Annotated in this window: 56 protein-coding genes (1 of these 56 only partly in view); 35 read left to right on the top strand and 21 right to left on the bottom strand. The window is 60.7% G+C overall.

Translation table 11 applies throughout. The features are described from left to right. Positions 1-492: 492 nt before the first annotated feature. Positions 493-870 carry a DUF6124 family protein gene (locus tag PMI21_RS11325; RefSeq protein ID WP_007939376.1) on the top strand — a complete coding sequence of 126 codons (378 nt, stop codon included), beginning with the start codon at positions 493-495 and terminating at the stop codon, positions 868-870. A gap of 118 nt (positions 871-988) precedes the next feature. On the opposite strand, the gene PMI21_RS11330 is transcribed toward PMI21_RS11325, so the two are convergent. Genes PMI21_RS11330 through pilG form a run of 6 tightly spaced genes read right to left on the bottom strand, consistent with a single transcriptional unit; the run spans position 989 to position 10871 of the window. Next, positions 989-1447 (bottom strand): chemotaxis protein CheW, encoded by a 459-nt coding sequence (locus PMI21_RS11330; protein WP_007939375.1) that lies wholly within the window; start codon positions 1445-1447, stop codon positions 989-991. Then, positions 1440-7343: an Hpt domain-containing protein gene (locus PMI21_RS11335; protein ID WP_007939372.1), complete on the bottom strand. Its 5904-nt coding sequence runs from the start codon at positions 7341-7343 to the stop codon at positions 1440-1442. The genes PMI21_RS11330 and PMI21_RS11335 overlap by 8 nt, the downstream gene beginning before the upstream one ends. Before the next feature lie 36 nt (positions 7344-7379). Then, on the bottom strand, positions 7380-9437 hold the full coding sequence (locus tag PMI21_RS11340; protein ID WP_007939371.1) for a methyl-accepting chemotaxis protein: 2058 nt from the start codon (positions 9435-9437) through the stop codon (positions 7380-7382). A 41-nt stretch (positions 9438-9478) separates the two neighbouring features. Next, on the bottom strand, positions 9479-10033 hold the full coding sequence (locus PMI21_RS11345) for a chemotaxis protein CheW (protein WP_007939370.1): 555 nt from the start codon (positions 10031-10033) through the stop codon (positions 9479-9481). A gap of 10 nt (positions 10034-10043) precedes the next feature. After that, the gene (pilH, locus tag PMI21_RS11350) at positions 10044-10409 is read right to left on the bottom strand and encodes a twitching motility response regulator PilH (protein ID WP_007939369.1); all 366 of its coding nucleotides are present in this window, start codon (positions 10407-10409) and stop codon (positions 10044-10046) included. A 57-nt stretch (positions 10410-10466) separates the two neighbouring features. Further along, a complete protein-coding gene (gene pilG, locus PMI21_RS11355; protein WP_007939368.1) occupies positions 10467-10871 on the bottom strand; it encodes a twitching motility response regulator PilG in 405 nt (134 codons plus the stop codon). Between the two features lie 233 nt (positions 10872-11104). Here pilG and gshB point away from each other — a divergent pair, with 233 nt between their 5' ends. From gshB to PMI21_RS11390, 7 genes are all read left to right on the top strand, one after another. Continuing rightward, on the top strand, positions 11105-12058 hold the full coding sequence (gene gshB / locus PMI21_RS11360; protein WP_007939367.1) for a glutathione synthase: 954 nt from the start codon (positions 11105-11107) through the stop codon (positions 12056-12058). Positions 12059-12135: 77 nt separating this feature from the next. After that, on the top strand, positions 12136-13035 hold the full coding sequence (locus tag PMI21_RS11365) for an energy transducer TonB (RefSeq protein ID WP_007939366.1): 900 nt from the start codon (positions 12136-12138) through the stop codon (positions 13033-13035). Between the two features lie 127 nt (positions 13036-13162). After that, the gene (locus tag PMI21_RS11370) at positions 13163-13735 is read left to right on the top strand and encodes a YqgE/AlgH family protein (protein WP_007939365.1); all 573 of its coding nucleotides are present in this window, start codon (positions 13163-13165) and stop codon (positions 13733-13735) included. Then, positions 13735-14181 carry a Holliday junction resolvase RuvX gene (gene ruvX, locus PMI21_RS11375; protein WP_007939364.1) on the top strand — a complete coding sequence of 149 codons (447 nt, stop codon included), beginning with the start codon at positions 13735-13737 and terminating at the stop codon, positions 14179-14181. The genes PMI21_RS11370 and ruvX overlap by 1 nt, the downstream gene beginning before the upstream one ends. Before the next feature lie 99 nt (positions 14182-14280). Further along, complete coding sequence (gene pyrR / locus PMI21_RS11380; RefSeq protein WP_007939363.1) at positions 14281-14784, top strand: bifunctional pyr operon transcriptional regulator/uracil phosphoribosyltransferase PyrR; 504 nt, start codon at positions 14281-14283, stop codon at positions 14782-14784. A 27-nt stretch (positions 14785-14811) separates the two neighbouring features. Continuing rightward, the gene (locus PMI21_RS11385) at positions 14812-15816 is read left to right on the top strand and encodes an aspartate carbamoyltransferase catalytic subunit (RefSeq protein ID WP_007939362.1); all 1005 of its coding nucleotides are present in this window, start codon (positions 14812-14814) and stop codon (positions 15814-15816) included. Continuing rightward, positions 15813-17084 (top strand): dihydroorotase, encoded by a 1272-nt coding sequence (locus PMI21_RS11390; RefSeq protein ID WP_007939361.1) that lies wholly within the window; start codon positions 15813-15815, stop codon positions 17082-17084. The genes PMI21_RS11385 and PMI21_RS11390 overlap by 4 nt, the downstream gene beginning before the upstream one ends. A 36-nt stretch (positions 17085-17120) precedes the next feature. Here the strand turns inward: PMI21_RS11390 and PMI21_RS11395 are convergent, their stop codons facing one another. Then, positions 17121-17552: an NINE protein gene (locus PMI21_RS11395; protein WP_007939360.1), complete on the bottom strand. Its 432-nt coding sequence runs from the start codon at positions 17550-17552 to the stop codon at positions 17121-17123. A 250-nt stretch (positions 17553-17802) separates the two neighbouring features. On the opposite strand from PMI21_RS11395, the gene PMI21_RS11400 reads away from it, so the two are divergent. Continuing rightward, on the top strand, positions 17803-18423 hold the full coding sequence (locus tag PMI21_RS11400; RefSeq protein WP_007939359.1) for a C40 family peptidase: 621 nt from the start codon (positions 17803-17805) through the stop codon (positions 18421-18423). A 131-nt stretch (positions 18424-18554) separates the two neighbouring features. Here PMI21_RS11400 and PMI21_RS11405 read toward each other — a convergent pair whose 3' ends face one another. Beyond that, positions 18555-19589: a type IV pilus twitching motility protein PilT gene (locus PMI21_RS11405; RefSeq protein ID WP_007939357.1), complete on the bottom strand. Its 1035-nt coding sequence runs from the start codon at positions 19587-19589 to the stop codon at positions 18555-18557. Between the two features lie 57 nt (positions 19590-19646). Here PMI21_RS11405 and PMI21_RS11410 point away from each other — a divergent pair, with 57 nt between their 5' ends. The 10 genes from PMI21_RS11410 to PMI21_RS11455 all read left to right on the top strand — a co-directional run bounded on the left by PMI21_RS11410 (position 19647) and on the right by PMI21_RS11455 (position 26627). Beyond that, the gene (locus PMI21_RS11410) at positions 19647-20345 is read left to right on the top strand and encodes a YggS family pyridoxal phosphate-dependent enzyme (protein ID WP_007939356.1); all 699 of its coding nucleotides are present in this window, start codon (positions 19647-19649) and stop codon (positions 20343-20345) included. A gap of 34 nt (positions 20346-20379) precedes the next feature. Next, positions 20380-21198, top strand: coding sequence for a pyrroline-5-carboxylate reductase (gene proC / locus PMI21_RS11415; RefSeq protein WP_007939355.1), 819 nt, complete (start codon positions 20380-20382; stop codon positions 21196-21198). Between the two features lie 10 nt (positions 21199-21208). Continuing rightward, positions 21209-21799 carry a YggT family protein gene (locus PMI21_RS11420; protein WP_007939354.1) on the top strand — a complete coding sequence of 197 codons (591 nt, stop codon included), beginning with the start codon at positions 21209-21211 and terminating at the stop codon, positions 21797-21799. A 4-nt stretch (positions 21800-21803) separates the two neighbouring features. After that, entirely contained in the window at positions 21804-22091 is a 288-nt protein-coding gene (locus PMI21_RS11425; RefSeq protein WP_007939353.1) for a DUF167 domain-containing protein, read from the top strand. 182 nt (positions 22092-22273) lie between these two features. Further along, a complete protein-coding gene (gene metX, locus PMI21_RS11430; protein ID WP_007939352.1) occupies positions 22274-23413 on the top strand; it encodes a homoserine O-succinyltransferase MetX in 1140 nt (379 codons plus the stop codon). 7 nt (positions 23414-23420) lie between these two features. Beyond that, a complete protein-coding gene (metW, locus tag PMI21_RS11435; RefSeq protein ID WP_007939351.1) occupies positions 23421-24041 on the top strand; it encodes a methionine biosynthesis protein MetW in 621 nt (206 codons plus the stop codon). Between the two features lie 26 nt (positions 24042-24067). Further along, positions 24068-24502 carry a DUF4426 domain-containing protein gene (locus PMI21_RS11440; protein ID WP_007939350.1) on the top strand — a complete coding sequence of 145 codons (435 nt, stop codon included), beginning with the start codon at positions 24068-24070 and terminating at the stop codon, positions 24500-24502. Continuing rightward, positions 24499-25095 (top strand): RdgB/HAM1 family non-canonical purine NTP pyrophosphatase, encoded by a 597-nt coding sequence (gene rdgB / locus PMI21_RS11445; protein ID WP_007939349.1) that lies wholly within the window; start codon positions 24499-24501, stop codon positions 25093-25095. Before PMI21_RS11440 ends, rdgB begins: the two co-directional genes overlap by 4 nt. Further along, complete coding sequence (hemW, locus tag PMI21_RS11450) at positions 25092-26294, top strand: radical SAM family heme chaperone HemW (RefSeq protein ID WP_007939348.1); 1203 nt, start codon at positions 25092-25094, stop codon at positions 26292-26294. The genes rdgB and hemW overlap by 4 nt, the downstream gene beginning before the upstream one ends. A gap of 9 nt (positions 26295-26303) precedes the next feature. After that, entirely contained in the window at positions 26304-26627 is a 324-nt protein-coding gene (locus PMI21_RS11455) for a DUF3392 domain-containing protein (RefSeq protein ID WP_007939346.1), read from the top strand. Between the two features lie 139 nt (positions 26628-26766). Here PMI21_RS11455 and trmB read toward each other — a convergent pair whose 3' ends face one another. From trmB to PMI21_RS11475, 4 genes are all read right to left on the bottom strand, one after another. Further along, positions 26767-27492 (bottom strand): tRNA (guanosine(46)-N7)-methyltransferase TrmB, encoded by a 726-nt coding sequence (gene trmB, locus PMI21_RS11460; protein ID WP_007939344.1) that lies wholly within the window; start codon positions 27490-27492, stop codon positions 26767-26769. Positions 27493-27501: 9 nt separating this feature from the next. Then, the gene (locus PMI21_RS11465; protein ID WP_007939343.1) at positions 27502-28296 is read right to left on the bottom strand and encodes a thiazole synthase; all 795 of its coding nucleotides are present in this window, start codon (positions 28294-28296) and stop codon (positions 27502-27504) included. Between the two features lie 63 nt (positions 28297-28359). Continuing rightward, positions 28360-28560 (bottom strand): sulfur carrier protein ThiS, encoded by a 201-nt coding sequence (gene thiS, locus PMI21_RS11470; protein ID WP_007939341.1) that lies wholly within the window; start codon positions 28558-28560, stop codon positions 28360-28362. Between the two features lie 90 nt (positions 28561-28650). Further along, on the bottom strand, positions 28651-29022 hold the full coding sequence (locus PMI21_RS11475) for a DUF423 domain-containing protein (RefSeq protein WP_007939340.1): 372 nt from the start codon (positions 29020-29022) through the stop codon (positions 28651-28653). A 74-nt stretch (positions 29023-29096) separates the two neighbouring features. Between PMI21_RS11475 and mtgA the strand changes: the two genes are divergently transcribed. Then, on the top strand, positions 29097-29819 hold the full coding sequence (mtgA, locus tag PMI21_RS11480) for a monofunctional biosynthetic peptidoglycan transglycosylase (protein ID WP_007939339.1): 723 nt from the start codon (positions 29097-29099) through the stop codon (positions 29817-29819). 110 nt (positions 29820-29929) lie between these two features. On the opposite strand, the gene rpoH is transcribed toward mtgA, so the two are convergent. The 4 genes from rpoH to ftsY form a co-directional block, all read right to left on the bottom strand. Then, entirely contained in the window at positions 29930-30784 is an 855-nt protein-coding gene (gene rpoH / locus PMI21_RS11485) for an RNA polymerase sigma factor RpoH (RefSeq protein ID WP_007939338.1), read from the bottom strand. 113 nt (positions 30785-30897) lie between these two features. Next, positions 30898-31923, bottom strand: coding sequence for a permease-like cell division protein FtsX (gene ftsX / locus PMI21_RS11490; protein ID WP_007939337.1), 1026 nt, complete (start codon positions 31921-31923; stop codon positions 30898-30900). Beyond that, positions 31920-32591 (bottom strand): cell division ATP-binding protein FtsE, encoded by a 672-nt coding sequence (gene ftsE / locus PMI21_RS11495; protein WP_007897888.1) that lies wholly within the window; start codon positions 32589-32591, stop codon positions 31920-31922. The genes ftsX and ftsE overlap by 4 nt, the downstream gene beginning before the upstream one ends. Continuing rightward, the gene (gene ftsY / locus PMI21_RS11500) at positions 32588-34093 is read right to left on the bottom strand and encodes a signal recognition particle-docking protein FtsY (protein ID WP_007939335.1); all 1506 of its coding nucleotides are present in this window, start codon (positions 34091-34093) and stop codon (positions 32588-32590) included. Before ftsY ends, ftsE begins: the two co-directional genes overlap by 4 nt. A 345-nt stretch (positions 34094-34438) precedes the next feature. Between ftsY and PMI21_RS11505 the strand changes: the two genes are divergently transcribed. The 5 genes from PMI21_RS11505 (at position 34439) to PMI21_RS11525 (ending at position 39812) form a co-directional block, all read left to right on the top strand. After that, entirely contained in the window at positions 34439-35794 is a 1356-nt protein-coding gene (locus PMI21_RS11505) for a M16 family metallopeptidase (RefSeq protein WP_007939332.1), read from the top strand. Then, positions 35787-37277, top strand: coding sequence for a M16 family metallopeptidase (locus PMI21_RS11510; RefSeq protein WP_007939331.1), 1491 nt, complete (start codon positions 35787-35789; stop codon positions 37275-37277). Before PMI21_RS11505 ends, PMI21_RS11510 begins: the two co-directional genes overlap by 8 nt. Beyond that, positions 37277-37894, top strand: coding sequence for a 16S rRNA (guanine(966)-N(2))-methyltransferase RsmD (rsmD, locus tag PMI21_RS11515; RefSeq protein WP_007939330.1), 618 nt, complete (start codon positions 37277-37279; stop codon positions 37892-37894). Before PMI21_RS11510 ends, rsmD begins: the two co-directional genes overlap by 1 nt. A gap of 73 nt (positions 37895-37967) precedes the next feature. Next, positions 37968-38978, top strand: a complete 1011-nt coding sequence (locus PMI21_RS11520; protein ID WP_007939329.1) for a hydrolase — start codon at positions 37968-37970, stop codon at positions 38976-38978. Between the two features lie 3 nt (positions 38979-38981). Beyond that, positions 38982-39812: an AraC family transcriptional regulator gene (locus PMI21_RS11525; protein ID WP_007939328.1), complete on the top strand. Its 831-nt coding sequence runs from the start codon at positions 38982-38984 to the stop codon at positions 39810-39812. 14 nt (positions 39813-39826) lie between these two features. Here the strand turns inward: PMI21_RS11525 and PMI21_RS11530 are convergent, their stop codons facing one another. Together PMI21_RS11530 and PMI21_RS11535 are read right to left on the bottom strand one after the other, a co-directional pair. Further along, the gene (locus tag PMI21_RS11530; RefSeq protein WP_007939327.1) at positions 39827-40681 is read right to left on the bottom strand and encodes a sulfurtransferase; all 855 of its coding nucleotides are present in this window, start codon (positions 40679-40681) and stop codon (positions 39827-39829) included. Between the two features lie 33 nt (positions 40682-40714). Continuing rightward, a complete protein-coding gene (locus PMI21_RS11535) occupies positions 40715-41386 on the bottom strand; it encodes a TetR/AcrR family transcriptional regulator (RefSeq protein WP_007939326.1) in 672 nt (223 codons plus the stop codon). 146 nt (positions 41387-41532) lie between these two features. Here PMI21_RS11535 and PMI21_RS11540 point away from each other — a divergent pair, with 146 nt between their 5' ends. The 5 genes from PMI21_RS11540 (at position 41533) to PMI21_RS11560 (ending at position 46175) form a co-directional block, all read left to right on the top strand. After that, positions 41533-42963 (top strand): coniferyl aldehyde dehydrogenase, encoded by a 1431-nt coding sequence (locus tag PMI21_RS11540; RefSeq protein WP_007939325.1) that lies wholly within the window; start codon positions 41533-41535, stop codon positions 42961-42963. A gap of 28 nt (positions 42964-42991) precedes the next feature. Then, positions 42992-43537, top strand: coding sequence for a hypothetical protein (locus PMI21_RS11545; RefSeq protein WP_007939324.1), 546 nt, complete (start codon positions 42992-42994; stop codon positions 43535-43537). A gap of 72 nt (positions 43538-43609) precedes the next feature. Beyond that, positions 43610-45205 (top strand): GMC family oxidoreductase, encoded by a 1596-nt coding sequence (locus tag PMI21_RS11550; RefSeq protein ID WP_007939323.1) that lies wholly within the window; start codon positions 43610-43612, stop codon positions 45203-45205. Positions 45206-45320: 115 nt separating this feature from the next. After that, entirely contained in the window at positions 45321-45800 is a 480-nt protein-coding gene (gene coaD, locus PMI21_RS11555) for a pantetheine-phosphate adenylyltransferase (protein WP_007939322.1), read from the top strand. A 123-nt stretch (positions 45801-45923) separates the two neighbouring features. Then, complete coding sequence (locus PMI21_RS11560) at positions 45924-46175, top strand: YfhL family 4Fe-4S dicluster ferredoxin (protein WP_003195146.1); 252 nt, start codon at positions 45924-45926, stop codon at positions 46173-46175. A 49-nt stretch (positions 46176-46224) separates the two neighbouring features. Here PMI21_RS11560 and PMI21_RS11565 read toward each other — a convergent pair whose 3' ends face one another. From PMI21_RS11565 to PMI21_RS11575, 3 genes are read right to left on the bottom strand one after another with little or no spacing between them, the layout of a single operon-like run. Further along, on the bottom strand, positions 46225-46548 hold the full coding sequence (locus tag PMI21_RS11565) for a multidrug transporter (protein WP_007939321.1): 324 nt from the start codon (positions 46546-46548) through the stop codon (positions 46225-46227). Positions 46549-46602: 54 nt separating this feature from the next. Next, positions 46603-47415, bottom strand: a complete 813-nt coding sequence (gene mutM, locus PMI21_RS11570; protein WP_007939320.1) for a bifunctional DNA-formamidopyrimidine glycosylase/DNA-(apurinic or apyrimidinic site) lyase — start codon at positions 47413-47415, stop codon at positions 46603-46605. Between the two features lie 29 nt (positions 47416-47444). Further along, entirely contained in the window at positions 47445-48257 is an 813-nt protein-coding gene (locus PMI21_RS11575) for an HDOD domain-containing protein (protein ID WP_162130339.1), read from the bottom strand. Between the two features lie 232 nt (positions 48258-48489). On the opposite strand from PMI21_RS11575, the gene PMI21_RS11580 reads away from it, so the two are divergent. From PMI21_RS11580 to ilvD, 5 genes are all read left to right on the top strand, one after another. After that, complete coding sequence (locus PMI21_RS11580; protein ID WP_007939318.1) at positions 48490-49686, top strand: class I SAM-dependent rRNA methyltransferase; 1197 nt, start codon at positions 48490-48492, stop codon at positions 49684-49686. A 439-nt stretch (positions 49687-50125) separates the two neighbouring features. Beyond that, positions 50126-51196, top strand: coding sequence for a SagB family peptide dehydrogenase (locus PMI21_RS11585; protein WP_007939315.1), 1071 nt, complete (start codon positions 50126-50128; stop codon positions 51194-51196). Beyond that, entirely contained in the window at positions 51193-52170 is a 978-nt protein-coding gene (locus PMI21_RS11590; RefSeq protein WP_007939314.1) for a diiron oxygenase, read from the top strand. Before PMI21_RS11585 ends, PMI21_RS11590 begins: the two co-directional genes overlap by 4 nt. Then, complete coding sequence (locus PMI21_RS11595; protein ID WP_007939311.1) at positions 52163-53371, top strand: multidrug effflux MFS transporter; 1209 nt, start codon at positions 52163-52165, stop codon at positions 53369-53371. Before PMI21_RS11590 ends, PMI21_RS11595 begins: the two co-directional genes overlap by 8 nt. A gap of 258 nt (positions 53372-53629) precedes the next feature. Beyond that, a protein-coding gene (gene ilvD / locus PMI21_RS11600; RefSeq protein ID WP_007939309.1) for a dihydroxy-acid dehydratase crosses the window boundary here: on the top strand, positions 53630-55342 show its 5' portion. 129 nt of this gene lie beyond the right edge of the window; the window shows 1713 of its 1842 coding nt (coding positions 1-1713); its start codon is at positions 53630-53632; its stop codon lies beyond the right edge, outside the window.

Below are 55342 nucleotides of genomic sequence, written 5' to 3'. Positions count from 1 at the left end.
CTGCGCGTGGGAACGATCAGTGATAAGTCCCAAAATAGGACCGAACGGTCCCTTTCTGGGAATCTTCAACCTAACGCAGAAACCTTTGTGGCGAGGGAGCGTGCTCCCTCGCCACAGGAAGGTCCGACCACTTGGGTTTTGTGTTTAAAAGTTTGTCCGCAAGAACGGTGCGAGGCTACACAACCTTGCGTCTCTGCCTACAGCAATGCCGGAACCCGCCGACTGGTGGGGTTTGTGTTGGTCTTTATCGTTTGAGTGTCGCTGCCAATTCAGCGACCGGGCTTGGAACCCCGAGGTGTAGAAGGCGCAAAAGCGCCCCCTCATGACGTATGCTTGCGCACCTTTAATGTGTGTACTCCGTTATGGCGGCTGTGCGCGGGAGACCTTCGGGTCTGCCGGGTTTTCTCCACCTCGGGTTCCAACCTGCGTACAGCTGCCACCCCTTCGCTTGGAACCGATGGAGCAGTTGAAACACATTACTGGAGACTCACTATGTTCAAAGCTACTCCCAATCCCCCGGAAACCGGCACCGATTCCCAAGCCTCCCTCGAAGCCGAGAAACTCAAGGAAGCCGCCGACCGCGCCTTCTCTCATTACTTCCCGTCACCCCACGAAAAACCGGCCAAACGCCGTAAATCCCAGCTCTTCACCGTCTCCCCCGACATCGACACCGAAGCCCTTCTGGCCAACGCATCCGAAGACCTGCTGTCCATCAGCGCCATTGCTGCCGATCTGGCGGACGATGTGGAAGGCTCACGCCGCTCTGTAGTCTTGGCGCTCAGCCGTTTGGCAGATGGCGTGCAGTTGTTGGTGGAGCGGGTGCTGGATCATCATGAGTCGTTGCAGATGAAGGCTCGGGCCGGGGTTTAGCGCACAAACGATCGTTCCCACGCTCTGCGTGGGAATGCAGCCCGGGACGCTCTGCGTCCCTTCAACAGCCGAACGCGGAGCGTCCGTTGAGGCATTCCTTTGCTGCGCGTGGGAACGATCAGTGGGCTAACCCTGCTGTAACAAGCAGCTCCTCCAACGCCAACAAATCCGGCACCTTGGCCACTTGCTCACCCACCTGTACCGCCGCCTGTTCCAGCGAACACAACGGCACATCCACATAGCTCAACTGACTGTCGAGTTTGTAAGAGCGCGGAATTCCCTGCACCAGCAGCGCAATGAACTTCAGCTCAGGGCGCCCGCCGAGGGCGTTGAGGATGACGATCCGTGCTCGCTCGCCAATCACCACTTTGTTGCCACACGCCGACTCGAAACTGAGTAACGGAATTTGCCGCTCTCGCCAAGTCACCCGCCCCAGGTACCACGGAGGGGTGTCGAGGTCGAAGGCGCCGGGTTGGTAATCGATGAGTTCGGCGACGGCGACGTTGGGCAGGATCAGGTTGCGGTCGGCCAAGGGCAGCAGCAAACCCGTGAGGTTGCTGGAACGGTGTTCATGCATGGGTTTTGCTCCACCGGGCGATGCTGTCGAGCAGCACCGATTCCTGATATGGCTTGCCGAGGTAGTCGTTGACGCCGATGGCCATGGCCCGGTCGCGGTGTTTCTGGCCGGTGCGGGAGGTGATCATGATGATCGGCAGATGCTGCAAGCGTTCGTCGGCGCGCACTTGGGTCGCCACTTCGAAGCCGTCCATGCGCGGCATTTCGATGTCCAGCAGCATCAGGTCGGGCATGTGTTCTTCCAGCAGCAGCATGGCGTCGACACCGTCCTTGGCGGTCAGCACGTTCATGCCGTGACGTTCCAGCAGACGGCTGGTGACCTTGCGCACGGTGACCGAATCGTCGACCACCAGCACCAGCAACGGTCGTTGCGCCTCGGGCTCTACGTCCTGCGTCACAGGCCGTTGCGGCACCTGCGCTTGCATGGCGCGGATCGGCGCCAGCAAGTCGAGAATCAGCACCACCCGACCATCGCCGAGAATCGTCGCGCCGGACAAACCCTGCACTGCGGCGAACTGCGGGCCGAGGCTTTTGACCACGATTTCCCGGGTGCCGGCCATGGCGTCTACCTGCACCGCGACGTGCCGTTCGTTGCACTGCACCAGCAACACCGGCAACGGCAGGTTCTGGCCCAGCAGTTTCGGGCGGGTGCTGGTTTTCAGCAGCTCACCGAGGTAGCACAACTCATAGCGTTGCCCAGCGTATTCGTAGCTCGGTGGATCGAGCCGGTAATGCCCTTCGAGTTCGTTGGGCAACACGCGAACGATGCCATCGATGGTGTTCAGCGGGATCGCGTATTGATCCTCCCCGCATTGCACCATCAGCGCGCGATTGACCGACACGGTGAACGGCAAGCGAATCCGGAAATGCACGCCCTGCCCCGAAGTCGAGTCGATGCTCATGGTCCCGCCGAGCTGCCGGACTTCTTCGTGAACCACGTCCATGCCCACGCCACGCCCGGAGATCTGGGTGATTTTCTCGGCGGTGGAGAACCCCGGTTGCAGGATGAATTGCAACACGTCGCGGTCGCTGATGTCGCTGTCCGGGTCGAGCAACCCGCGCTTGATCGCCTTGCGCCGCACGGCGTCCAGCGGCACGCCGGCACCGTCGTCGCGGATGTCGAAAATGATGTCTCCGCCCTCTCGCGACAAGTCGAGGGTGATCTTGCCCTGGGCCGGTTTACCCGCCGCGATCCGCACCTCGGCCGATTCCAGCCCATGGTCGACGGCGTTGCGCAGCATGTGTTCCAGCGGCGCGGCCATGCGCTCTAGGACGTTGCGGTCCATCTCGCCTTCGGCGTTGCCGACGATGAACTCCACATCCTTGCCCAGCTCGCTGGAAACCTGACGCACGATGCGTTTCAAACGCGGCAGCATTCGCTCGAACGGCACCATGCGCGTGCGCATCAGGCCTTCCTGCAATTCGGTGTTGATGCGGCCCTGCTGTTGCAGCAGGTTTTCCGCGTCCTGATTACGCCGGTCGAGGGTTTCCTTGAGGTCGAGCAGGTCGGAGGCGGACTCGAACAACGCCCGAGACAGCTGTTGCAACTGCGAGTGACGGTCCATCTCCAGCGGGTCGAACTCTTCGTAGCCCAGGTGTTCGGCCTCGACTTGCTGACGGCTGAGGATCCGCCCCTGGGTTTCGGTATCGAGGCGGCGCAACTGGTCGCGCATACGTTCGATGGTGGTTTCCATCTCACTCAGGGCTACACGTGCATCGTTGACCTGTTGTTCGATACGGCCACGGAAGATCGAAGTCTCCCCGGCCAGATTGACCAGGTCGTCGAGCAACTCCGCCGAGACCTTGACCGTGTCGGCGCCTTCGGGTTGCAGCGCGGGTGGCTCGGCTTTGGGCGCTGCGGGCATCGCCACCGGTGTCGGTATTTCGGGCACCGCCGGATGGCTGAAATTCTTGATCGCCTCGATCAGCCGATCGGCCGGTGGCAGTGGCTGACCGGCGCGGGTGGCGTCGAGCATCTGCGCCAGTCGGTCATGGCTGCTCTGCAACAACGTGAACAGCGCCGCAGTCGGTTGCAGCACGCCAGCGGACAAGCCTTCGTAGAGGAATTCCAGCTCATGGGCCAGGTCGCCGATCGGCGCGATTTCGACCATTCGCGCGCCACCCTTGAGGGTGTGCAGGTCGCGCAGCAGGGTTTCCACTTCCTGGCGATTCGACGGCTCAGCCTGCCAGCGAACCAGCGCCGCGCCGGAGTTTTCGATGATGTCGAAACCTTCCTCGAGGAAGATCTCCAGAAGCTCGGAATCATGGCTCGCTGAATCGTTGCTGGCCGCCGGTTCGATCACCTCGGCACTGCCGGCATTACCCAGACGAAACTCACGAATGGCCTCGATCAACTCGCCCGGATCGCCCAACGGACGATTGTGCTGCAACTGTTCAAGGAGCTCGGCCAGTCGGTCATGGCTTTGTTGCAGCAACTGCGCCAGCGCTTCGCTGTGGCTGTAACGGCGGTCCACCAGACCTTCGTAAAGGCTTTCCAGCTCATGGGCCAGATCGCCGACCGGCTCGATCTCGGCCATCCGCGCTCCGCCCTTGAGGGTGTGCAAGTCGCGCTGCAAGGACAATAGCGGTGCGGCGTTATCCGGGTCGCTCAACCAGCGTTGCAAGGCCTGGCCGGCGCTTTCGAGGATATCCACCGCTTCCTCAAGAAAGATCGAAACGATTTCGTCGTCCAGATCTACCTGAGCCGCGACCTGCTCCAGCTCGGCCGTGGCGCTGCCCAGCTCCCGAATGCTCAGGGTGCGGCTGCCATCACTGCGAATCAGGCCCATGGAGGATGGGTCGAGACTCTCATCCAGCAAGTCGCGCAAGGCCCGCACCCGCTGCGGTTGCGCGGTGACTTCCTGGCCGGCGGCCAGTTCGTCGAGCATGTTGATCAGCGCTTCGTGGGCACTTTGCGCCTCGTGGAAAAACCTGTCGCTGACCGCCAGGCTGCTTTCTTCCACAGCGCCATAGAGATCGAGCAAGGCTTCACAGAGCTCGTCCACCGGATGCAGATCGGCCAGGTGCGCGCCTTCGCCCAGGGTGGTCAATTCGTCCAGTAGCGCGCTGAGTTCCTGGCGCTCGCCGGGATGCTGCTGCCAGCGTTGCAACAGGCTTTCGGCGTCTAGCAGGATGTCCATGCCCTGGGCGAGGAAGTTGTTGATCAGTTGCGGGTCGCGCTTGATCCGCAACCCTGTATTGGGCGCGCTCGACAGGCTTTGCAGACGCTCGGCCAGCAATGTCTGGGTGCGTTCGATCAACGAACGGGAGCCGGGGATTTCGGCCAGCGGGTCACTCTTGAGCTGTCGCAGCCCCAGACGGAACAAGCCTTCGGCTTCCAGCAGCAATTCGACTTCGTCCAGGTCGAGGGCAATCCGGTGCGCCTTGTACTCCCGGGCCAATTGATCCAGCGATGCCGCCAGCTCGGTAATCGGCAGCACACCGGCCATCGAGGCGCTGCCCTTGAGGGTGTGCAAGGCTCGCTGCAACTCGTCGCTGGCCTGCAGCGGTACGTGCTCGGCGGCCTGATCGAGGAAGCGATTGAGGCTGCTCAAATGGGTTTCGGCTTCGTTGCGGAAGATCTCCAGCAACAGTGGGTCGAGCGCCGCGACATCCTGCGCGTCCTCATCGGACAGCGGCTCATCACCCTTGGCGAGGGCATGGGCGCGGGCGGCCAATTGGTCGACATCGTTGCGCTGGCGCTGGGCATGGGCGGCGAACTCGGCCACCAGTTCCGGCAGCAACTTCAGCGCATCGCCCACCAGTTGCTGCACTGCCGGCCCAGGTGCAACGCTGTGTTCAAGCACGCGATTGAGCAGGTTTTCCACCGCCCAGGCCAGCTCGCCCAGCACCAGCGCGCGGACCATCCGGCCACTGCCTTTGAGGGTGTGGAAGGCGCGGCGCAACTCACTCAAGGCCGATGGGCTGTCGGGATTGGCCGACCAGCGCGGCAGGTACTCCTGGAGGATTTCCAGAACCTCGTCGGTTTCTTCGAGGAAGACTTCCCGCAGCTCATCGTCCACCGGTTCTTCATCGGCGGGCGGCGGCAACAGGCTACCCGGCGTGGTCAGTGCGGGTGGATTGACCGACGACACCGGGCTGGCCAACACATCGGCCAGCGACTGAACGATCTCGGGATCATCCAGCTCCTGCATGTCCTGCATGACCAGGGCTTCATTGGGGCTGAGCACATCCTCAAGCATCGGCACATGCTGTTCGCTGGGGAAGAAACCGAGTGCGGCCAGGCCTTTTTCCGCGACGTCGAGCAGTTGTTCACCGGGCGCTTCAGGGTCGTCGCTGAGGCGCTCCAGGTAATACTCGATGCTGGTGATGACGTCGGCCAGGCTGTCCAGTTGCTGCCAGCCGGGCTGGCCCGGGTCCACCAATAGATGCTCGCGGATGAAACCGTTACAGGCCTCGACCAGGCTCGCCGCGCGGGCTAACGGAATCATCGCCAGCGCACCGCGCACTTGGGTCAGCAGCGCCGGCAATGGTTGCAAATACTGACGGTCCCAGTCGGCTTCGATGTAGTCGACGATCATGTCCTTGGCCTGCTGCAGGCAGATGCGCGCTTCCTTGATCACGATCTGGTGGATCTGCGTCAGGTCGGTGGTCGGCAGACGGCTGTCTTCCTGGCTTTCCGGCTCCACGGTGCCGACCATGCCGGCCAGGGTCGCTTCGACATAGAGCAAGGCCCCGGCGACGTCCATGAGGGTCGCATCGTTGGGTTCGCGCTGGCCCTGGACGAGGCTCAGCACCACCGCCAGTTGATCGATGATGACCTTGCGCGGCTGGCCGAAACCGAGCACCGCCAGGGTGTCGGCGATTTGCCGCAGGGGCGCCAACAGGCTTTCAAGGTCCGAGGTGTGTTGGCGGTCGCTGCGTACGAACAGGTCCAGGCGCTCCTTGACCCGCACCAGCTCTTCGCACAACGCCGCCAATACCGAGCGCATGGCGTCGCGATCAGGGCCGGCCAGCCTTGCCCGTTCTTCATCGACCATCGCACTGTCGGGTAGCGCGTCGTCCAGTGAGTAGCGATCTTTCATGGTCAGCATCTGCCCGGTGGGGTGTTCGGCCTTGGCAATATAGAACAACAAACTCTTGAGCAGCTCTGGCGGTGCCGGTTGATTGATCGCGGACATGCCTTGTTCGAGCAGACGCTTGAGTTCTTTGTCGGCCTCCTTGAACAGGCTGCGCAACGCGGGGCTGTTGGCGATCGAGCCATTGCGCATGCCTTCGACCAGCGCCGAAGCGACGTGCCATAACGGGCTCAGCGGCGCATTACCGCACAGCCCTTCAAGGCGAGTAAAAACCCTGGCCAGATAAGCCAAGTGGGTTTCGTCATCCTGCTCGCGCAGCAAGCCGACCAGCGCCATCTGCAGCATTTGCCGCAACTTGCGCAGCACATTCGGCAAGTCGGACGGCTCCAGCAGCGCCAGGGCTTCTTCGCTCAGAGGTAGCAGTTCGGGGAGTTGCGGGCTGAACAGGCTGGTTTCCGACAACAGGCTTTCGCCACGGGCACTGCGCAGGTCGTTGATCAGCGGCAACACCACCAGCGGCAAGTCACGCCGTGCGCCTTGCACCCGGTCGAGGTACGTCGGCAATTGCCCCAGAGCATGCAGCAGCAGACGAATGGCCTCGTCGCGATGGCTGACGCGGTTCTGCTGCAAGGCACAGGTCAACTGCTCGATCTCTTCGGCGAGCAGCGCCGCGCCGTAGAACTCGACCATCTGCAAACTGCCGTGCACCTGATGGACACAGGCCAGGCACTCACTCAGGGCGTGCGTCGCCTGCGGGTCGTCGATCAGGGTTTCGATCGCCTGATGAGCCTGCTTCAGCGTTTCGGCAATCTCGCCTTTGACCCATTCGAGGGCCACATAGTCGTGCCGATCACCCATAACTACTCCAATCAAATGCATACGCCCTGAGGCGGTTCAAGCGTTGTCCGCAGCTTGCGCAGGCTTGGCCGGCAAGGTGAAACCGGACACCGAACGCCGCAGCTGACTGGCCATTTTCGCCAGGTTGCCAATGCTCTCGGCGGTGGCGGTGGAGCCGGACGAGGTCTGCGTGGTGATCTGCTGGATCACGTTCATCGTCAGGGAAATCTGGCCGGCCGAGGACGTCTGTTGCTGCGCGGCGTTGGAAATACTCTGGATCAATGCCGCGAGGGTCTTCGATACGCCTTCGATTTCTTCCAGGGCCACTCCGGCATCCTGCGCCAGACGCGCGCCGCGTACCACTTCGGTGGTGGTCTGCTCCATGGAAATCACCGCTTCGTTGGTGTCGGTCTGGATCGCCCGCACCAGCGTTTCGATCTGCCGGGTCGCCGCAGACGAGCGCTCGGCCAGCCGCTGTACTTCGTCGGCCACCACCGCAAAACCGCGCCCGGCGTCACCGGCCATGGACGCCTGAATGGCCGCGTTGAGGGCGAGGATGTTGGTCTGATCGGCAATATCATCGATCAGGCTGACAATGTCGCCGATTTCCTGTGAGGACTCGCCGAGACGCTTGATGCGCTTGGCGGTGTCCTGGATCTGTTCGCGAATATTGTCCATGCCGTGGATGGTGTTGTGCACCACTTCGTTGCCCTTGTTGGCAATTTCCACCGAGCGCTCGGCCACCGCCGAGGATTCGGCGGCATTGGCCGATACCTGATCGATGGACTCGGCCATGTCGTTGATCGCCATGGAGGCTTCGGAAATCTGCTGCGCCTGATGTTCCGAGGCCTGGGCCAGGTGCATCGCGGTGGCCTGGGTTTCCTGCACGGCGGCGGCAACCTGGCCGGCGGTTAGGTTGATGGTCGCCACCAGATCGCGCAGTTGGTCGACGGAATAGTTGATCGAGTCGGCGATGGTCCCGGTGAAGTCTTCGGTCACCGAGGCGGTCACGGTCAAGTCGCCGTCGGCCAGGTCTTCGATTTCGTCCAGCAGGCGCATGATTGCGTTCTGGTTGCGTTCGTTTTTCTCGGCGGTTTCACGCAGCTGACGGTTGGTTTCGCGCACCATCACCAGGCCGATGAGGATGATCGACATCAACGCGAGCAAGCCCAGCACATAGCCGCCAATGGTGTCGGTATCGCGTCCGCCGGCAAGGTTTTCGAAACGGCTGGCCAGGTGCGAGGCTTCATCGAGCAGGGTTTGCGACAGGGTAAAAATGTTGCTGGCCGACTCGCGGACCTTGAACAGCTCCGGCGAGGTTTCGAGGATTTCGTCCACCGAACCCGAGACGAATTCAAACAGCTCGGAAATCTCGGTCAACCGGGCGCGGGCATCACGGTCTTCTACCTGGCTGATTTTCAGGGCCGCATTGCCTTGAAGCATGCCGTTGAGTACCTGACCGAAACGCGCTGCGTCGCGACCGAAAGCGTCGGCGGCCTGCTGCGAGTTTTCGTCGCCGGACAGCACGGTGTTCACCGCACCGAGAATCCGCTCGGCCAGCAGCGACTGACGCTGGGCCATCGCCACCTGAGCGGCCGGGGCGCCACGTTGCAGGAGGGTTTCGACGACCTTTTCATACTCGACCTGCAACTGCGGCACGGTTTCGGCCAGCGTCGCGGCGACTTGATGCAACGACAACACGGTCTGCTCGCTGGAGAGAATGGCGTCGGTGTTTTTCAGCAGCCGCTCCCAATCCAGCTGTACCGCGCGCATTTCCGCGCGCACGGTTGACGGTGCCGGCGGCAGGCCGGTGGAAGGATCGCCTTTCTTCAGAAAGCCCCAACGCAGGGCGAAGTCGTTGCGCGCATCGCTGAGCAACTTGAATGCAGCGGCCTTGCCGGCGGCGGCTTCGGTGGCGTTCTTGGCGATGCGTTGCGACAGCACGCGCAGCTCACCGGCGTGGCCGATGTACTGTTTGTCGTAATTCGCCTGGGTGTTGAGGTACGCGAAGTTGGCGAACAGCAGCATGATGAAGATGATCAGCGCGATAAACAGCACGATGATCTGCGACCGGCTGCGCGACCCTTCCGGCGTACCTGCTTTTGCTTTAATCATCGGTCCTCGCCTGTTAACAGCACCCTTTAATGCTTCCGCGTTTACAGCGCTACATTCATAAATCCTTGCGACTGCGCCAACGCAAACGGGCTGAACACCTGCCAATTCTGCTCACGCTGAAAGCTGCCTTTGACGAACGGCGCGATCGGCCCCTGCAGCTCGTCCATGGGCACCGGTTCCAGGCTGTCCTGGGCAAAGTGCTGCAAGCCGAAGACCTCATCGACCAGCAACCCGGCAAACACGTCGTTGTGCTCCACCACCAGTATCCGCCGCTGCTTGCGCAGGGCCGACAGTTCATGGCCGGCCTCATAACCATAAAAGAAGCCGTACACATCCATGATCGGCAGCAGCCGCCCACGCAGGTTCGCTACGCCCTTGACCCAGGGCTTGACCCCCGGCATTTGGGTAACGCGCGGTTCGTGCAGGACTTCGCTGACTTCGCCCATGGGCGCGACGTACCCATGCTCACCCAAGCGAAAACCGATACCGCTCCAGCTGTCCTGTCGAGTTGGCTGGGACGGCAGGTCCGCCGCCAGCAGACGACAACGCTGGTCAATCTGTAGCAGCAGTTCGAAGGCCGTTAGCGACTCGGTCATGGCCGGACGATCAACTGGCCAGCACGTTGTTCAGCGTCTTGATCAGGGTCTCTTCATCGACCGGTTTGGTCAGGTAGTCCTTGGCGCCCTGGCGCGTGCCCCAGACTTTGTCGGTTTCCTGATCCTTGGTGGTGATGATGATCACCGGGATGTGCCCGGTTTCCGGGTCCTTGGTCAGCTGACGGGTCGCCTGGAAACCGTTGAGGCCGGGCATGACGATGTCCATCAGCACCGCGTCGGGTTTTTCCTGGCGAGCCAGGGCCACGCCGTCGGCGCCGTTTTCGGCTTTCAACACTTCATGACCGTGCTTTTCGAGCATGCCGGTCAGTTTGTACATTTCAGTCGGCGAATCATCGACGATCAGAATACGTGCCATGGTCTTCCCCATTCTTGTCGACGCAAGGCCCACTGGCCGAGCGTCACTGTGCGTGTCCTACTGCGGCGAAACGGCGGCAAAGCCCGGTACGTGGGCCTGGATCGCGTTCAGCAGTTCTTCCTTGCTGAAAGGCTTGGTCAAAAACTGGTCGGAACCGACGATCCGCCCCTTGGCCTTGTCGAACAACCCGTCCCTGGACGACAGCATAATCACTGGCGTGGACTTGAACGCACTGTTGTTCTTGATCAACGCGCAGGTCTGATAGCCATCCAGACGCGGCATCATGATGTCGACAAAGATGATGCCCGGGTGATTGTCGGCAATCTTGGCCAGGGCATCGAAACCATCGATTGCGGTGATGACTTCACAGCCCACGTTTTTCAACAGCGTTTCGGCGGTGCGACGAATCGTTTTCGAATCATCGATCACCATGACCTTCAAGGCGCTGGAATGCTGTTCCATAGGGGCTCTACCGTCGCCTTTGTGAATCAATTTGTCCGTTTGCAGCTCATCGGTGGCTCGAAACCCTTGGCGCGCAAGGGCCAGCACGACATGGCAGCCTTTTTAGCACAGTCTCCCCCTCCAATCTATCGGGTGACCTGTGCGGTGGTTTTTCCTTGACCGGGAACCCACTCAGCGCCACTCTGACGCCACTTTTTCATCGCACTTTCCACCCCAATTTCGAGGAAAACCCCATGAGCGTTCGCGTCGGGATTGTCATGGATCCTATCGCCAGCATCTCCTATAAAAAGGATAGCTCGCTGGCCATGCTGCTGGCCGCGCAAAAGCGTGGCTGGGAACTGTTCTATATGGAACAGCGCGACTTGTATCAGGCCGAGGGCGAGGCGCGCGCGCGGATGCGTCCGCTGAAAGTCTTCGCCGACCCGCAAAAATGGTTCGAACTGGGCGCCGAATCCGACGCGCTGCTGAGCGACCTGGACGTGATCCTGATGCGCAAGGATCCGCCATTCGACATGGAGTTCGTCTACTCCACTTACCTGCTGGAGCAAGCCGAAAACGCCGGCGTGCTGGTGGTCAACAAGCCGCAAAGCCTGCGTGACTGCAACGAGAAGCTGTTCGCCACGCTGTTCCCGCAGTGCACGCCACCGACCATCGTCAGCCGTCGCCCGGATGTGTTGCGTGAATTCGCCGACCATCACGGTGACGTAATCCTCAAGCCGCTGGACGGCATGGGCGGCTCGTCGATCTTCCGTCATACCGCGGGCCACCCGAACCTGTCGGTGATCCTCGAAACCCTGACTCTGCATGGCAAGCAGCAGATCATGATCCAGGGTTACCTGCCGGCGATCGTTGATGGCGACAAGCGCATCCTGATGATCGACGGCGAGCCTGTGGATTATTGCCTGGCACGGATTCCGGCCGCTGGTGAAACCCGTGGCAACCTCGCGGCTGGCGGTCGTGGCGAAGCCCGTCCGTTGACCGACAAGGATCGCTGGATCGCCGCACAAGTCGGCCCGACCCTGCGCGAGAAAGGCCTGCTGTTCGTCGGTCTCGACGTGATCGGTGAGCACCTGACCGAAATCAACGTCACCAGCCCGACCTGCATTCGCGAGATCGATAACGCGTTCGGCACCGACATTGGCGGCCAGTTGATGGATGCCATCGATCAGAAGCTCAAGGCTCGTTGAGATAGAACAACCAAGAACCGACCAACATTGCGTTATCATCCCCGGCCTGTAAAAAACGCGATGTTGGTTTTCTTGTCATGACACTCCCGTCCGATCTGCCCGCTGAACTCGCCCATCGTGGCGTGCGCCCAGCCGATCGCCTCGGTTTTACCCTGTTTCTCGCGGCGCTGATTCACCTGGCCTTGCTGTTGGGCGTGGGGTTCACCATGGTCGAACCCAAGCAAATCAGCAAAACCCTGGAAATCACCCTCGCCACCTTCAAAAGCGAAACCAAGCCGAAAAAGGCCGATTTCCTCGCGCAAGAGAATCAGCAAGGCAGCGGCACCCTGGATAAAAAGGCGATCCCCAAGACCACCGAGGTCGCGCCCTTCCAGGACAACAAGGTGCAGACGGTCACTCCGCCGCCAACCGCCAAACCTCAAGTGCAGGAAGCCGCACCCAAGGCCGCCGTGACGACTGTCGCGCCGAAGCCGAAGAAAGCCGCGACCAAGCAGGAAGAGGTCAAGACCGAAGCCAAGCCCAAGGTAGAGGCACCGACCTTCGACAGCTCGCAGCTGTCCAGCGACATCGCCAGCCTGGAAGCGGAACTGGCCAACGAACAACAGCTGTACGCCAAGCGCCCGCGCATCCACCGCTTGAGCGCCGCCTCGACCATGCGCGACAAGGGGGCCTGGTACAAGGACGAATGGCGCAAGAAGGTAGAGCGCATCGGCAACCTCAACTACCCCGACGAGGCCCGGCGTAAACAGATTTACGGCAATTTGCGCCTGATGGTCTCGATCAACCGCGACGGCTCGCTGTATGAAGTGCTGGTGCTGGAATCGTCCGGCCAACCGCTACTGGATCAGGCGGCGCAACGCATCGTGCGGCTGGCCGCACCGTTTGCACCGTTCACCGGGGACCTGTCGGACATCGACCGCCTGGAAATCATCCGCACCTGGAAGTTTGCCCGTGGGGACCGGTTGTCCAGTAATTAGCCGGAAGATTTGCAGTGATTGAACCGACGCCTTCGCAGGCAAGCCCGGATTAAAAAGACACCTGCACAGGCATTTCCTGTGCATCCTCAGCTTGTCAGTTCGCCCCTCCAACGCCACACTAGCGCTCATGAAGAACGTCAGCCCCAGCTACCTCAAGCATCACTTCCTGATCGCCATGCCTCACATGGCCGACCCGAACTTTGCGCACACCTTGACCTACATCGTCGAGCACACGGCCAATGGTGCCATGGGGCTGGTGGTCAACCGTCCGCAGGATCTGAACCTGGCCGATATCCTCGAGCAATTGCGCCCCGATATCGAACCGCCAGTGCTCTGTCAGCACGTGCCGATCTTTATCGGCGGCCCGGTGCAAACCGATCGCGGCTTTGTCCTGCACCCCTCGGGAAAAACCTACCAGGCCACCGTTGATCTGGAAGGCGAGTTGTCGCTGTCGACCTCCCAGGACGTGCTGTTCGCCATCGCCGACGGCGTCGGCCCGGCGAAAAGTGTGATCACCCTCGGCTATGCCGGTTGGGAAGCCGGGCAACTGGAAGCTGAACTGGCGGACAACGCCTGGCTGACCTGCCCGTTCGACGCCGACATCCTGTTCAACACCAGCAGCGAGTTGCGCCTCGAAGCGGCGGCCAAGCACCTGGGAATCAACCTCAGCCTGCTCACCAGCCAGGCGGGGCACGCCTGATGGCCCTGCGGCTGATTCTGGGTTTCGACTACGGCACCAAGCAGATCGGCGTGGCGGTCGGCCAGGTCATTACCGGCCAGGCCCGCGAGCTGTGCACCTTGAAGGCACAAAACGGCATTCCCGACTGGAATCAGGTCGAAGCCCTGATCAAGGAGTGGAAACCCGACGCTGTGGTAGTCGGCCTGCCGCTGAACATGGACGGCACACCCAGCGACATGTGCCTGCGGGCCGAAAAGTTCGCCCGCCGCCTGAACGGCCGCTACAACCTGCCCTTCTATACTCACGACGAGCGCCTGACCACCTTCGAGGCCAAGGGTGAACGCCTGGTCCGAGGCGGGCAGAAAGGCAGTTACCGCGACAACCCGGTCGATGCCATCGCCGCCGCCCTGTTGTTGCAAGGCTGGCTCGACGAAAACACTGCACTGTTCGAATCCTCAAACCCCTGATTCTGAAGAGTCGCTACGGCGGCTCCCTTAGCTACAACCCGAGCCCCACCCAAACGCTACACCCACAAAGCAGGGCTCGGGACCAAGAAGGAGCAAACCATGAGCCTGCCTAATCCCGCCGAACTGATCAGCCAGATGGCGATCCGTCTCAAGGCTTATCTGGAACACCGTGGCATCAGCGAACCGCGTTACATCGGCATTCGCACCGGTGGCATCTGGGTCGCTCAGGCGTTGCTCAATGAGCTGGGCAGCGACGCGCCGCTGGGCACCCTCGATGTGTCCTTCTACCGCGACGACTTCAGCCAGAGCGGCCTGCACCCACAAGTCCGCCCTTCGGCGCTGCCGTTCGAGATCGAAGGCCAGCACCTGGTGCTGATCGACGACGTGCTGATGAGTGGCCGCACCATCCGCGCCGCAATGAACGAACTCTTCGACTATGGCCGCCCGGCCAGCGTGACGCTGGTGTGCCTGCTGGACCTGGACGCCGGTGAGTTGCCGATCCGCCCGAACGTGGTCGGCGCGACCCTGGCGCTGGCAGCCCATGAACGGGTGAAGCTGTCCGGTCCGGAACTCAAGCTTGAACTTCAAGACCTCGCCCTTTAATTCGCCCTATTGAGAGTCCCCCTCGCGATGACGCCTCTAGAAACCAAGCGCCCGCTGCAGCTCAATGATCAGGGCCAGCTGCGCCACTTCCTCTCGCTCGACGGTTTGCGCCGCGAGCTGCTGACGGAAATCCTCGACACCGCCGACTCGTTCCTCGAAGTCGGCGCCCGGGCGGTGAAGAAAGTCCCGTTGCTGCGCGGCAAGACCGTGTGCAACGTGTTCTTCGAGAACTCCACCCGCACACGCACCACCTTCGAACTGGCGGCCCAGCGGCTGTCGGCCGACGTGATTACCCTGAACGTATCCACGTCGTCGGCGAGTAAGGGCGAAACCCTGCTCGACACCCTGCGCAACCTCGAAGCCATGGCCGCCGACATGTTCGTCGTGCGCCACGGTGATTCCGGCGCGGCGCACTTCATTGCCGAACATGTCTGCCCACAAGTGGCGATCATCAACGGTGGCGACGGCCGTCACGCGCACCCGACCCAAGGCATGCTCGACATGCTCACCATTCGTCGGCACAAGGGCGGCTTCGAAAACCTCTCGGTGGCCATCGTCGGCGACATCCTGCACTCGCGGGTGGCACGCTCGAATATGCTGGCACTGAAAACCCTCGGCTGCCCGGACATCCGCGTGATCGCGCCGAAAACCCTGCTGCCGATTGGCATCGAGCAGTACGGCGTGAAGGTCTACACCGACATGACCGAAGGCCTGAAAGACGTCGATGTGGTGATCATGCTGCGCCTGCAGCGTGAACGCATGACCGGCGGCCTGCTGCCGAGCGAAGGCGAGTTCTACCGCCTGTTCGGCCTGACCACCGCGCGCCTGGCCGGCGCCAAACCCGATGCCATCGTGATGCACCCGGGGCCGATCAACCGTGGGGTGGAGATTGAGTCGGCAGTGGCCGACGGTCCGCACTCGGTGATTCTCAACCAGGTGACCTACGGGATCGCGATTCGTATGGCCGTGCTGTCCATGGCCATGAGCGGGCAGACTGCCCAGCGCCAATTCGAGCAGGAGAACGCCCAGTGAAGCTCAGCATTCTCGGCGCACGCGTTATCGATCCGGCCAGCGGCCTGGATCAAGTGACTGATATCCACGTTGAAGCCTGCAAGATCGTCGCCCTTGGCGCCGCTCCAGCCGGTTTTGTTGCCGTCGACACCATCGACGCCAAGGGCCTGGTGGCCGCCCCGGGCCTGGTTGACCTGAACGTCGCCCTGCGCGAACCGGGCTACAGCCGCAAAGGCTCGATCGCCAGCGAAACCCGCGCCGCCGCCGCCGGTGGCGTGACCAGCCTGTGCTGCCCACCAAAAACCAGACCGGTGCTGGACACCTCGGCCGTGGCTGAACTGATCCTCGACCGCGCCCGCGAAGCCGGCAACACCAAAGTGTTCCCTATCGGCGCCCTGAGCAAAGGCCTGGACGGCGAGCAGCTGGCCGAACTGGTCGCCTTGCGCGATGCCGGTTGCGTGGCCTTCGGCAATGGTCTGGAGAGCTTCCGCAACACCCGCACCCTGTGCCGGGCGCTGGAATATGCGGCGACATTTGACCTGACGGTGATTTTCAACTCGCAGGACCACGACCTGGCCGAAGGCGGCCTGGCGCACGAAGGCCCGACTGCGAGCTTCCTCGGCTTGCCGGGCATTCCAGAAACCGCCGAAACCGTGGCCCTGGCCCGGGATCTGCTGCTGGTCGAGCAAAGCGGTGTGCGTGCGCACTTCAGCCAACTCACCAGCGCGCGTGGCGCGGCGCTGATCGCTCAGGCCCAGGCCCGCGGCCTGAAGGTCACGGCGGACGTGGCGCTGTATCAGTTGATCCTCACCGACGAAGCGCTGATCGACTTCAGCAGCCTCTATCACGTCCAGCCGCCGCTGCGCACCCGCGCCGATCGCGACGGCCTGCGGGCAGCAGTGAAGTCCGGTGTGATATCCGCCATTTCCAGCCATCACCAACCCCACGAGCGCGATGCCAAACTGGCGCCGTTCGGCGCGACCGAGCCGGGTATCAGCAGCGTAGAACTGCTGCTGCCGCTGGCGATGACCTTGGTGGAGGACGGTTTGCTCGACCTGCCAACCCTGCTCACACGCTTGAGCGCCGGCCCTGCCGAGGCGTTGCGCTTGCCGGCGGGTAAATTGGCGGTGGGTGGCGCGGCGGATATCGTGCTGTTCGACCCGGCGGCCTCGACCGTGGCCGGTGAAACCTGGCTGTCCAAGGGCGAAAACTGCCCGTTCATTGGCCACAGCCTGCCGGGTGTGGTGCGCTATACCTTGGTGGATGGGCGAATCAGTCACCAGGCGTAAGACCTGTGGCGAGGGAGCTTGCTCCCTCGCCACAACTCACTGGAAGGCGCCTCTGTTCTGCGCGTTGCGAATCGAAACCTGATCGTTCAGCGTCCAGAAGTCATACAACACCCCCAGAAAGAACAACCCGCCCGTGACCAGGTACAGCAATCCGCTGATCCACTTCCCCTGATACATCCGATGCACACCGAGCACCCCAAGGAAGGTCAGCAGAATCCACGCGACGTTGTATTCGATGGGGCCGGCGGTAAAGCGCAGGTCCGCTTCACGATCCATGGCCGGGATCAGGAACACGTCGATCAGCCAGCCAATACCCAGCAAGCCGAAGGTCAAAAACCAGATCGTCCCGGTCACCGGTCTGCCGTAATAGAAGCGGTGAGCCCCGGTAAAACCGAAAATCCACAGCAGGTAACCGATCACTTTGCTGTGCGTATCTTGCTGTGAAACGGGTTGTCGATAGGTGTTCATAGATGGCCTCGAATCACGCGATAGAGAAATATTCTTGAATTCTTTGTGACTTTTTTACAGGCAGCCGACATACGGCGAATGCTACCTTGGGTCCTGTCAAAGCCTTGTAACACCTGACTTGTGTCCGACAATTGCGCCAAATTGCCGCTTATTTGGTTCCGTTGACCCCAAGGTTGAATCGACCAACGGCCTCGGAAGGGACAAAAAAGCTGTTATAAAGTTGCGCGCTAACCCATACGAGCCTTGCCTAATGCGTCCATTTTTCAAGACATGGCTAACCATTTGCCTATTATTGCCCCTGGCCGCCCACGCCACCAATCGTGAGCAACGTCTTCCGAACGTTAATGGTTACACCCCAAAATCCCATGTTTCTGCTCCTTCGAGCAAAAACCAACAGACAGTAAAACGTTCCACCCAACTGAGCCGCGCCAACGGCAAGCTGGTCCCGCCGATGGCGACCAAGGAAAGCAGCAACGTGTTGAGCCGTGCGGTAAACGTCCTCGGCACACCTTATCGTTGGGGTGGCAGCAGCCCAAGTAAAGGGTTCGATTGCAGCGGCCTGGTGAAATACGCGTTCAACGACGCCACCTTCGACCTGCCACGTACCTCCAACGCCATGGCCAGCGGTCACGGCGAGAAAGTCGACCGCAACGATCTGAAGCCAGGCGACCTGATTTTCTTCAACATCAAGAGCCGTCGGGTCAATCACGTTGCCATCTACCTGGGCAACGACCGCTTCATCCACGCGCCACGCCGTGGCAAATCGGTGACCATCGACACCCTGAAGAAACCGTACTGGGAAAACCACTACGTGGTTGCCAAGCGGGTTCTGCCCAAAGAACCGAACGCATTGCGGGTTGTTCAGCGCTAATCCGACACTGATCGTTCCCACGCTCTGCGTGGGAACGCAGCCCGGGACGCTCCGCGTCCCCCCTGCCAAAGCGGACGCGGAGCGTCCATTGAGGCATTCCCACGCAGAGCGTGGGAACGATCAACTTCCTGTCAGAAATTATCCGGTGACCGCGCCTTCTCCCGCGCATGCTCGCGACTGATCACGCCTTTGGCCACCAGCTCCTTCAGGCACATATCCAGCGTCTGCATCCCCAGCGACCCTCCCGTCTGAATCGACGAGTACATCTGCGCCACCTTGTCTTCGCGAATCAGGTTACGGATCGCCGAGGTGCCGAGCATGATTTCGTGGGCGGCAATCCGCCCGCCGCCGAGTTTCTTGATCAATGTCTGGGACACCACCGCCAGCAACGACTCGGAGAGCATCGAGCGCACCATCGATTTCTCGTCGCCCGGAAACACGTCCACCACCCGGTCGATGGTTTTCGCCGCCGACGTGGTGTGCAGCGTGCCGAATACCAGGTGACCGGTTTCGGCGGCGGTCAGGGCCAGCCGAATAGTCTCCAGATCACGCATTTCCCCCACCAGAATCACGTCCGGATCTTCACGCAGGGCCGAGCGCAGGGCCGTGGCGAAGCTGCGGGTATCGCGATGGACTTCACGTTGATTGATCAGGCATTTGCGCGATTCATGGACGAACTCGATGGGGTCTTCGATGGTAAGGATGTGGTGATGGCGATGGTTGTTCAGGTAATCGATCATCGCCGCCAGCGTGGTGGACTTGCCGGAACCGGTCGGGCCGGTCACCAGCACCAGGCCTCGGGGGGATTCGGTGATCTTGCGAAACACTTCCCCCATGCCCAGGTCCTCCATGCTCAGGACCTTCGATGGAATGGTCCGGAATACCGCGCCCGCGCCACGATTCTGGTTGAAGGCATTGACCCGAAAACGTGCCACGCCGGGCACTTCGAAGGAGAAGTCGGTTTCAAGATGCTTCTCGAAGTCGACCCGCTGGAGGTCGTTCATGATGTCGTAGATCAGGTCATGCACCTCCTTGTGGTCCAGGGCCGGCAAGTTGATGCGTCGCACATCGCCATCGACGCGGATCATCGGTGGCAGACCGGCGGACAGGTGCAGGTCGGACGCGCCCTGTTTGGCGCTGAAAGCCAGCAGCTCAGTGATATCCATAGCGCTCCTCAATTCCAGTAGAATGCCGCGAACCTCAGACCCGCTGGCGCCTCTTGAATGTCCACGATAGCAGACAACATTGCTCAGGTTAGTTCACGCATCCACGCTGCCGCCCTCGCCGCACAGCGCGACGAACACAGCATCCAGCTACTGGCCGTGAGCAAAACCAAGCCCGCCGAGGCCCTGCGTGAAGCCTATGCCGCCGGGATCCGCGACTTTGGCGAAAACTACCTGCAGGAAGCCTTGGGCAAACAGCTCGAATTGGCCGACCTGCCCTTGATCTGGCACTTCATCGGCCCCATTCAATCGAACAAGACTCGTGCTATCGCCGAGCATTTCGCTTGGGTGCACTCCGTGGATCGTTTGAAAATCGCACAACGCCTGTCCGAACAACGTCCCGCCGATTTGCCACCCTTGGACATCTGCATCCAGGTCAATGTCAGCGGTGAAGCCAGCAAATCCGGCTGCACCCCGGCCGACCTGCCCGCCCTGGCCAATGCCATCAGCGCGCTGCCGCGTTTGAAACTGCGCGGGTTGATGGCGATTCCCGAGCCGACTGAAGATCGCGCCGCCCAGGACGCCGCCTTTGCTGCCGTGCGCGACTTAATCAAAAGCATGCAAGCCAGCCTGAACCTGCCACTCGACACACTTTCCATGGGCATGAGCCACGACCTCGAGTCAGCCATTGCCATGGGCGCCACCTGGGTCCGCATCGGTACGGCCCTGTTTGGCGCCCGCGATTACAGTCGACCATGAACATGGCTGACTCACCTCTCTATAAGGACCTGACATGAGCAAGACTCGTATTGCCTTTATCGGAGCCGGCAACATGGCCGCCAGCCTGATCGGCGGCCTGCGCGCCAAAGGTCTGGACGCCGCGCAGATCCGCGCCAGCGATCCGGGTGAAGAAACCCGTGCCCGCGTGCACGCCGAACACGGCATCGAAATGTTTGCCGACAACGCCGAAGCCATTCAGGGCGTGGACGTGGTCGTGCTGGCGGTCAAGCCACAGGCGATGAAAGCCGTTTGCGATGCCATTCGCCCAAGCCTCAAGCCGAATCAGCTGGTGGTGTCGATTGCGGCCGGCATCACCTGCGCCAGCATGAACAACTGGCTTGGCGCCCAGCCGATCGTGCGCTGCATGCCCAACACCCCGGCTCTGGTGCGTCAGGGCGTGAGCGGCTTGTACGCCACGGCCAAAGTGAGCGCCGAGCAACGCCAGCAGGCGCAAGAGCTGCTGTCGGCAGTCGGCATCGCGTTGTGGCTGGACGAAGAACAGCAACTGGACGCGGTCACCGCCGTTTCCGGCTCGGGCCCTGCGTATTTCTTCCTGCTGATCGAAGCCATGACCGCCGCCGGCGTGAAGCTCGGCCTGCCACCCGAAACCGCTGCACAACTGACCCTGCAAACCGCGCTGGGCGCCGCACACATGGCGGTCGCCAGTGATGTCGACGCCGCTGAACTGCGTCGCCGCGTGACCTCGCCTGCGGGCACCACGGAAGCGGCGATCAAGTCGTTCCAGGCCGGCGGTTTCGAAGCCCTGGTGGAAAAAGCACTCGGCGCCGCCGCGTACCGCTCGGCCGAGATGGCCGAACAACTGGGCAAATAAGGAGCCTTACATGATTGGATTGAACACTGCAGCGATTTACGTGCTGCAAACCCTCGGCAGTCTGTACCTGCTGATCGTGCTGCTGCGTTTCGTGCTGCAACTGGTGCGCGCAAACTTCTACAACCCGCTGTGCCAGTTCGCCGTGAAAGCGACCCAGCCACTGCTCAAGCCACTGCGCCGGATCATCCCGAGCCTGTTCGGCCTGGACATGTCCTCGCTGGTGCTGGCGATCCTCGTGCAACTGGCATTGATGGCCCTGACCCTGCTGCTGACCTTCGGCACCACCGGCAACCCGCTGCAATTGCTGATCTGGTCGCTGATTGGCGTAACGGCGCTGTTCCTGAATATCTTCTTCTATGCCCTGATCATCAGCGTGATCCTGTCCTGGGTCGCACCGGGCAGCCACAACCCCGGCGCCGAGCTGGTGAATCAGATCTGCGAGCCGGCCCTGGCGCCGTTCCGCAAGATTGTGCCAAACCTCGGCGGCCTGGATATCTCGCCGATCCTGGCGTTCATGGTGCTCAAGCTGATCGACATGCTGGTGATCAACAACCTCGCGGCCTTGACCATGATGCCGCAGATCCTGCGCCTGCTGATCTGACCCGGTGAGCTACTTTCGCTGGGACGGTGATGACCTGATTCTGGAATGTCACCTGCAACCTGCGGCCCGCAGCGATGATTTCGCCGGGCTGCACGGTGATCGCCTGAAGATCCGCCTGACGGCACCGCCGGTCGAGGGCAAGGCCAATGCGTATCTGATAGCGTTTCTGGCCAAGGCGTTCGGGGTTTCCAAAAGCCAGGTGAGCTTGATCAGCGGCGAGTTGAACCGGCAGAAGCGGGTGCGGATTTGTTCGCCGAAGAAGCTGCCGGAGTTGCCGGATCTTGTTCGATAGCTGATCGTTCCCACGCGCAGCAAAGGAATGCATCCCGTGACGCTCCGCGTCACCTCCAAAGCGGACGCAGAGCGTCCATGGCGGCATTCCCACGCAGAGCGTGGGAACGATCGTTGGCCGTCGCTTGCTGCTACGGGCAGCGGTCTTTAGACTTACGCCTCATTTCAATGAGAGCAGGGTCGATGCCAGCTGCCTTTCCCCCCGATTCTGTTGGTCTGGTGACGCCGCAACTGGCGCACTTCAGTGAACCGCTGGCCCTGGCCTGCGGCCGTTCGCTGCCAGCTTATGACCTGATCTATGAAACCTATGGCACGCTGAACGCCACGGCGAGCAATGCCGTGCTGATCTGCCACGCCTTGTCCGGTCACCATCACGCCGCCGGCTTCCACAGCCCCGACGACCGCAAACCCGGTTGGTGGGACAGCTGTATCGGCCCCGGCAAGCCGATCGACACCAACAAATTCTTCGTGGTCAGCCTGAACAACCTCGGCGGTTGCAACGGTTCCACCGGCCCCAGCAGCGTCAATCCGGAAACCGGCAAGCCGTTCGGCGCCGACTTCCCGGTACTGACCGTGGAAGACTGGGTGCACAGCCAGGCACGCCTCGCCGACCTGCTCGGCATCGGCCAATGGGCGGCGGTGATCGGCGGCAGCCTCGGTGGCATGCAGGCCTTGCAGTGGACCATCACTTATCCTGACCGCGTGCGGCACTGCCTGGCCATCGCCTCGGCGCCGAAACTGTCGGCACAGAACATCGCGTTCAACGAAGTCGCACGCCAAGCGATCCTCACCGACCCGGAGTTCCACGGCGGTTCGTTCCAGGAAGCGGGCGTGATACCCAAGCGCGGACTGATGCTGGCGCGGATGGTCGGGCACATCACTTACCTGTCCGACGACTCCATGGGCGAGAAATTCGGTCGCGGCCTGAAGAGTGAAAAGCTCAACTACGACTTCCACAGCGTCGAGTTCCAGGTCGAAAGCTACCTGCGGTATCAGGGCGAGGAGTTTTCCGGACGTTTCGACGCCAACACTTACCTGCTGATGACCAAGGCGCTGGATTACTTCGACCCGGCGGCGAACTTCGACGATGACCTGGCGAAAACCTTCGCTAATGCCAAGGCCAGGTTCTGCGTGATGTCCTTCACCACCGACTGGCGCTTCTCCCCCGCCCGCTCGCGGGAGCTGGTGGACGCGCTGATGGCGGCCAGGAAAGACGTCTGCTACCTGGAGATCGACGCTCCGCAAGGCCACGACGCCTTCCTGATTCCGATCCCGCGTTACTTGCAGGCCTTCAGCAATTACATGAACCGTATATCGCTTTGAGGAAGACATGAGAGCCGATCTGGAAATCATCCAGGAATGGATCCCCGCCGGCAGCCGCGTGCTCGACCTCGGCTGCGGTGACGGCGAGTTGCTGACCTGGCTGCGCGACCACAAGCAGGTCACCGGCTATGGCCTGGAAAACGACCCGGACAACATTGCCGAGTGCGTGGCCAAGGGCATCAACGTCATCGAGCAGGACCTGGACAAGGGCCTGGGCAACTTTGCCAGCAACAGCTTCGACATCGTGGTCATGACCCAGGCCCTGCAAGCCGTGCATTACCCGGACAAGATCCTCGACGAAATGCTGCGGGTCGGTCGCCAGTGCATCATCACCTTCCCCAACTTCGGTCACTGGCGCTGCCGCTGGTACCTGGCAAGCAAGGGCCGGATGCCGGTTTCGGAGTTTCTGCCGTACACCTGGTACAACACGCCAAACATTCACTTCTGCACCTTCGAAGACTTTGAAGCGCTGTGTCGCGAACGTGAAGCCAAGGTCATTGATCGACTTGCCGTGGATCAACAGCATCGACACGGGTGGGCCAGTAAGCTATGGCCTAATCTGTTAGGTGAGATCGGCATCTATCGCGTCAGCAGCCCCGGTCTGCCGGACCACAAGGTCGCGGTCTGAATCACGACACTTCGAGGAGAACGATCATGGGTCGTCTAGCGCTGTTTTTACTCACTGCCTGCCTGAGCGTCACCGCCATGGCCGCCGATGTCATCAAAGGCGAGCGCAAGGAAACCTTTGGCGACGTGACGGTGCACTACAACACCTTCAACTCGACCTTCCTGACACCGGACATTGCCAAAGCGGCCGAGCTGATCCGCAGCAAAAACCAGGGCGTGATCAACGTCTCGGTACTCAAGGACGGCAAACCGCAAACGGCGCAAGTCAGCGGGACGGTCAAAGACCTGACCAGCCAAAGCGTCCCATTGAAGTTCAAACAGATCACCGAAACAGGCGCGGTCTACTACATCGCCCAGTACCCGGTGCCACAACAGGAAATCCGCACCTTTGAAATCAAGGTGCAGACCGGCGACAAAATCAACACCATCAATTTCAACCAAGAGCTTTTCCCCGGCGAATGATCAATTTCACGCAACTCGTACTGGCCAGCCATAACGCCGGCAAACTCAAGGAACTCCAGGCCATGCTCGGCGAGTCGGTGCACTTGCGCTCGATCGGCGAGTTCAGCAGCGTCGAGCCTGAAGAAACCGGCCTGTCGTTCGTCGAAAACGCCATTCTCAAGGCCCGCAATGCCTCGCGCATTTCCGGCCTGCCGGCATTGGCCGACGATTCGGGGCTGGCGGTGGATTTCCTCGGCGGTGCGCCGGGTATCTATTCGGCCCGTTACGCTGACGGCAAGGGCGATGCGGCGAACAACGCCAAACTGCTCGACGTCATGAAAGACGTGCCGCAAGCCGAGCGCGGCGCGCAATTCGTCTGCGTATTGGCGCTGGTACGTCATGCCGACGATCCGTTGCCGATCCTCTGCGAAGGCCTGTGGCATGGGCGCATCCTGACCCAGGCCAGTGGTGAACACGGCTTTGGCTACGATCCACTGTTCTGGGTGCCGGAACGCGAGTGCTCCAGCGCCGAGCTTAAGCCCAGCGACAAGAACCAGATCAGTCACCGCGCCCGTGCAATGGATCTGCTGCGCCAGCGTCTGGGCTTGAAATGACCATTGAATCATCCGCGTCGCCGCTGATCTTCGGCGGCGCGCAAACGCCTCGGGCGGCCCTGCCAGTGCTACCGCCCCTGGCGCTGTACATCCACATCCCGTGGTGTGTACGCAAATGCCCTTATTGCGACTTCAACTCCCACACCGCCAGCCCGGTGCTGCCGGAACAAGAGTACGTGGACGCCTTGCTCGCCGACCTCGATCAGGACCTGCATGCGGTCTATGGCCGCGAGCTGAGCTCGATCTTCTTCGGCGGTGGCACGCCGAGCCTGTTCAGCGCCGAGGCGTTGGGCCGTTTGCTCAAGGGCGTCGAGCAACGTATTCCGTTCGCCAGCGACATCGAAATCACCCTGGAAGCCAATCCCGGAACGTTCGAGCAGGAGAAATTCCGCGCTTACCGGGCACTGGGCATCAATCGCCTGTCGATTGGTATCCAGAGTTTTCAGGAAGAGAAACTCAAGGCCCTGGGGCGGATTCACAACGGCGACGAAGCCGTGCGTGCCGCCGGCATGGCCCGTCAGGCCGGCTTCGACAACTTCAATCTGGACCTGATGCACGGCTTGCCCGGTCAGTCTCTGGACGACGCTCTGAACGACCTGCGCCAGGCCATTGCCCTGAAGCCGACGCACCTGTCCTGGTATCAGCTGACGCTGGAGCCGAACACGGTGTTCTGGAACCAGCCGCCGACGCTACCGGAAGATGACGCCCTGTGGGACATTCAAGAGGCCGGTCAGGCGCTGTTGGCCGAGCACGGTTACGCGCAGTACGAAGTCTCGGCCTATGCCCAGCCCGGCCGTCCGGCGCGGCATAACCTCAATTACTGGAGTTTCGGCGACTTCATCGGCATCGGCGCCGGTGCCCACGGCAAGCTCAGCCATCCGGACGGGCGCATAGTGCGCACCTGGAAGACCCGCCTGCCGAAGGATTACCTCAATCCGGCCAAAAGCTTCAAGGCTGGCGAGAAGGCGCTGACCAACGAAGAACTGCCGTTCGAGTTCCTGATGAACGCCTTGCGCCTGACCGAGGGCGTCGAAGCGCGGTTGTATCCGGAGCGCACCGGGCTGCCACTGGAAAGCCTTGCCGAAGGTCGCCGCGAGGCCGAACAAAGTGGCTTGTTGCAGGTCGAACCGTCACGTCTGGCGGCCACGATGCGCGGACAACTCTTTCTCAATGACTTGCTGCAGACTTTTCTGACATAAGGAAATCGAATGGATCTGGTACTCGACCTGCTCGCCACCGTGTCCCGCTGGAGCCGTAGCAATTTGTCGGAAATCTCTCTGGCACTGGTGGGCTGTCTGCTGGTGCTGTTTGGCGCCGACCTCAAGGGCTGGGTCGAGCAACGCCTGGGCAGCATCGCCGGCGCCTTGCGCGTCCCGCTGATGGCCCTGCTGTGCATGGTCGGCAGCGGCGTGGCGCTGATCTACGCCACGCCGTGGATCATCAAAGGCCTGAGCCAGTTCAACAACTACAGCCTGGCGCCGGTGTTGTTGGTGGTGCTGGTGCTGATCGGCGTCGTAGCAGACCGCCGCTGAATTCGAACCTAATAAAAATCCTGTAGGGGCGAGCGGTGCGGCGATCCGACTTGCCCGCGAAGAACGATGACACGGTGTATCAGTTACACCGCGGCGCCCCCTTCGCGGGCAAGCCTCGCTCCTACGGGCTTCAGGTCGGTCAGTTCTGTTTTTCGAACTTCAGATCCCACACCCCATGTCCAAGACGTTCGCCGCGGCGTTCGAACTTGGTGATCGGGCGTTCGGCCGGGCGCGGCACGCATTTGCCGTCTTCGGCGAGGTTGCGATAGCCCGGGGCGACGTTCATCACTTCCAGCATGTACTCAGCGTACGGTTCCCAGTCAGTGGCCATGTGCAACACCCCACCGACCTTCAACTTGCTGCGCACCAGTTCAGCGAACGAGGCCTGAACGATACGACGCTTGTGGTGACGGCTCTTGTGCCACGGGTCCGGGAAAAACAGCATCAGGCGATCGAGGCTGTTGTCGGCAATGCAACGGTTGAGCACTTCGATCGCATCGCAATCGTAGACACGCAGGTTGGTCAGGCTCTGAGTCAGCACGCCATTGAGCAGCGCGCCGACACCTGGACGGTGAACCTCGACGCCAATGAAATCCTGCTCCGGCGAGGCCGCAGCCATTTCCAGTAGCGAGTGGCCCATGCCGAAACCGATTTCCAGCGAGCGCGGTGCCGAACGGCCGAACACCTGGTCGAAATCCACCGGTGCATCGGCCAAAGGCAGTACGAACAACGGAGCGCCCTGCTCCAGACCGCGTTGCTGGCCTTCGGTCATGCGCCCGGCGCGCATCACAAAACTCTTGATGCGGCGGTGTTGGCGCTCTTCGCCTTCTTCCTGCTGGATAGGCGTGTCGTTTGATTCAGTCATCAATGGCTCTTACTTGATCAGACCATCCAGCGGCGAGGAGGCGCTGGCATAGAGTTTTTTCGGCATGCGGCCGGCGAGGTAGGCCAGACGACCTGCCACGATGGCGTGTTTCATGGCTTCGGCCATCATGATTGGCTGCTGGGCATGGGCAATGGCCGAGTTCATCAGCACCGCCTCACAGCCCAGCTCCATGGCGATGGTGGCGTCGGAGGCAGTACCGACACCGGCATCCACCAGCACCGGAATTTTCGCTTCTTCAAGGATGATCTGCAGGTTGTACGGGTTGCAGATCCCCAGGCCCGAGCCGATCAGACCCGCCAGCGGCATGACCGCGATGCAGCCGATTTCCGCCAGTTGACGGGCAATGATCGGGTCATCGCTGGTGTACACCATCACGTCGAAGCCTTCCTTGACCAGCACTTCGGCGGCCTTGAGGGTTTCGATCACATTGGGGAACAGGGTTTTCTGATCCGCCAGCACTTCCAGCTTCACCAGGTTGTGGCCGTCGAGCAGCTCACGGGCCAGGCGGCAAGTGCGCACGGCTTCGATGGCGTCGTAGCAACCGGCGGTATTCGGCAGGAAGGTGTAGCGATCCGGCGACAGGACTTCGAGCAGATTCGGTTCGCCCGGGTTCTGGCCGAGGTTGGTCCGGCGCACGGCGAAGGTGACGATCTCGGCACCCGAAGCCTCGATGGCCAGGCGGGTTTCTTCCATGTCACGGTACTTGCCGGTGCCTACCAGCAAACGCGACTGGTAAGTACGACCGGCCAGGACGAAGGGCTTGTCGCTACGAACGATGCTCATGGGAAATCCTCTGTTGGGGTGAGGTTCTTGCAAAATGATTCTGTGGCCGCTCGGGCCAGACGGCTAGCCGCCGCCGATGGCGTGCACCACTTCGACCGAGTCACCGTCGTTCAGCGTGGTTTCTGTGTGCTGGCTGCGCGGGACGATATCCAGATTGAGCTCGACCGCCACCCGGCGCCCGGTCAGTTCCAGACGGGTCAGCAGGGCCGCAACGGTTTCACCGTCGGGCAGTTCAAGGGATTCGCCGTTCAACTGAATGCGCATGCCGAATGCCGCCATCATTTTTAGGGGCTGGCATTCTAGCCCGATCAGTCAGGCCGACCCAAGCCATTCGTCACGAAATGGACCGCGTGGTCAGCTCAACCGCCAGGCGGCAAGCCCCAGGCACAACCAACCGACCAGGAACGCCAGACCGCCAAAGGGTGTGACGATCCCAAGCTTGCTGACGCCGGTCATCGTCAGCAGGTACAGGCTGCCGGAAAACAACAGAATGCCGATGGCAAACGACGCACCGGCCCAAGTAATCAGACGACCGGGAATCTGCGTGGCCAGCAGTGCCACACCCAGCAACGCGAGGGTATGCACCAGTTGATAAGTGACGCCCGTGTGGAAAATCGCCAAATACTCAGGCGTCAGGCGGTTTTTCAGGCCGTGGGCGGCGAATGCGCCCAAGGCAACGCCGGTGAAGCCGAAGAAAGCGGCCAGCATCAGAAAGCCACGCAGCATGAAGAACTCCAGTCAGACTCGATCAACAGGGTCTGTATAATGGCCGGCTCAACGGGTTCGGCCAAGCCATCTCTATGCTGCAGTTAATTTTCCGTCGTATCACAAAGGCCCTGCTCTGGTTCGCGGTCGGCAGCGTTTTGCTGGTTCTGTTGTTTCGGGTGGTGCCGCCACCGGGAACGGCATTGATGGTCGAGCGCAAGATCGAATCCTGGTTCGACGGCGAACCGATTGACTTACAACGCACCTGGAAACCCTGGGATGAAATCTCCGACGACCTGAAAGTCGCGGTGATTGCCGGTGAAGACCAGAAGTTTCCCGAGCATTGGGGCTTTGATTTCAGCGCGATTCAGGCGGCGTTTGCGCATAACGAGCGCGGCGGCTCGATTCGCGGCGCCAGCACTCTGAGCCAGCAAGTGTCGAAAAACCTGTTTCTGTGGTCTGGCCGTAGCTGGCTGCGTAAAGGCCTGGAAGCCTGGTTTACCGGGTTGATCGAAGTGTTCTGGCCCAAGCAGCGGATTCTTGAGGTGTACCTCAATAGTGCCGAGTGGGATGAAGGCGTGTTTGGCGCCGAAGCAGCGGCCCGGCATCACTTTGGCGTGGGCGCTGGTTCGCTGTCCCGACAGCAGGCAAGTTTGCTGGCGGCGGTACTGCCGAACCCGCGAGTGTGGAGCGCCAGCCATCCGACTTCTTACGTTGCAAGGCGGGCCGGGTGGATTCGCCAGCAGATGAATCAGTTGGGCGGGGACAGCTATCTGGTCGGCCTCAACGATTCACGCCGGGCGCCTTGGTCGCAATGACTTAATGCACCGCTCGCTCCTACAAGGGGTTCGGTTACCGCAAATATTGGGCACAAACAAAAACGCCCCGATCGAATGATCGGGGCGTTTTTTTATTGCCTTCGTGCGGGTTACGCGGCGATCGACAATTTGAGCTTGTTCATCGCGCTCTTCTCGAGCTGACGAATACGCTCGGCCGACACGTTGTACTTCAGCGCCAGGTCGTGCAGCGTGGCTTTTTCTTCTGCCAGCCAGCGCTGGTAGAGGATGTCGCGGCTGCGGTCGTCCAGCACTTCCAGCGCTTCGTGCAGGTTGTGGTTGGAGTTGTCGCTCCAGTCGGCGTCTTCCAGTTGACGGGCCGGATCGTACCGGTGGTCTTCCAGATAGTTGGCCGGCGACTGGAAGGCACTGTCGTCGTCCGCTTCCGCGGCCGGGTCGAAGGCCATGTCATGGCCGGTCAGGCGACTTTCCATCTCGCGGACTTCCCGCGGCTCGACGCCGAGGCTTTCCGCCACACGATGGACTTCCTCGTTGTTCAGCCAGGCCAGACGCTTCTTCTGGCTGCGCAGGTTGAAGAACAGCTTGCGCTGGGCCTTGGTGGTCGCGACTTTGACGATCCGCCAGTTGCGCAGGATGAACTCGTGGATTTCCGCCTTGATCCAGTGCACCGCAAAGGACACCAGGCGCACACCCATTTCCGGGTTGAACCGCTTGACCGCTTTCATCAGGCCGACGTTGCCTTCCTGGATCAGGTCAGCCTGGGCCAGGCCGTAGCCGGAATAGCTACGGGCAATGTGTACGACAAAACGCAGGTGGGCGAGCACCATCTGCCGAGCCGCCCCCAAATCCTGCTCATAATAGAGACTCTCGGCCAGTTCACGCTCCTGCTCCGGCGTCAGCAATGGAATGCTGTTCACCGTGTGCACATAGGCCTCCAGGTTCGCACCCGGGACCAGAGCATATGCAGGCTGCAAAGAATTGGTCATACGAAAAAACCTCCGACTTACATAACTCGTGCAGTTCAGCACTGCGAAAATTGACCGGAAACCGAAAAACAAGTTCCCATAAACGCTGAAAGGTCAATACGAGCAAAATGATATTACTTTGGCGCAAGCTCCCGCAGGTGGCGTGCGACTGCAATCCATGCACCGATATACCCCAACAGCACCGCGCCAAGCAAGAGCGACAGACCGTCGGCAACTGGCACTCCGGCCAGCGCAAAATCACTGCCGTACAAACCGGCCAGTCCAACCACCGCGTCGTTCAGCCAGTTCAGGCCGAACGCCAATACGCCCCAGGAAAGAATCCCCGCACCGAAGCCATAAAGCGCGCCCATATACAGAAAGGGCCTGCGCACATAACTGTCCGTGCCGCCGACGAGTTTAATCACTTCTATCTCTGTGCGGCGGTTTTCAATATGAAGACGAATGGTATTGCCTATCACCAAAAGTAATGCAGAAACCAAAAGCACGGTCAGACCGAAGACAAAACGGTCGCCCAGCTTGAGGATGGCCGCCAGACGCTCGACCCAGACTAGATCAAGTTGCGCCTGTTGTACCTTCGGCAATTCGGAAAGTTTTTGTCGTAATGCTTCAAGCGCGGGCTTGTCGACCTCTTTCGGAGTCACCAGGACCACGCCTGGCAGCGGGTTTTCCGGCAATTCCTTTAGCGCCTCACCGAGCCCGGACTGTTGCTGGAACTCTTCCAGCGCCTGATCGCGACCGACATATTCAGCATCGGCCACACCCGGTATGCCTTTGATCTGCTCACGCAACGACTCACCCTCGGCAGGGCTGGCCTCAAGTTGCAGGTACAGGGAAATCTGCGCCGCACGCTGCCAGGAACCGCCCAGACGCTCGACGTTATTCAGTAAAAGTGACAGACCCATCGGCAAGCTCAGGGCCACAGCCATCACCATACAGGTGAAAAAGCTGCCGATCGGGTGCTTGCCCAAGCGACGCAAGCTGTCCAGCAAACTGGCACGATGACTCTCGATCCAGGCGCGGAACAGCGTGGCGAAATCCGGGCCGTCGTCATCGTCGCGCTTTTTCTTCTGTTGCGGTTGCGGATCGGCGGCCTTCGGGGCCACGCGCTCGGAAACCTTGGGGCTACGTGTCGCACTCATACACCGGCCTCCCCGTCGCCGATCAATCGGCCACGCTGCAGGGTCAGCATGCGGTGACGCATGCGGGCAATCAGCGCCAGGTCGTGACTGGCGATCAGCACGCTGGTGCCCAAGCGGTTGATGTCTTCGAACACGCCCATGATTTCTGCCGCCAGACGCGGGTCGAGGTTACCAGTCGGTTCGTCCGCCAGCAGTAAGGCCGGGCGGTGAACGATGGCCCGGGCAATGCCGACGCGCTGTTGCTGACCGGTAGACAGGTCGCCAGGGTACAGATCGGTTTTGTCCGAGAGCGCCACGCGCTCCAGGGCCGAGTCCACGCGTTTGGCGACCTCGGCCTTAGACAGGCCAAGGATCTGCAACGGCAACGCGACGTTATTGAACACCGTGCGATCGAACAGCAACTGGTGGTTCTGGAACACCACGCCGATCTGCCGGCGCAGGAACGGAATCTGCGCGTTGCTGATGGTGCTCAGGTCTTGTCCGGCCAGCAGCAATTTGCCGGTGGTCGGACGTTCCATGGCCAGCAGCAGCCGCAACAAGGTGCTTTTACCGGCGCCGGAATGGCCGGTGACAAACAAGAATTCGCCCCGACGGACTCGAAAGCTCAGCTCATGCAAGCCGACGTGACCGTTCGGGTAGCGTTTACCGACCTGTTCGAAACGAATCATGAACGCTCCCGCTCGGCAAACAATGCCTGGACAAAGGGTTCCGCTTCAAAAGTACGCAAATCGTCGATGCCTTCACCGACGCCGATGTAACGGATCGGCAAGCCAAACTGCTTGGCCAGGGCGAAAATCACCCCGCCCTTGGCGGTGCCGTCGAGTTTGGTCAGCGCCAGGCCGGTCAATTCGACGGTCTGGTTGAATTGCTTGGCCTGGTTGATGGCGTTCTGGCCGGTACCGGCGTCGAGCACCAACAGCACCTCATGGGGCGCGTCGGCGTCGAGTTTGCCAATCACCCGGCGAACCTTCTTCAACTCTTCCATCAAATTGTCTTTGGTGTGCAGGCGACCGGCGGTGTCGGCGATCAGCACATCAATGCCACGGGCCTTGGCGGCCTGCACGGCGTCGAAGATCACCGAAGCCGAGTCGGCGCCGGTGTGCTGGGCGATCACCGGAATCTTGTTACGCTCACCCCATACCTGCAATTGCTCAACCGCTGCGGCGCGGAAGGTGTCACCGGCGGCGAGCATGACTTTCTTGCCCTCCAGTTGCAGCTTCTTCGCCAGCTTACCGATGGTGGTGGTTTTGCCGGCGCCGTTGACGCCGACCACCAGAATCACGAACGGCTTGTTCTGCGAGGTGATTTTCAGCGGCTGCTCGACCGGTTTGAGCATCGCTGCCAATTCGGCTTGCAGGGACTTGTACAGCGCATTGGCATCGGCCAGCTCCTTGCGGGCGACTTTCTGAGTCAGGCGCTGAATGATCACCGACGTCGCTTCGACGCCAACATCGGCGGTCAGCAAACGGGTTTCGATGTCTTCGAGCAGTTCGTCGTCAATGATTTTCTTGCCGAGGAACAGGCTGGCCATGCCCTCGCCAATGCTGGCGCTGGTCTTGGACAGGCCTTGCTTGAGACGGGCGAAGAAACCGGCTTTGGTCTCTTCGGTACGCACAGGCTCGACTGGAGCTTCGACGGGCGCAGCCGGTGTGGCGGCAACAGGAGCGATGACGGGTACTGGCGCAGGCGCTTGAGCAACCGGAGCAACCGGAGCAACAAATGCTGGCACTACAGGCTCTGGAACCACTGGAGCAGGTTCGGCCACGAACACGGGCGCAACGGCTGCCGGTTCAACCACTGGCGCCCGAACCGGCTCTGGAGCAAACGCAGTCGGGGCCGGAATCGGTGGTGTGATGTGCGGCGCTTGCTCATCTTCGACCAGGGCCACCGGTTCTTCCGCTACCGGCAATGTCAGCCACGGCGTGGCAACTGGCGTCAGCGGCAATGGGGCCGCGACTTCGGTTTCAGCTGCAAGCGCGGCCGCAGGTTGCAGCACCGGCTCGGCAATCGGCGCAGGCTTTTGCTCTATAACCGGTGACGGGGCTGGCTCAGAAAGTGGCTGTGGCTGTTCGACAACGGGTTCCTGCGGCTTTTTGCGCAGCCATCCGAACAGGCTTTTCTTCTCACCAGCCGCAGCTGGGGTCTTCTTGTCGTCGTTGGAACCAAACATGGAGGACGGCTATCTCACGGTAGCGACGCGCCAAAAGGCGCCTCGGCAAATAAATAATTCGATGCTGAACAGACTGCGATTCATCCAGCTTGTTCACGCGCAACATTTTGTCGAGGAGCCAACGGCACCTCAAAGGTCGACTAATACGAAGGACTGGAACGGCATCGTCGGCGAAAACGCAGAGTTTAGCTGACAAACTCAAAGCTTCTGCCGGTAACCCATACAACCTGCAAGCCGATCAAAGGCCTGATAGGCGTGGCCGCCAGTAAAACGGATCAGTATCCTAGCACCCTCTCGCCCGCCGACGCTAAGACCAAGCGGGCAGCCCAACAGGTTTAAAAACGAATGAATGCTCTAGCCCGCCGCGCTGCAGGCCTGCTGCTCAGCACAGTTTGTCTGCCCCTCTCGGCCCTGGCTGCCGATCCACAACCGACCCACGAATTCACCCTCGACAACGGCCTGAAGGTTGTCGTGCGTGAAGACCATCGTGCGCCGGTCGTCGTTTCCCAGATCTGGTACAAGGTCGGCTCCAGCTACGAGACCCCGGGCCAGACCGGGTTGTCCCACGCACTGGAACACATGATGTTCAAGGGCAGCGAGAAAGTCGGCCCCGGCGAAGCCTCGCTGATCCTGCGCGACCTCGGTGCCGAAGAGAACGCCTTCACCAGCGACGACTTCACCGCGTATTACCAGGTGCTGGCCCGCGACCGTCTGGGCGTGGCCTTCGAACTGGAAGCCGACCGCATGGCCAACCTGCGCCTGCCGGCCGACGAGTTCACCCGCGAAATCGAGGTGATCAAAGAAGAACGGCGCCTGCGCACCGACGACAAGCCGATGTCCAAGGCCTACGAACGTTTCATGGCCATGGCCTACCCCGCCAGCGGCTATCACACGCCGACCATCGGCTGGATGGCCGACCTCGATCGCATGAAGGTCGAAGAACTGCGCCACTGGTACCAGTCCTGGTATGTGCCGAACAACGCCACTCTAGTGGTGGTCGGCGATGTAACCCCGGACGAAGTCAAAACCCTGGCCCAGCGTTACTTCGGCCCGATCGCCAAGCGCGACGTGCCACCGGCGAAAATCCCGTTGGAGCTGGCTGAGCCCGGCGAACGCAAGATCACCCTGCATGTGCAGACCCAATTGCCGAGCCTGATGCTGGCCTTCAACGTGCCGAGCATTGCCACCGCCGAAGACAAACGCTCGGTGAATGCCCTGCGCTTGATTTCCGCCCTGCTCGACGGCGGCTACAGCGGCCGCATCCCGACGCAACTGGAACGCGGCGAAGAACTGGTGTCCGGCGGTTCGTCGAGCTACGACGCCTACACCCGTGGTGATAGCCTGTTCACATTGTCGGCCTCGCCGAACACCCAGAAGAAGAAAACCATGGCCCAGGCTGAAGCCGGCCTGTGGAAACTGCTCGAACAGCTGAAAACCACCGCGCCGTCCACTGAAGAACTGGAGCGGGTGCGAGCGCAGGTCATTGCCGGCCTGGTCTTTGAGCGTGACTCGATCACCAGCCAGGCCACCGCCATCGGCCAACTGGAAACCGTCGGCCTGTCCTGGAAACTGATGGACACCGAACTCGCCGACCTGGAAAGCGTGACCCCGCAAGACATCCAGAAGGCCGCCAAGCTGTATTTCACCCGCGAACGTCTCAGCGTCGCCCATGTACTGCCACAGGAGACGACTCATGAGTGAGCGTAAAAAGTCGCGTCTGGCCCTGATCGGCCTGATCGCTGTCGCATTGATCGGGTCTGCCGCCTTCTATCTGTCAAAACCCGGCGAGTCCAACGCCAGCGAAGCCCTCGACAAGGCCAAGTCCAGCCAGAAGCTGCAATCGCTGGCCGAACTCGACGGCAAGGCTCCAAGCCATCGCTCGCTGAACGTGCAGACCTGGAACACCGCCGAAGGCGCCAAGGTGCTGTTCGTCGAAGCCCGCGAACTGCCGATGTTCGACATGCGCCTGATCTTCGCCGCCGGCAGCAGCCAGGACGGCGATGCACCCGGCCTGGCACTGCTGACCAACGCCATGCTCAACGAAGGGGTGGCCGGCAAAGATGTCGGTGCCATCGCTCAGGGCTTCGAAGGATTGGGCGCCGACTTCAGCAACGGCGCGTACAAAGACATGGCGCTTGCCTCCTTGCGCAGCCTGAGTGCCGTGGACAAACGTACGCCTGCCTTGAAGCTGTTCGCTGAAGTCGTCGGCAAGCCAACCTTCCCCGCCGACTCGTTTGCGCGCATCAAGAACCAGATGCTGGCCGGCTTCGAATACCAGAAACAGAACCCCGGCAAACTCGCCAGCATCGAGCTGATGAACCGCTTGTATGGCGCTCACCCATACGCGCATTCCAGCGACGGCACGGCGAAGAGCATTCCACCGATCACTCTGGCGCAGTTGCGAGCCTTCCATCAGAAAGCCTACGCCGCCGGCAATGTGGTGATTGCGCTGGTAGGCGACCTGTCGCGCGCCGATGCCGAGGCGGTTGCCGCCCAAGTGTCCGCCGACCTGCCTAAAGGCCCGGCCCTGGCGAAAGTCGAACAGCCGACCGACCCCAAGCCCAGCATCGGCCACATCGAGTTTCCGTCCAAGCAGACCAACCTGATGATCGCGCAACTGGGTATCGACCGTGACGATCCGGATTACGCGGCGCTGTCCATGGGCAACCAGATTCTTGGCGGCGGAGGCTTCGGCACCCGGCTGATGAGCGAAGTGCGTGAGAAGCGTGGCTTGGCTTACGGCGTGTATTCGGGTTTCAGCCCGATGCAGGTTCGCGGCCCGTTCATGATCAACCTGCAAACCCGCGCCGAAATGAGCGAAGGCACCCTGAAACTGGTGCAGGATGTGCTCGCCGACTACCTTAAGACCGGCCCTACCGAGAAAGAACTCGACGACGCCAAGCGTGAACTGGCTGGCAGCTTCCCGTTGTCCACCGCCAGCAACGCCGATATCGTCGGTCAGCTCGGCGCCATGGGCTTTTACAACTTGCCGCTGAGTTACCTGGAAGACTTCATGCAACAGTCCCAGAGCCTGACCGTCGAGCAAGTCAAAGCCGCACTGAACAAACACCTGAGCACGGACAAACTGGTCATCGTCAGCGCTGGCCCGACCGTGCTACAAAAGCCGTTACCGGCCCCTACTGACAAACCCGCCGAGCAACCGCTCGGGGTTCCGGAGCATTAATGGCCAGCCCATCCCGTCCAAAGAAACCCATTCACAACGTGCACAACGGCGTGAACCAACTGCGCATCATCGGTGGCGAATGGCGCAGCCGAAAGCTCAGTTTCCCGGATGCTCCCGGCCTGCGCCCGACTCCGGACCGGGTGCGTGAAACCCTGTTCAACTGGCTCGCGCCTTACGTCGCCGGGGCCAAGGTGCTCGATCCGTTTGCCGGCAGCGGCGCGCTGTTTCTGGAAGCCTTGTCCCGTGGCGCGGCCATGGGCCAGGCGCTGGACGCCAGCAACGTCGCGGTGTCCAGTCTGAAAGAGCATCTGGGCACCCTGCGCTGCACCAACGGTCAGGTACAGACTGCCGACGCCTTGCGCTATCTGGAAACCCAACCGGCCACGGCGTTCGACCTGGTATTCCTCGACCCGCCGTTCAATCAGAATCTTTTGCCAGTCGTTTGCACCCTGCTCGAAGAGCGTCATTGGCTGGCCGACGATGCGTGGGTCTACACTGAAAGCGAAACAGCACCGTCGATACTTGGTTTGCCGGGAAACTGGCGCCTGCATCGGGAGCAGAAATCCGGACGGGTGTATTACGCGTTGTGGCAACGTATGGCAGGGATCGCCGGCTAGTCCGGCCTGAGAAAACGGTGCGAAGCTCAGTCAGCTAACGCTGCGGGTAAGCGCCGCAGCATCGAGAGCAATCGTGTCCCATCTGCCAGAACGTTTCACCCCCGCCTTCACGCCCGCCTACGGCCTGGGTAATCCGCATCTACAAACCTTGTGGGGACCGCTATGGCGCAAAACCACACATATCGAGCGTGAGCGCGAGCGATTGTGGCTTGAAGATGGCGATTTCCTTGACCTGGACTGGCACGCCCCCCACAGCGCGAATGCACCGTTGGTGCTGGTATTGCACGGCCTGACCGGCTCGTCGAATTCGCCTTATGTGGCCGGGATGCAGAAGGCGCTGAGCACCCAGGGTTGGGCCAGCGTCGCGCTGAACTGGCGAGGTTGCTCCGGCGAGCCCAATCTGTTGCCGCGCAGCTACCATTCCGGGGCCAGTGAAGATTTGGCCGAAACCATCAAACACCTGCGCACCCAACGCCCCCTCGCGCCGCTGTATGCGGTCGGTTATTCCATGGGTGGTAACGTGTTGCTCAAGCATCTGGGTGAAACCGGCAGCAACAGCGGTGTACTCGGCGCGGTGGCAGTGTCGGTGCCGTTTCGCCTCGATCACTGCGCCGATCGTATCAGCCAGGGGTTTTCCCAGTTCTATCAAGCGCATTTCATGCGAGAGATGGTCGCCTACATCAAGAACAAACAGCGCAGATTCCAGCATGAGGGGCATGAGGATGGCCTGGCGGCATTGGAGGCGCTGGGCTCTTTGGAGAACTTGCGCACCTTCTGGGATTTCGACGGCCGGGTCACTGCACCGCTCAATGGTTTCGCCGATGCCGCGGATTACTATCGTCGCGCTTCGAGTCGTTATTTCCTTGGAGAGATTCGCACACCGACCCTGATTATCCAGGCGGCTGACGACCCGTTTGTGTTTCCGCATAGCCTGCCGCAAGCCGACGAATTGTCCGCCAGCACTCAATTCGAGCTGCAGGCCAAGGGCGGGCATGTGGGTTTCGTCGAGGGCTCGTTCAGGCAACCGGGTTACTACCTGGAACGGCGCATTCCCCAATGGCTGGCCGCCACAGGGCGCAAGTAAACAGTGGAAGTCGATCAGGGCGAGTCGATCCACTTCTGGCAAACGGCACCACTGGCCGGGGTCGAGTTGTTGTCTGCGCGCTACATCGAGCACCGTTTCGCCCCTCATGTGCATGACGGCTATGTGATCGGCATGATCATGGCCGGCGCCCAGCGTTATCGCTATCGCGGTGCCGAGCATCTGGCGGGCAGCGGCACTCTGGTGCTGATCAACCCGGACGAACTGCACACCGGCCACAAAGGTACGGAAGACGGTTGGTTGTACCGGGCGTTTTATCCCGACAGCGGGCAAATTCTCTCGCTGCTGGAAGAGCTTGAACTGCCGAGCGACACCTTGCCGGCGTTTGGCGCCACGCTGTACCGCGACCCGGATCTGGTGAGGGGGTTCTGCCAACTGCATCGACTGCTGGAAAGTCCGTCCACGGCCCTGCAGCAGCAAACGGTCTGGCGGGAAATGATGCTGTCGTTGTTGCAACGCCACGCAGCCGTCCCGATCGCCGGCAAACCCGGCAAGGAACACCGGGCGGTGACTCTGGCCAAAGAACGGCTGCAATCGCAATTGGCGGCGCCGCCCTCGCTGGAAGAACTGGCAGCGACGGTGAACCTGTCCCCCTTCCACTTCGCCCGGGTGTTCCGCCGCGCCACCGGCATGCCGCCGCACGCCTGGTTGATGCAGCAGCGCATCGCTCGGGCACGGGCGTTGTTACAGGGCGGTTGCCTGCCGCTGGAAGTCGCCACGCAACTGGGTTTTGCCGACCAGAGCCATCTGAGTCGGCAATTCAAGCAGGTTTACGGCGTAGGACCGGGGGCGTATCGCAGCGCGCGACTGGAGTAACCGTGTGCCAATCTTTATTCGCCGGTGGCGACGCCTCGCGCGGGATCGTTGATCCACTCGCTCCACGAACCGGCATACAACGCCCCCAACGGGTAACCCGCCAGACACAGGGCGAACAGGTTGTGGCAAGCCGTCACACCGGAACCGCAATACGCGACCAGCTCCGTCGGTTTACGACTACCGAGCTTCGCGGCAAACCGCTGCTTGAGCTGATCGGCCGGCAGGAAGCGCCCGTCGCTGCCCAGGTTTTCGGTGAACGCGGCACATTGCGCGCCGGGAATGTGCCCGGCAATCGGATCGATCGGCTCCACTTCGCCCTTGAAGCGCGGCAAGGCGCGGGCGTCGAGCAAGGTCAACGCGGGCTGGCCGAGACGTTGCTGGAGCCGTTCGGCGCTGAGCACCAGCGAAGCATCCGGCGTCCCGGTGAAGGTGCCGCGGGTGATCGACGGCGGATCAAGACTCAGGGGTAATCCGGCGGCGTGCCAGGCTTTTAGCCCGCCATCGAGAATAAACACACCGTCGCGCTTGCCCAGCCAGGCCAGCAACCACCAGGCCCGCGCCGCGTAGGCACCGGGACCGTCATCGTACAAAACCACTTCACTGTCGGCATTGATGCCCCAGGCTTGCAGGCGCTCGATCAGCTTTTCGGGTTCAGGCAACGGATGACGCCCGGTAACCCCCTTGACCACCGCCCCGCTCAGATCACGCTCAAGATCGGCAAAGCTCGACCCGGCAATATGCCCTTCGGCATAACTGCGCTGACCGTAATCCGGGTCTTCCAGGGCAAAACGACAATCCAGAATCACCAGCCCCGGGGTCTCCTTTTTCAGGTCCAACACTTGCGGGCTGATCAGTTGCGCAATGGGCATAACGGGCTCCTGTGATGTTGTCAGTCTTGAATCCTAATGCACTTCTTCCAGCGCCTGGGCCAGTGGCACGTAAAATTCGTCGAACAGCGCATATACCGCGTCGCGCGATTGATCGGTGACGAACCCGGCCTCAAGCACCAACACCTGATACACGCCGCGCTTAATGGCCTGTTCGCTCAAGTGGTTGGAGTTTTCCCGCGTGGTGCACAGAAACCGCACCCACGACGTGAGGATGATCCAGGCGTTGAGGGTCAGGGATTCGATCTGAACCTTATCCATGTTCAGGATGCCAGCCGCGACGAACCCTTCGTAAATGGCGGTGCCCTGGATCAGGCAGCGCTGGGAAAAGCGCCGGTAACGAGCGGCCAGCTCGGGATCGCTGTCGAGCAAGTGCTCGAGGTCGCGATGCAAAAACCGGTAGCGCCACATGGCGGCGAGCAACTCCTTGAGGTAGAAGCGCTTGTCTTCGACCGTCGCGGCGCGGCCCTGGGGCGGGCGCAGGAAGCTGTCCACCAGGCTTTCGTACTCACTGAACAGCACAGCGATGATCGCCTGCTTGTTGGGGAAGTGGTAGTACAGGTTGCCCGGAGAAATCTCCATGTGGGCAGCAATGTGGTTGGTGCTGATGCTGCGCTCGCCCTGCTGATTGAACAGCTCCAGGCTGTTCTGCACGATGCGCTCGCTGGTTTTGATCCGAGGGGCCATGGCTTGAGCTTTAATTCAGAGTGCGGTGACGGGCATCTTACGACCTATCCGGGAGTGGATAAAACAAAGCTGCGTCAGGATGTCATTTGACTTTCTAGAGCATAGACTCTAAAAATCCCCTCATTACAATAAATCCGGAGCCGACCATGCCTGCTGACATCGCCTACCTGAAGAACCTGCAGCAGCCTCTGGACGAGCTCCAAACCCTGTTCGATGCTCAACGCGCCGCGTATGCAGGCAACCCAATGCCGCCTGCGGCTCAGCGCCAACAATGGCTAAAGGCGTTGCGGGACCTGTTGAGCAATGAGCGTCAGGCCTTGGTCGACGCCATCAGCCAGGATTTCAGCCACCGCAGCGCCGACGAAACCCTGCTCGCCGAATTGATGCCCAGCCTGCACGGCATTCACTACGCCAGCCAGCACCTCAAAGGCTGGATGAAAGCCTCACGGCGCAAAGTCGGCATCGCCTTTCAACCCGCGTCGGCCAAAGTCGTTTATCAGCCATTGGGCGTGGTCGGGGTGATCGTGCCGTGGAACTACCCGCTTTACCTGGCCATCGGGCCGCTGGTGGGTGCGTTGTCGGCGGGTAACCGGGTAATGCTCAAACTCAGCGAATCGACCCCCGCCACCGGTTTGCTGCTCAAGGAATTGCTGGGGCGGATATTCCCTCAAGACCTGGTCTGCGTGGTGCTCGGCGAGGCCGATATCGGCGTGGCGTTCTCCCGGCTGCGCTTCGATCACCTGCTGTTCACCGGCGCCACCAGCATTGGCAAACACGTGATGCGCGCCGCCGCCGAGAACCTGACCCCGGTGACCCTCGAACTGGGCGGCAAGTCCCCGGCCATCGTTTCCCGCGACGTGCCGCTCAAGGACGCCGCCGAACGCATCGCTTTCGGCAAGACCCTCAACGCCGGACAAACCTGTGTTGCCCCGGACTACGTGCTGGTGCCGGAAGACCGCGTCGGCTCTTTCGTCGAAGCCTATCGCCAGGCCATTCGCGGGTTTTATCCGACCCTGGCCGACAATCCGGACTACACCGCCATCATCAATGAGCGACAACTGGCACGGCTCAACGGCTACCTCAGCGACGCCACCAGCAAGGGCGCGTTGCTGATTCCGCTGTTCGATCAGGGCCAGGGCCGGCGCATGGGTCATAGCCTGCTGCTCAACGTCAGCGACGACATGACGGTGATGCAGGACGAAATTTTCGGCCCGCTGTTGCCGATCGTCCCCTACAAGGATCTCGATGCAGCGTTTGCCTACATCAACCAACGGCCTCGTCCGCTGGCGCTGTATTACTTCGGCTACGACAAGCGCGAGCAAAACCGCGTTCTCCACGAAACCCATTCCGGCGGCGTATGCCTCAATGACACCTTGCTGCACGTAGCCCAGGACGACATGCCGTTCGGCGGCATCGGCGCCTCGGGCATGGGCCACTACCACGGCCATGAGGGTTTCCTGACCTTCAGCAAGGCCAAGGGCGTGCTGATCAAACAGCGTTTCAATGCGGCGAAGCTGATCTATCCGCCGTACGGCAAATCCATTCAGAAATTGATCCAGAGGCTGTTTATCCGCTAACGATCAACACCGCCGGGTAATAACAATAATGAGCCCAAGCCTGTCCGATACACCTGCGCTGTCACGGCGCGGCCTGCTTAAATTCAGCCTGGGCGCCAGCGCCTTTCTGGCCACGGCCGGATTAGGCGCGAGCCTCAGCGGCTGCTCGTCGAGCACGGCGGCCAGCGGCTTCGCGATTCTGCGCAGCGGTGATCTGCTGTTTTTGCGGGCACTGATCCCGGTGATGCTCGACGGTGCCGTGGCCGTCGAGAAAATGCCGGCCGCCGTCGAAGGCACCCTCCAAAGCCTGGATTACAGCCTCAATCACCTGTCGCCAGAAATGCTCAAACTGACCCGGCAACTGTTCGATGTGCTGGGGATGAGCATCACCCGCGGCCCACTGACCGGGATCTGGGGCAGTTGGGAAAATGCCAGCAGCGAAGCCATCCGACACTTTCTCGACCGTTGGGAAAACAGCTCGTTGAGCCTGCTGCGCATGGGTCATAGCTCGTTGCTGCAATTGGTGATGATGGCGTGGTACAGCCGGGCGGAGTCTTGGGTGCATTGCGGGTATCCGGGGCCGCCCACCGTTTGAGACCGCAGCACCCGCGAAGGCGCCAGCCGCTTCACCATCGCACCCAAAACATAACAACAAGAGAACCTGACGATGCCCGTACCCGATCCGTTCCGCGAAGGCTTGGCCCGTGGCTGGAAAACCTACAACGGCGCCCAACTGACCCAGGACCTGACCCTCGAAGCGGATGTGGCGATCATCGGCAGCGGTGCCGGCGGCGGGACCAGCGCCGAAATCCTCAGCGCCGCCGGCTACAAGGTGTTGCTGATTGAAGAAGGCCCGCTCAAGACCAGCAGCGACTTCAAGATGCTCGAGGATCAGGCCTACACCAGCCTCTATCAGGAAGGCATCGGGCGCATGAGCAAGGACGGTGCGATCACCATCCTCCAGGGCCGGGCGGTGGGCGGTACCACGCTGATCAACTGGACCTCGAGCTTTCGCACCCCGGATCCGACGCTCGAACACTGGGCCAAAGAGCACGACGTCATAGGCCACACCCCGGCCGAGATGGCGCCCTGGTTCGAGAAAATGGAACAACGCCTGGGCGTCGCCCCGTGGCGGGTGCCGCCCAACGCCAACAACGACGTCATCCGCAAAGGCTGCGAAAAACTCGGCTACGCCTGGCATGTAATCCCGCGCAACGTGCGCGGCTGCTGGAACATCGGCTACTGCGGAATGGGTTGCCCGACCAACGCCAAGCAATCGATGCTGGTCACGACCATCCCCGCGACCCTGGAAAAAGGTGGCGAGCTGCTCTATCTGGCCCGCGCTGAAAAGCTGTCGATCAAGGACGGCAAGGTCACGGGCCTGCACTGCGTGGTGATGGATGAGCGTTGCGTTGCCCCTACCGGTCGCACGATCACGGTCAAGGCGCGGCATTACGTGCTGGCCGGCGGCGGGATCAACAGCCCGGCGCTGCTGTTGCGCTCAGAGGCGCCGGATCCGCATGAGCGACTGGGAAAACGGACGTTCCTGCATTTGGTCAACATGTCTGCAGGATTGTTCGACGAGGTGATCAACCCGTTCTACGGCGCGCCGCAGTCGATTTATTCCGACCATTTCCAGTGGCAGGACGGCATCACCGGCAAGATGTCCTACAAATTGGAGGTCCCACCGCTGCACCCGGCGCTGGCCACCACCCTGCTCGGGGGCTTCGGCACGGAAAACGCCCGGCACATGGAAAACCTGCCGCATACCCACGCCATGCTGGCGTTGCTGCGAGACGGTTTTCACCCGGACAGCCCCGGCGGCAGTGTCGAATTGCGCAGTGACGGCACGCCGGTGCTCGACTATCAGGTCTCACCGTATGCCTGGGATGGGTTGCGCCGGGCGTTCCATAGCATGGCCGAGATCCAGTTCGCCGGTGGCGCCAACGCTGTGATGCCGATGCATGCCGACGCCCGTTACGTGAAAACCCTCGCCGAAGCGCGTGCCTTGATCGATGGATTGAGCCTTGAGTTGTATCGCACGCGCCTGGGCAGTGCTCATGTGATGGGCGGTTGTGCCATGGGTGAAGACCCGAAAAACGCCGTGACCGACAGCCTCGGCCGACATCACCAACTGCGCAATCTGTCGATTCACGACGGCTCGCTATTCCCCACCAGCATTGGTGCAAACCCACAATTGTCGGTCTACGGACTGACGGCACAACTGGCGAATTCACTGGCCGAGCGTTTGAAAAACCCATGAAAACGCGGAATATTCCCATCGTCTATAGTGCTTTCTTACCCAACAGGCGACTTGGCCGACCGGGAAGGCTGCGATACCATCCGACTCCCCAACGGACTCCCGCCAGGACGACGCGATGAACCGAGTGTTGTACCCAGGTACCTTCGACCCTATTACCAAGGGCCATGGCGATCTGGTCGAACGCGCCTCGCGCCTGTTCGATCACGTGATCATCGCCGTCGCCGCCAGCCCGAAGAAAAACCCGCTGTTTCCCTTGGAACAACGTGTGGAGCTGGCCCGCGAGGTCACCAAACATTTGCCGAACGTTGAAGTCGTCGGCTTCTCGACGCTGCTCGCGCATTTTGCCAAAGAGCAGAACGCCAATGTGTTCCTGCGTGGTTTGCGCGCGGTGTCGGACTTCGAATACGAATTCCAGCTGGCCAACATGAACCGCCAACTGGCACCGGATGTGGAAAGCCTGTTTCTTACCCCGTCCGAACGTTATTCGTTCATTTCCTCGACACTGGTCCGTGAAATCGCCGCCCTGGGCGGCGATATCACCAAGTTTGTCCACCCGGTGGTGGCTGACGCCCTCACCGAACGCTTCAAAAAGTAGGCGCTGCCGAAGGCTGCGATCTGCTGCACTTGATCGCGCCCGCGTGCACTGCGGGCGCCAATGCGGCACAATTGTGCGCATTGGTTTATTGCGCCAGGGCCTGCCGCCCCGGCTGGAGTTAGCATGTCCCTGATCATCACCGACGATTGCATCAACTGCGACGTCTGCGAACCCGAGTGCCCGAACGCCGCCATTTCCCAGGGCGAAGAGATCTACGTGATCGACCCGAATCTGTGCACGCAATGTGTCGGCCACTACGACGAACCGCAGTGCCAGCAGGTCTGCCCCGTGGATTGCATTCCGCTGGACGAAGCCCATCCGGAAACTGAAGAACAGTTGATGGAGAAGTACCGGAAGATTACCGGTAAGGCTTGAAAGCCTGAAAAGATCGTCCGAACCGCGTTCGGACGATCTTTTTTATGCCTCACTCCCGCTGCTCAAACCCTTCCCCGATACACCCCAAACACCGCACAAACGCCGCTTTCGCCGGGTCGACCACCAGCGCCTGCCCCGCATCGCCAATGCCGCCGCCCAGCGCGGTAAATGGCAACGACACCACAAACGCCCCGGCACCGATCACTGTCGCCACCACCAGCAACGGTCGGGCAATCAGCAGATCGCCAAGCATGGCGTAGGCCGGTGGATTCTGGATGGTGTAACGCGGGTCGCCGCTGCCGTTCTCAGTAGCCAGCGCGGGCGCACCGACGCTCAGCAGCAGCGTGACGACAAGGGTTCGAAACAGATTCATGGCACGGTCCTTCGGCTAGGCAGTGAGAACACTGACTATAGACCGTAGCCGATATCAGCTCTGACAGCGCGGACAAAAGACGCTGGCGCGCTGCCCAAGTTTGACTTCCCGCAGCCCCGTGCCACAAACCTTGCAGTGCTCACCACCACGGCCGTACACGAACAGCTCCTGCTGGAAGTAACCTGGCTGACCGTCGCCGCCGATAAAGTCCCGCAACGTTGTACCGCCCCGTTCGATGGCGAGGGCCAGGATGCGCTTGATCTCGATCGCCAGCTTCAAATAACGCGCCCGGGAAATGCTCTTGGCTTCGCGGCGCGGGTCGATGCCGGCAGCAAACAGCGCTTCGGTCGCGTAGATATTGCCGACGCCCACCACCACCGCGTTATCCATGATGAACGGCTTGACCGCCATGGACCGCCCGCGGGACAGCTGGAACAGACGCTCGCCGTCGAACAGATCGGTCAACGGCTCCGGCCCCAGGCGAACCAGCAATTCGTGGTTCAGCGGGTCGAGACTCCAGAGCATCGCCCCGAACCGGCGCGGGTCGGTGTAACGAAGGGCCAGGCCCGACTCCAGTTCGATGTCGACATGCTCATGCTTGGCCGCCGGCAAGCCGGCTTCCACCAGCCGTAGATTCCCCGACATGCCCAAATGGCTGATCAGCGTGCCGACCTCGGCATTGATCAGCAGGTACTTGGCCCGCCGTTCCACCAGCACGATGCGCTGGCCCGACAGCCGCACATCCAGGTCTTCGGGGATAGGCCAACGCAGACGGCGCTCACGTACGATCACCCGGCTGACGCGCTGGCCTTCCAGGTGCGGTGCAATTCCGCGGCGGGTGGTTTCGACTTCCGGCAGTTCAGGCATGGGGCTCTCGAATCAGGCGAGTTCGACACTCAACGCGTGGCGAGGTCACGAATTTCTTGTTTCTGGGTTTCGAAATCGTATTCCGATAGACCGATGTAATCGAGCACCAGGTGCCCGACAGTGTTCCATTCGTGGTCTTCGGCCTGGTTGCCCAGCACCCGATAGGAGGCGCAAATGTGCTCGGCCATCTTCAGAATGGCCAGCAGATTTTTCAGCGGTGTATTACGCGACGACTCATCGCTGAAAATGGCCAGGGCATTGTGATGGTTGGCAATGGCCTGGGTGACATGTTCCGGCAGACGCCAGGACTTGGCGGTGTAATACCCGACCACGGCGTGGTTGGTGTTGTAGTGCTTGTTCTCGGTATCCACGACGCGGCATTCGGCGCTGGCACTGGCATAGGCCTGCTCCAGCACTTTCATGTAATCGGGGAATTTCTTGAGCATCAGCGGGATGCCGCAATCGTGGAACAGGCCCAGCGCATAAGCTTCATCACCGGCCTGGACACCGACGCGCTTGGCCAGGCTCAGGCAGGTCATCGCCACGTCCTGCGCCGTGTCCCAGAAACGGTTGAGGGTGACGATGGCGTCGTCGTTCAGCTCGCCCTTGATCGACTGCGCGTTGATCAGGTTGATGATCGAACGGCTGCCCAACAGGTTCACTGCACGCTGGATCGCGGTGATCTTGTTACTCAAGCCGTAGTAAGGCGAATTGACGATTTTCAGCAAGGCGCCGGAAAGCCCGGGGTCCTGGGAGATCAGCTTGGCGATCACCTCCAGGTCCGGGTCGGGCATATATTGCTCCATCTGCAGATCCACCATGATCTGCGGCTGGGGCGGCACACTGATGCCTTGCAGGGACTGTTGAATCTGTTCAGAAGACAGCTCTTGGGACATAAGTACGCACTCCGGGTCAGGCGGGGATTCTAACCCTTAAAAAGATCGATCCGACAGCCAGTCAAACTCAATCCATATGTGTGCGGGCTGGCGATGGCGTCATACGCGTTTCATCGTCCGTCAAACCCGCCACTCCCTCAACACGCTATACTCCCGCTCTTTTTTCCGGAGCGACGTCATGTCCCTGCCTAGCCTGCGCCTCAAAGCCAACGCCGACCGACGCCTGCGCAACGGTCACCTGTGGGTCTACAGCAACGAAATCGATGTAGCCGCCACCCCATTGCACGGTTTCAAGGCTGGCGATCAGGCGATCCTCGAAGCCGCTGGCGGCAAGACGCTGGGCATCGTTGCCATGAGCCCGAACAATCTGATCTGCGCCCGCCTGCTGTCGCGCGACATCAAGTTGCCGCTGGACAAGTCGCTGCTGGTGCATCGCCTGAACGTCGCCCTGTCGCTGCGTGATCGCCTGTTCGACAAGCCGTTCTATCGTCTGGTCTACGGCGACTCCGACCTGCTGCCAGGCCTGGTGGTCGACCGTTTCGGCGACATCCTGGTGGTCCAGATCGCTTCGGCGACCATGGAAGCTCACAAAGATGACGTGATCGCGGCGCTGACCCAAGTGCTCAAGCCGAGCGGCATCCTGTTCAAGAACGACTCCGCCGCCCGTGACGCCGAAGGCCTCAATCGTTACGTCGAAACCGTGTTCGGCCTGGTGCCGGAGTGGGTGGCGCTGGAAGAGAACGGCGTGAAGTTCGAAGCGCCAGTCATCCAGGGGCAGAAAACCGGCTGGTTCTACGACCACCGCATGAACCGCGCGCGCCTGGCACCTTATGCCAAAGGTAAACGCGTACTGGATTTGTACAGCTACATCGGCGGCTGGGGCGTGCAAGCGGCCGCTTTTGGCGCCAGTGAAGTGTTCTGCGTCGATGCTTCGGCCTTCGCCCTCGACGGCGTCGAGCGCAACGCCGCACTGAACGGCTTCGCCGAAAAAATGACCTGCATTGAAGGCGACGTGTTCGAAGCCCTCAAAGAGCTGAAAGCCAGCGAAGAGCGTTTCGACGTCATCGTGGCCGACCCTCCTGCCTTCATCAAACGCAAGAAAGACATGAAAAACGGTGAAGGCGCCTACCGTCGCCTGAACGAGCAAGCCATGCGCCTGCTCAGCAAGGACGGCATCCTGGTCAGCGCCTCGTGTTCGATGCACCTGCCGGAAGACGATCTGCAGAACATCCTGCTGACCAGCGCCCGTCATCTGGACCGCAACATCCAGATGCTCGAGCGCGGCGGTCAGGGACCGGATCACCCGGTACACCCGGCCATTGCCGAAACCCGCTACATCAAGAGCATCACCTGCCGTCTGCTGCCAAACAGCTGAGTACGTCGGTTTGACGGGGAGCCGACAGGCTCTCCGTCAGCCGTTCCAGCGCCGCGACATCCCCCCTTCCGCCCCATCGTCTTACTCTTGCAGTCCTACAGACTTGCAGGACGTTTCCCTGCATCTTTTATTTGAAAGAATATAACTTACAACACTGTTCCAAACCCAAGATCGCTCCGACAAAATTACTGGAATATTCCTACTTAATATCCTCTTGATAAGCGCCCATTACCGCCTATGATTGAGTTGTCACCTCGAAGTGACACTCACTATCAAATGACAAGGAGTCAACAACATGAAAGCAATTACTCTGGAAGCTAACAAAATCGCCAACCTGGCTTTTCTGGTTGCACCAAAAGCCCGCTAAGTAAATGAGACGCTGGGGAGTGCCGGCTACCCAGCGTGTTCTATGGCACCCGTCCAGAGCGAACCGTCCACCATGCAGATAAACCCATATCTATTCATACTTCCTCGCACGCCCGGCCAAATAGTCTGGGATTACAAAAACCACAAACAATTCGAACTGAATCTTGAATATTCAACCCGGCTTGCACAACTTATAGACGATCCCGAACTTTATAACAGCAACCATATAATAGACGCCCAACTTCTAAACAGCGGAATATTGACAACTTCGACACAACACACTCTTGAGTGGGGTTGGGATGAACTGTCGAAAATATTTCATATCGGCACCAAGAACATCCCCTGCGAACATATCCCGCAGGATATTCATGAATGGTCGAGACAATACCTGGATCATTGCACTGAAGTGCTGGCAGTCCCCGCGCCGGATACCGAACGCCTGGCATGCGAGCTGATTGCCCTGCCAAAACCTTCCCGCCTGCCGGAAGACTCCCTTGCCAACGTTCTGATCAGCCGAAAAACCTGTCGCACCTTCACGGATGAAGCGGTTTCACTGAAAGAGGTTGGCACACTGCTTTACCTGTCCCTGGGTTACTTGCATGAGCGTGAAAACGATATCGATGAAACCCTGGTCGAAGGTCTCGATGCCCGACGCAGCAGCCCATCCGGCGGCGGGTTGAATGCCTGCGAAGGCTTTCTACATGTACATAACGTCAGCGGCCTGAAACCCGGGCTCTACGCCTACCATCCCACCGACCATGCACTGAGTTTCATCAACCCGGCACCTGACTCGCCACTGGGCCAGTTGCTGTGTGGGCAACATTTCATCAATAACCTGCCCGCGGGCCTGTTCATTACCGCTCGCTTCGACAAACTGTGGTGGAAATATGAACACTCGCGAGCCTACCGAATGGCCTTTGTGGAGGCCGGGCATATTTCTCAGACGTTCCAGTTGGTGGCCACTGCGCTGGGGTTGAACACCTGGCTGACCGGCGCACTGACGGACGATCAGGTCGAAACATTGCTGGGGCTCGAGAACAACGCAGAACAACCCTTGTTTTTTGTCGGCTGTGGTCACAGCGACGGGCAAGTGATGTGCAAGGAACTGAAAGATCTGCTGAGCACCCGGGAGTCGCAACAATGACCGACCCCATCATTGACTCGCAGGATCGCTCTGTTCCCCAGGCTCTTCGTTTCACCCTCGTCGACTGGAATACCCGCGCGTCGGTGCGATCCAGTGAGCATGACTATCTATTACCGCCAGACCTGGAGCAGCAACTGGAAACACGCCACTGGTTTCCACCGGGTTTCCTGACTTACCTGACTCACCCGGCCATCGAAGCGGCAGGTAAAGCCGTCGTCCATCGGCTGTCGGCCAATCATCTGGTGTACTTCCTCGATTACACCACCGTGCTCGAACATCGCATCGTCAACCGTTCAGTGGAAACCATCATCCACGGTGAATTGAAGGTCAACATTCCCTCACGGATGAAGACCGCTGCGCTTCAGCTCTATACCGACGAGGGTTATCACGCCCTGTTTTCCAATAGCCTTGCCGAGCAGGTTGCCGAGGTCTACGGGATCAGCCTGCGCCCGGTCATGCCCCACCGCATCACGCGATTGAGCACCCTGCTCGATCGCGCGCCCGAAGAACACAGGGCGCTGGCCTGGTTTCTCGTCGGGTTCGTGTCGGAAACAATCATTGCCAAGGAACTGCTCGAGGTCTGCCGTGACACCCTGGTGTCCAGCGTCCAGGCAATGCTCAGGGATCACCTCGCGGACGAGGCGCGCCACAGTCGCTATTTCTCAGAAGTGTTCCATTACCTGTGGCTGACGCTGAACAGCCGTCAACGCACGTTCGCCGCCAGGCTGCTGCTGGACAGCATCCGGGTTTTCTTCGAAGCCGATGAGCGTTGGCTGCGGGAAAGCCTGCACAGCGCGGGTGTCGACGGGACCGTCGTCACGGAGATTCTCGGTGAACTGGCCAGCCGCCAAGCCACCCTCCAGCGTGCGCGATCCGGTGCAGGCGCGACGCTTCAGGCTTTGAAAAAGGCCGGGGTCTTCGACCTGCCTTACAACCGGCAACTGTTCATGAAGGCAGGACTTATCGATGGATAAAGGAAGCGATACATCCAGTGTCGAAAAACGTCGGGCCACGTTCATTCTGTTGATGACAATGACGCTGCTCGGCGTCTTCCCTCTCGATGTGGTGCTCCCGTCCTTTCCCGATCTTTCCGACTACTTTCGGACCTCGCCGTCCGAGATTGCCCTGTCCGTCAGTGTGTTCGCCATTGGTCTGGCATTGTCCGTAGTGCTGGTCGGGCCGTTGTCAGACTTGTGGGGACGCAAGAAGCTGCTGCTGGCAGGTATCGCAATCGCGGTGGTCGGTGCGACGGGTTGCCTGGTTTCCAGCGAATACAGCTGGTTTTTGTTCTTTCGCGTGATCCAGGCGGTTGGTTGCGGATCCTTCGTGCTATCCCAAGCACTGGTTCAGGACTTATTCGTCGGCAAGGAGCAGGAGCGAATCAGAATCTGGATGGTGACGGGTGGCGGGGTGTTCATTTCAATATCCCCCCTGTTGGGGACCTGGTTGCAGTTGCAGATGGGCTGGCAGGGCAGCTTTTATGTGTTTATAACGCTGGCCGTCATTGTTTGGCTTAAAGCCTGCGTTCTGCTTGACGAAACCCCACACCTTCACGTTGTGTCGCATGGACGGTTTTTCAGTGCCTATCGGCGCGTGTGCTCGGATCGACGCTTCATGGGTTACTGGCTGATCTCTGCCTTGGCCTTCGCCTGCCATTTTTCGTTCATTGTCATTTCCCCGATCATCTTCATGGAGCGTCTGGCGCTTTCGCCATACGAATTTGCCTGGGCGCTATTGCTGTATGGCGTCGCCTATGTGTTTGGCGGGATTGTCGCCAGCGCCCTGCATCGGCACCTGCAGGCCAATACACAGATAGTCATCGGTCTGGGGCTGATCGCTTTGTCAGGGTTGGTCATGCTGTGGCTGGCGGATCAGTTCGGGCTCTCCGCTACGGCGGTGCTGATACCCATGCTGATTTGTACAGCAGGCACCACCATTGCCAGACCAATCGCCAACTCCAAAGCCATGAGTCTCTACCCACAGAATGCCGGAACGTCTACCTCGGTCGGTGGCGTGCTGATTTTCATGTGCGGTGGAGTCATCAGCGTGGTCATCAATCTCGTTTCCGAGGACCTGACCACAGCGCTCGCCTTGTGCTACTTGACCTTGAGTGCCGTGGGTCTTGGCCTGAATGTAATGATCACACGGCGGCATCTGGCGCTGAAGGCAGGTTGATACCTGCCGGTCGTCATCCCGTGCGTTGTGTCGGTACCGGATCAACACTTTCCGGCATTCCCTCCTGACGCCAGCGGTGTAGAATCGCGAGATTCATCGCCAGTCATCCCCCGGCGGGTTTATGAGCTCAAGCTGAAGCGCGCGGCGATCCCGCAAAGTTATCGGCAACTTCCGGACACACGGCCATTTCTGAGTGTTCCAGACGTCAATAGAAGCTCACTTCCCTTTTGATACCTGATTTGCCGCCCGGAGTGCTCCATGCCTGATTACCGCTCGAAAACATCCACCCACGGTCGCAACATGGCCGGTGCTCGCGCTCTGTGGCGCGCCACGGGGATGAAAGATGACGACTTCAAGAAGCCGATCATCGCCATTGCCAACTCCTTTACCCAGTTCGTACCGGGCCACGTGCACCTCAAGGACCTGGGTCAACTGGTCGCTCGTGAAATCGAACGGGCCGGCGGCGTAGCCAAAGAATTCAACACCATCGCCGTGGATGACGGCATCGCCATGGGCCACGACGGCATGCTCTATTCGCTGCCGAGCCGCGAGATCATCGCCGACTCCGTCGAATACATGGTTAACGCCCACTGCGCCGACGCCATCGTCTGCATCTCCAACTGCGACAAGATCACCCCTGGCATGCTGATGGCCGCCCTGCGCCTGAACATCCCGGTGATCTTCGTATCTGGCGGCCCGATGGAAGCCGGCAAGACCAAACTGGCCAGCCACGGTCTCGACCTGGTCGACGCCATGGTAATCGCCGCCGACTCCAGCGCCTCTGACGAGAAGGTCGCCGAGTACGAGCGTAGCGCCTGCCCTACTTGCGGCTCCTGCTCCGGCATGTTCACCGCCAACTCGATGAACTGCCTGACCGAAGCACTCGGTCTCGCGTTGCCGGGCAACGGTTCGACCCTGGCCACCCACAGCGATCGCGAACAGCTGTTCCTGCAAGCCGGCCGCACCATCGTCGAGCTGTGCAAGCGCTACTACGGCGAGAACGATGAGTCGGTATTGCCGCGCAACATCGCCAACTTCAAGGCGTTCGAAAACGCCATGACCCTGGACATCGCCATGGGCGGTTCCACCAACACCATCCTGCACTTGCTGGCCGCGGCCCAGGAAGCCGAGATCGATTTCGACCTGCGCGACATCGACCGCCTCTCCCGCCATGTACCGCAACTGTGCAAGGTCGCGCCGAACATCCAGAAGTACCACATGGAAGACGTGCACCGTGCTGGCGGGATTTTCAGCATCCTCGGCTCCCTGGCCCGTGGCGGCCTGTTGCACACCGACCTGCCGACCGTACACAGCAAGACCATGGCCGAAGGTATCGCCAAGTGGGACATCACCCAGACCAACGACGAAGCGGTGCATCACTTCTTCAAGGCCGGTCCTGCGGGCATCCCGACGCAAACCGCGTTCAGCCAGTCGACCCGTTGGGAAACCCTGGACGACGACCGTGAAAACGGCTGCATCCGCAGTGTCGAACACGCTTACTCGAAAGAGGGCGGCCTCGCCGTTCTGTACGGCAACATCGCGCTGGACGGTTGCGTGGTGAAAACCGCCGGTGTCGACGAGTCGATCCACGTCTTCGAAGGCAACGCGAAGATCTTCGAAAGCCAGGACAGCGCCGTACGCGGCATCCTCGCCGACGAAGTGAAGGCCGGCGACATCGTGATCATTCGTTACGAAGGCCCTAAAGGCGGCCCGGGCATGCAGGAAATGCTCTACCCGACCTCTTACCTGAAATCCAAAGGCCTGGGCAAAGCCTGCGCCCTGCTCACCGACGGCCGTTTCTCCGGCGGTACTTCGGGCCTGTCCATCGGCCACGCTTCGCCAGAAGCCGCTGCCGGCGGCGCGATCGGTCTGGTGCAGGATGGCGACAAGGTCCTGATCGACATCCCGAACCGCTCGATCAACCTGTTGATCAGCGACGAAGAACTGGCCGCGCGCCGGGTCGAGCAGGAC

Origin of the sequence: Pseudomonas sp. GM18, from assembly GCF_000282195.1 — a bacterium.
Classification (GTDB): domain Bacteria; phylum Pseudomonadota; class Gammaproteobacteria; order Pseudomonadales; family Pseudomonadaceae; genus Aquipseudomonas.
Note: the sequence above shows the minus strand (reverse complement) of the source record. Positions and strands in the feature narration are given on the sequence as shown.

What these genes read in the sequence shown, in the direction of transcription:
- PMI21_RS11325 (WP_007939376.1), top strand. Translation starts at nt 493, where the DNA reads ATGTTCAAAGCTACTCCCAATCCCCCGGAAACCGGCACCGATTCCCAA.
- PMI21_RS11330 (WP_007939375.1), bottom strand. Translation starts at nt 1,447, where the DNA reads ATGCATGAACACCGTTCCAGCAACCTCACGGGTTTGCTGCTGCCCTTG.
- PMI21_RS11335 (WP_007939372.1), bottom strand. Translation starts at nt 7,343, where the DNA reads ATGGGTGATCGGCACGACTATGTGGCCCTCGAATGGGTCAAAGGCGAG.
- PMI21_RS11340 (WP_007939371.1), bottom strand. Translation starts at nt 9,437, where the DNA reads ATGATTAAAGCAAAAGCAGGTACGCCGGAAGGGTCGCGCAGCCGGTCG.
- PMI21_RS11345 (WP_007939370.1), bottom strand. Translation starts at nt 10,033, where the DNA reads ATGACCGAGTCGCTAACGGCCTTCGAACTGCTGCTACAGATTGACCAG.
- pilH (WP_007939369.1), bottom strand. Translation starts at nt 10,409, where the DNA reads ATGGCACGTATTCTGATCGTCGATGATTCGCCGACTGAAATGTACAAA.
- pilG (WP_007939368.1), bottom strand. Translation starts at nt 10,871, where the DNA reads ATGGAACAGCATTCCAGCGCCTTGAAGGTCATGGTGATCGATGATTCG.
- gshB (WP_007939367.1), top strand. Translation starts at nt 11,105, where the DNA reads ATGAGCGTTCGCGTCGGGATTGTCATGGATCCTATCGCCAGCATCTCC.
- PMI21_RS11365 (WP_007939366.1), top strand. Translation starts at nt 12,136, where the DNA reads ATGACACTCCCGTCCGATCTGCCCGCTGAACTCGCCCATCGTGGCGTG.
- PMI21_RS11370 (WP_007939365.1), top strand. Translation starts at nt 13,163, where the DNA reads ATGAAGAACGTCAGCCCCAGCTACCTCAAGCATCACTTCCTGATCGCC.
- ruvX (WP_007939364.1), top strand. Translation starts at nt 13,735, where the DNA reads ATGGCCCTGCGGCTGATTCTGGGTTTCGACTACGGCACCAAGCAGATC.
- pyrR (WP_007939363.1), top strand. Translation starts at nt 14,281, where the DNA reads ATGAGCCTGCCTAATCCCGCCGAACTGATCAGCCAGATGGCGATCCGT.
- PMI21_RS11385 (WP_007939362.1), top strand. Translation starts at nt 14,812, where the DNA reads ATGACGCCTCTAGAAACCAAGCGCCCGCTGCAGCTCAATGATCAGGGC.
- PMI21_RS11395 (WP_007939360.1), bottom strand. Translation starts at nt 17,552, where the DNA reads ATGAACACCTATCGACAACCCGTTTCACAGCAAGATACGCACAGCAAA.
- PMI21_RS11400 (WP_007939359.1), top strand. Translation starts at nt 17,803, where the DNA reads ATGCGTCCATTTTTCAAGACATGGCTAACCATTTGCCTATTATTGCCC.
- PMI21_RS11405 (WP_007939357.1), bottom strand. Translation starts at nt 19,589, where the DNA reads ATGGATATCACTGAGCTGCTGGCTTTCAGCGCCAAACAGGGCGCGTCC.
- PMI21_RS11410 (WP_007939356.1), top strand. Translation starts at nt 19,647, where the DNA reads ATGTCCACGATAGCAGACAACATTGCTCAGGTTAGTTCACGCATCCAC.
- proC (WP_007939355.1), top strand. Translation starts at nt 20,380, where the DNA reads ATGAGCAAGACTCGTATTGCCTTTATCGGAGCCGGCAACATGGCCGCC.
- PMI21_RS11420 (WP_007939354.1), top strand. Translation starts at nt 21,209, where the DNA reads ATGATTGGATTGAACACTGCAGCGATTTACGTGCTGCAAACCCTCGGC.
- metX (WP_007939352.1), top strand. Translation starts at nt 22,274, where the DNA reads ATGCCAGCTGCCTTTCCCCCCGATTCTGTTGGTCTGGTGACGCCGCAA.
- metW (WP_007939351.1), top strand. Translation starts at nt 23,421, where the DNA reads ATGAGAGCCGATCTGGAAATCATCCAGGAATGGATCCCCGCCGGCAGC.
- PMI21_RS11440 (WP_007939350.1), top strand. Translation starts at nt 24,068, where the DNA reads ATGGGTCGTCTAGCGCTGTTTTTACTCACTGCCTGCCTGAGCGTCACC.
- rdgB (WP_007939349.1), top strand. Translation starts at nt 24,499, where the DNA reads ATGATCAATTTCACGCAACTCGTACTGGCCAGCCATAACGCCGGCAAA.
- hemW (WP_007939348.1), top strand. Translation starts at nt 25,092, where the DNA reads ATGACCATTGAATCATCCGCGTCGCCGCTGATCTTCGGCGGCGCGCAA.
- PMI21_RS11455 (WP_007939346.1), top strand. Translation starts at nt 26,304, where the DNA reads ATGGATCTGGTACTCGACCTGCTCGCCACCGTGTCCCGCTGGAGCCGT.
- trmB (WP_007939344.1), bottom strand. Translation starts at nt 27,492, where the DNA reads ATGACTGAATCAAACGACACGCCTATCCAGCAGGAAGAAGGCGAAGAG.
- PMI21_RS11465 (WP_007939343.1), bottom strand. Translation starts at nt 28,296, where the DNA reads ATGAGCATCGTTCGTAGCGACAAGCCCTTCGTCCTGGCCGGTCGTACT.
- thiS (WP_007939341.1), bottom strand. Translation starts at nt 28,560, where the DNA reads ATGCGCATTCAGTTGAACGGCGAATCCCTTGAACTGCCCGACGGTGAA.
- PMI21_RS11475 (WP_007939340.1), bottom strand. Translation starts at nt 29,022, where the DNA reads ATGCTGCGTGGCTTTCTGATGCTGGCCGCTTTCTTCGGCTTCACCGGC.
- mtgA (WP_007939339.1), top strand. Translation starts at nt 29,097, where the DNA reads ATGCTGCAGTTAATTTTCCGTCGTATCACAAAGGCCCTGCTCTGGTTC.
- rpoH (WP_007939338.1), bottom strand. Translation starts at nt 30,784, where the DNA reads ATGACCAATTCTTTGCAGCCTGCATATGCTCTGGTCCCGGGTGCGAAC.
- ftsX (WP_007939337.1), bottom strand. Translation starts at nt 31,923, where the DNA reads ATGAGTGCGACACGTAGCCCCAAGGTTTCCGAGCGCGTGGCCCCGAAG.
- ftsE (WP_007897888.1), bottom strand. Translation starts at nt 32,591, where the DNA reads ATGATTCGTTTCGAACAGGTCGGTAAACGCTACCCGAACGGTCACGTC.
- ftsY (WP_007939335.1), bottom strand. Translation starts at nt 34,093, where the DNA reads ATGTTTGGTTCCAACGACGACAAGAAGACCCCAGCTGCGGCTGGTGAG.
- PMI21_RS11505 (WP_007939332.1), top strand. Translation starts at nt 34,439, where the DNA reads ATGAATGCTCTAGCCCGCCGCGCTGCAGGCCTGCTGCTCAGCACAGTT.
- PMI21_RS11510 (WP_007939331.1), top strand. Translation starts at nt 35,787, where the DNA reads ATGAGTGAGCGTAAAAAGTCGCGTCTGGCCCTGATCGGCCTGATCGCT.
- rsmD (WP_007939330.1), top strand. Translation starts at nt 37,277, where the DNA reads ATGGCCAGCCCATCCCGTCCAAAGAAACCCATTCACAACGTGCACAAC.
- PMI21_RS11530 (WP_007939327.1), bottom strand. Translation starts at nt 40,681, where the DNA reads ATGCCCATTGCGCAACTGATCAGCCCGCAAGTGTTGGACCTGAAAAAG.
- PMI21_RS11535 (WP_007939326.1), bottom strand. Translation starts at nt 41,386, where the DNA reads ATGGCCCCTCGGATCAAAACCAGCGAGCGCATCGTGCAGAACAGCCTG.
- PMI21_RS11540 (WP_007939325.1), top strand. Translation starts at nt 41,533, where the DNA reads ATGCCTGCTGACATCGCCTACCTGAAGAACCTGCAGCAGCCTCTGGAC.
- PMI21_RS11545 (WP_007939324.1), top strand. Translation starts at nt 42,992, where the DNA reads ATGAGCCCAAGCCTGTCCGATACACCTGCGCTGTCACGGCGCGGCCTG.
- PMI21_RS11550 (WP_007939323.1), top strand. Translation starts at nt 43,610, where the DNA reads ATGCCCGTACCCGATCCGTTCCGCGAAGGCTTGGCCCGTGGCTGGAAA.
- coaD (WP_007939322.1), top strand. Translation starts at nt 45,321, where the DNA reads ATGAACCGAGTGTTGTACCCAGGTACCTTCGACCCTATTACCAAGGGC.
- PMI21_RS11560 (WP_003195146.1), top strand. Translation starts at nt 45,924, where the DNA reads ATGTCCCTGATCATCACCGACGATTGCATCAACTGCGACGTCTGCGAA.
- PMI21_RS11565 (WP_007939321.1), bottom strand. Translation starts at nt 46,548, where the DNA reads ATGAATCTGTTTCGAACCCTTGTCGTCACGCTGCTGCTGAGCGTCGGT.
- mutM (WP_007939320.1), bottom strand. Translation starts at nt 47,415, where the DNA reads ATGCCTGAACTGCCGGAAGTCGAAACCACCCGCCGCGGAATTGCACCG.
- PMI21_RS11580 (WP_007939318.1), top strand. Translation starts at nt 48,490, where the DNA reads ATGTCCCTGCCTAGCCTGCGCCTCAAAGCCAACGCCGACCGACGCCTG.
- PMI21_RS11585 (WP_007939315.1), top strand. Translation starts at nt 50,126, where the DNA reads ATGCAGATAAACCCATATCTATTCATACTTCCTCGCACGCCCGGCCAA.
- PMI21_RS11590 (WP_007939314.1), top strand. Translation starts at nt 51,193, where the DNA reads ATGACCGACCCCATCATTGACTCGCAGGATCGCTCTGTTCCCCAGGCT.
- PMI21_RS11595 (WP_007939311.1), top strand. Translation starts at nt 52,163, where the DNA reads ATGGATAAAGGAAGCGATACATCCAGTGTCGAAAAACGTCGGGCCACG.